Origin of the sequence: Photobacterium makurazakiensis, from assembly GCF_050336715.1 — a bacterium.
Lineage (GTDB): Bacteria > Pseudomonadota > Gammaproteobacteria > Enterobacterales > Vibrionaceae > Photobacterium > Photobacterium makurazakiensis.
This window is the reverse complement of the sequence record NZ_JAKJSJ010000011.1, coordinates 115,343-173,013: the sequence shown is the minus strand read 5'-3', so window position 1 is coordinate 173,013 and position 57,671 is coordinate 115,343. Positions and strand designations below refer to the sequence as shown.

At 45.0% G+C, this 57,671-nt stretch carries 43 protein-coding genes and 1 tRNA gene (1 of these 44 cut by a window edge); 22 read left to right on the top strand and 22 right to left on the bottom strand.

The genetic code is table 11. From position 1 onward, the window contains the following. The first annotated feature begins 22 nt into the window (after positions 1-22). A complete protein-coding gene (locus L4D09_RS04370; protein ID WP_428456274.1) occupies positions 23-478 on the top strand; it encodes an NUDIX domain-containing protein in 456 nt (151 codons plus the stop codon). Between the two features lie 38 nt (positions 479-516). Here L4D09_RS04370 and L4D09_RS04365 read toward each other — a convergent pair whose 3' ends face one another. Beyond that, positions 517-927: an FAD-dependent oxidoreductase gene (locus tag L4D09_RS04365; RefSeq protein WP_428456273.1), complete on the bottom strand. Its 411-nt coding sequence runs from the start codon at positions 925-927 to the stop codon at positions 517-519. A 158-nt stretch (positions 928-1,085) separates the two neighbouring features. Between L4D09_RS04365 and L4D09_RS04360 the strand changes: the two genes are divergently transcribed. Further along, on the top strand, positions 1,086-1,697 hold the full coding sequence (locus L4D09_RS04360; RefSeq protein ID WP_428456272.1) for a PEP-CTERM sorting domain-containing protein: 612 nt from the start codon (positions 1,086-1,088) through the stop codon (positions 1,695-1,697). Positions 1,698-1,781: 84 nt separating this feature from the next. Here the strand turns inward: L4D09_RS04360 and L4D09_RS04355 are convergent, their stop codons facing one another. Then, a complete protein-coding gene (locus tag L4D09_RS04355) occupies positions 1,782-2,096 on the bottom strand; it encodes a hypothetical protein (RefSeq protein ID WP_428456271.1) in 315 nt (104 codons plus the stop codon). Positions 2,097-2,502: 406 nt separating this feature from the next. Between L4D09_RS04355 and L4D09_RS04350 the strand changes: the two genes are divergently transcribed. From L4D09_RS04350 to L4D09_RS04335, 4 genes are all read left to right on the top strand, one after another. Beyond that, the gene (locus L4D09_RS04350) at positions 2,503-2,694 is read left to right on the top strand and encodes a YwbE family protein (RefSeq protein WP_428456270.1); all 192 of its coding nucleotides are present in this window, start codon (positions 2,503-2,505) and stop codon (positions 2,692-2,694) included. 200 nt (positions 2,695-2,894) lie between these two features. Next, positions 2,895-2,982, top strand: a tRNA-Ser gene (locus L4D09_RS04345). A gap of 358 nt (positions 2,983-3,340) precedes the next feature. Continuing rightward, the gene (locus L4D09_RS04340; protein ID WP_428456269.1) at positions 3,341-4,078 is read left to right on the top strand and encodes a carbonic anhydrase family protein; all 738 of its coding nucleotides are present in this window, start codon (positions 3,341-3,343) and stop codon (positions 4,076-4,078) included. Between the two features lie 259 nt (positions 4,079-4,337). Then, the gene (locus L4D09_RS04335) at positions 4,338-4,619 is read left to right on the top strand and encodes a hypothetical protein (protein WP_428456268.1); all 282 of its coding nucleotides are present in this window, start codon (positions 4,338-4,340) and stop codon (positions 4,617-4,619) included. Between the two features lie 277 nt (positions 4,620-4,896). Here the strand turns inward: L4D09_RS04335 and L4D09_RS04330 are convergent, their stop codons facing one another. From L4D09_RS04330 to L4D09_RS04320, 3 genes are all read right to left on the bottom strand, one after another. Next, positions 4,897-5,601, bottom strand: coding sequence for a hypothetical protein (locus L4D09_RS04330; RefSeq protein ID WP_428456332.1), 705 nt, complete (start codon positions 5,599-5,601; stop codon positions 4,897-4,899). A 172-nt stretch (positions 5,602-5,773) separates the two neighbouring features. Next, complete coding sequence (locus L4D09_RS04325; RefSeq protein ID WP_428456267.1) at positions 5,774-7,843, bottom strand: alkyl/aryl-sulfatase; 2,070 nt, start codon at positions 7,841-7,843, stop codon at positions 5,774-5,776. A 455-nt stretch (positions 7,844-8,298) separates the two neighbouring features. Next, positions 8,299-8,781 carry an SRPBCC family protein gene (locus tag L4D09_RS04320; protein WP_428456266.1) on the bottom strand — a complete coding sequence of 161 codons (483 nt, stop codon included), beginning with the start codon at positions 8,779-8,781 and terminating at the stop codon, positions 8,299-8,301. A gap of 122 nt (positions 8,782-8,903) precedes the next feature. Here L4D09_RS04320 and L4D09_RS04315 point away from each other — a divergent pair, with 122 nt between their 5' ends. After that, positions 8,904-9,941, top strand: coding sequence for a phosphotransferase (locus tag L4D09_RS04315; RefSeq protein WP_428456265.1), 1,038 nt, complete (start codon positions 8,904-8,906; stop codon positions 9,939-9,941). 4 nt (positions 9,942-9,945) lie between these two features. After that, the gene (locus L4D09_RS04310; RefSeq protein ID WP_428456264.1) at positions 9,946-10,881 is read left to right on the top strand and encodes a 3'(2'),5'-bisphosphate nucleotidase CysQ family protein; all 936 of its coding nucleotides are present in this window, start codon (positions 9,946-9,948) and stop codon (positions 10,879-10,881) included. A 132-nt stretch (positions 10,882-11,013) separates the two neighbouring features. On the opposite strand, the gene nagE is transcribed toward L4D09_RS04310, so the two are convergent. Next, on the bottom strand, positions 11,014-12,468 hold the full coding sequence (gene nagE / locus L4D09_RS04305; protein ID WP_428456263.1) for an N-acetylglucosamine-specific PTS transporter subunit IIBC: 1,455 nt from the start codon (positions 12,466-12,468) through the stop codon (positions 11,014-11,016). Between the two features lie 177 nt (positions 12,469-12,645). Between nagE and L4D09_RS04300 the strand changes: the two genes are divergently transcribed. Further along, positions 12,646-13,566 (top strand): LysR substrate-binding domain-containing protein, encoded by a 921-nt coding sequence (locus L4D09_RS04300; RefSeq protein ID WP_428456262.1) that lies wholly within the window; start codon positions 12,646-12,648, stop codon positions 13,564-13,566. A gap of 25 nt (positions 13,567-13,591) precedes the next feature. After that, positions 13,592-14,065, top strand: coding sequence for a GNAT family N-acetyltransferase (locus L4D09_RS04295; protein WP_428456261.1), 474 nt, complete (start codon positions 13,592-13,594; stop codon positions 14,063-14,065). 15 nt (positions 14,066-14,080) lie between these two features. Here the strand turns inward: L4D09_RS04295 and L4D09_RS04290 are convergent, their stop codons facing one another. Next, the gene (locus L4D09_RS04290; protein WP_428456331.1) at positions 14,081-14,983 is read right to left on the bottom strand and encodes a LysR substrate-binding domain-containing protein; all 903 of its coding nucleotides are present in this window, start codon (positions 14,981-14,983) and stop codon (positions 14,081-14,083) included. 158 nt (positions 14,984-15,141) lie between these two features. Here L4D09_RS04290 and L4D09_RS04285 point away from each other — a divergent pair, with 158 nt between their 5' ends. Further along, positions 15,142-16,398, top strand: coding sequence for a D-amino acid dehydrogenase (locus L4D09_RS04285; RefSeq protein WP_428456260.1), 1,257 nt, complete (start codon positions 15,142-15,144; stop codon positions 16,396-16,398). 42 nt (positions 16,399-16,440) lie between these two features. On the opposite strand, the gene L4D09_RS04280 is transcribed toward L4D09_RS04285, so the two are convergent. After that, a complete protein-coding gene (locus L4D09_RS04280; protein WP_428456259.1) occupies positions 16,441-16,617 on the bottom strand; it encodes a hypothetical protein in 177 nt (58 codons plus the stop codon). A 172-nt stretch (positions 16,618-16,789) separates the two neighbouring features. Between L4D09_RS04280 and L4D09_RS04275 the strand changes: the two genes are divergently transcribed. Together L4D09_RS04275 and L4D09_RS04270 are read left to right on the top strand one after the other, a co-directional pair. Beyond that, entirely contained in the window at positions 16,790-17,347 is a 558-nt protein-coding gene (locus L4D09_RS04275; RefSeq protein ID WP_428456258.1) for an NAD/FAD-utilizing enzyme, read from the top strand. 159 nt (positions 17,348-17,506) lie between these two features. Further along, entirely contained in the window at positions 17,507-18,304 is a 798-nt protein-coding gene (locus tag L4D09_RS04270; protein WP_428456257.1) for an aminoglycoside 6-adenylyltransferase, read from the top strand. A 39-nt stretch (positions 18,305-18,343) separates the two neighbouring features. Here the strand turns inward: L4D09_RS04270 and L4D09_RS04265 are convergent, their stop codons facing one another. The 5 genes from L4D09_RS04265 to L4D09_RS04245 all read right to left on the bottom strand — a co-directional run bounded on the left by L4D09_RS04265 (position 18,344) and on the right by L4D09_RS04245 (position 23,063). Continuing rightward, positions 18,344-18,700, bottom strand: a complete 357-nt coding sequence (locus tag L4D09_RS04265; RefSeq protein ID WP_428456256.1) for a cytochrome C oxidase subunit IV family protein — start codon at positions 18,698-18,700, stop codon at positions 18,344-18,346. Between the two features lie 12 nt (positions 18,701-18,712). Beyond that, positions 18,713-19,411: a heme-copper oxidase subunit III family protein gene (locus tag L4D09_RS04260; protein ID WP_428456255.1), complete on the bottom strand. Its 699-nt coding sequence runs from the start codon at positions 19,409-19,411 to the stop codon at positions 18,713-18,715. A gap of 72 nt (positions 19,412-19,483) precedes the next feature. Further along, positions 19,484-20,092 (bottom strand): cytochrome c oxidase subunit 3, encoded by a 609-nt coding sequence (locus tag L4D09_RS04255; RefSeq protein ID WP_428456254.1) that lies wholly within the window; start codon positions 20,090-20,092, stop codon positions 19,484-19,486. Next, positions 20,089-21,897, bottom strand: a complete 1,809-nt coding sequence (ctaD, locus tag L4D09_RS04250; RefSeq protein ID WP_428456253.1) for a cytochrome c oxidase subunit I — start codon at positions 21,895-21,897, stop codon at positions 20,089-20,091. Before ctaD ends, L4D09_RS04255 begins: the two co-directional genes overlap by 4 nt. Beyond that, entirely contained in the window at positions 21,897-23,063 is a 1,167-nt protein-coding gene (locus tag L4D09_RS04245; RefSeq protein ID WP_428456252.1) for a cytochrome c oxidase subunit II, read from the bottom strand. Before L4D09_RS04245 ends, ctaD begins: the two co-directional genes overlap by 1 nt. Positions 23,064-23,299: 236 nt before the next feature. Here L4D09_RS04245 and L4D09_RS04240 point away from each other — a divergent pair, with 236 nt between their 5' ends. After that, on the top strand, positions 23,300-24,220 hold the full coding sequence (locus L4D09_RS04240; RefSeq protein ID WP_428456251.1) for a DUF808 domain-containing protein: 921 nt from the start codon (positions 23,300-23,302) through the stop codon (positions 24,218-24,220). 43 nt (positions 24,221-24,263) lie between these two features. Here the strand turns inward: L4D09_RS04240 and L4D09_RS04235 are convergent, their stop codons facing one another. From L4D09_RS04235 to L4D09_RS04205, 7 genes are all read right to left on the bottom strand, one after another. Continuing rightward, positions 24,264-24,515, bottom strand: coding sequence for a hypothetical protein (locus tag L4D09_RS04235; protein WP_428456250.1), 252 nt, complete (start codon positions 24,513-24,515; stop codon positions 24,264-24,266). Between the two features lie 242 nt (positions 24,516-24,757). Continuing rightward, a complete protein-coding gene (locus tag L4D09_RS04230) occupies positions 24,758-25,939 on the bottom strand; it encodes an iron-containing alcohol dehydrogenase (protein ID WP_428456249.1) in 1,182 nt (393 codons plus the stop codon). Positions 25,940-26,095: 156 nt separating this feature from the next. Then, positions 26,096-29,689: an ImpA family metalloprotease gene (locus L4D09_RS04225; protein ID WP_428456248.1), complete on the bottom strand. Its 3,594-nt coding sequence runs from the start codon at positions 29,687-29,689 to the stop codon at positions 26,096-26,098. A gap of 332 nt (positions 29,690-30,021) precedes the next feature. Further along, entirely contained in the window at positions 30,022-32,511 is a 2,490-nt protein-coding gene (gene ptsP, locus L4D09_RS04220; protein WP_428456247.1) for a phosphoenolpyruvate--protein phosphotransferase, read from the bottom strand. A gap of 10 nt (positions 32,512-32,521) precedes the next feature. Continuing rightward, positions 32,522-32,839, bottom strand: a complete 318-nt coding sequence (locus L4D09_RS04215; protein ID WP_428456246.1) for a PTS fructose transporter subunit IIB — start codon at positions 32,837-32,839, stop codon at positions 32,522-32,524. Positions 32,840-33,060: 221 nt separating this feature from the next. After that, on the bottom strand, positions 33,061-34,032 hold the full coding sequence (locus L4D09_RS04210) for a glycosyl hydrolase family 18 protein (protein ID WP_428456245.1): 972 nt from the start codon (positions 34,030-34,032) through the stop codon (positions 33,061-33,063). 116 nt (positions 34,033-34,148) lie between these two features. Then, positions 34,149-36,449 carry a GH92 family glycosyl hydrolase gene (locus L4D09_RS04205; RefSeq protein WP_428456244.1) on the bottom strand — a complete coding sequence of 767 codons (2,301 nt, stop codon included), beginning with the start codon at positions 36,447-36,449 and terminating at the stop codon, positions 34,149-34,151. A 411-nt stretch (positions 36,450-36,860) separates the two neighbouring features. On the opposite strand from L4D09_RS04205, the gene L4D09_RS04200 reads away from it, so the two are divergent. The 4 genes from L4D09_RS04200 to L4D09_RS04185 all read left to right on the top strand — a co-directional run bounded on the left by L4D09_RS04200 (position 36,861) and on the right by L4D09_RS04185 (position 46,693). Further along, complete coding sequence (locus L4D09_RS04200) at positions 36,861-39,164, top strand: GH92 family glycosyl hydrolase (RefSeq protein WP_428456243.1); 2,304 nt, start codon at positions 36,861-36,863, stop codon at positions 39,162-39,164. A 255-nt stretch (positions 39,165-39,419) separates the two neighbouring features. After that, on the top strand, positions 39,420-41,723 hold the full coding sequence (locus L4D09_RS04195; protein ID WP_428456242.1) for a GH92 family glycosyl hydrolase: 2,304 nt from the start codon (positions 39,420-39,422) through the stop codon (positions 41,721-41,723). Between the two features lie 222 nt (positions 41,724-41,945). Further along, on the top strand, positions 41,946-44,354 hold the full coding sequence (locus tag L4D09_RS04190; RefSeq protein ID WP_428456241.1) for a GH92 family glycosyl hydrolase: 2,409 nt from the start codon (positions 41,946-41,948) through the stop codon (positions 44,352-44,354). 41 nt (positions 44,355-44,395) lie between these two features. Then, positions 44,396-46,693, top strand: coding sequence for a GH92 family glycosyl hydrolase (locus tag L4D09_RS04185; protein ID WP_428456240.1), 2,298 nt, complete (start codon positions 44,396-44,398; stop codon positions 46,691-46,693). Positions 46,694-46,729: 36 nt separating this feature from the next. Here the strand turns inward: L4D09_RS04185 and L4D09_RS04180 are convergent, their stop codons facing one another. Further along, positions 46,730-47,641: a helix-turn-helix domain-containing protein gene (locus L4D09_RS04180; RefSeq protein WP_428456239.1), complete on the bottom strand. Its 912-nt coding sequence runs from the start codon at positions 47,639-47,641 to the stop codon at positions 46,730-46,732. Between the two features lie 290 nt (positions 47,642-47,931). Between L4D09_RS04180 and L4D09_RS04175 the strand changes: the two genes are divergently transcribed. Continuing rightward, complete coding sequence (locus L4D09_RS04175) at positions 47,932-49,932, top strand: fructose-specific PTS transporter subunit EIIC (RefSeq protein WP_428456238.1); 2,001 nt, start codon at positions 47,932-47,934, stop codon at positions 49,930-49,932. A 24-nt stretch (positions 49,933-49,956) separates the two neighbouring features. Beyond that, complete coding sequence (locus L4D09_RS04170; RefSeq protein ID WP_428456237.1) at positions 49,957-52,650, top strand: glycoside hydrolase family 38 N-terminal domain-containing protein; 2,694 nt, start codon at positions 49,957-49,959, stop codon at positions 52,648-52,650. Positions 52,651-52,917: 267 nt separating this feature from the next. Here the strand turns inward: L4D09_RS04170 and L4D09_RS04165 are convergent, their stop codons facing one another. After that, complete coding sequence (locus L4D09_RS04165; RefSeq protein ID WP_428456236.1) at positions 52,918-55,380, bottom strand: beta-mannosidase; 2,463 nt, start codon at positions 55,378-55,380, stop codon at positions 52,918-52,920. A gap of 440 nt (positions 55,381-55,820) precedes the next feature. On the opposite strand from L4D09_RS04165, the gene L4D09_RS04160 reads away from it, so the two are divergent. Continuing rightward, on the top strand, positions 55,821-56,888 hold the full coding sequence (locus L4D09_RS04160) for a porin (protein ID WP_428456235.1): 1,068 nt from the start codon (positions 55,821-55,823) through the stop codon (positions 56,886-56,888). Between the two features lie 212 nt (positions 56,889-57,100). Continuing rightward, positions 57,101-57,671, top strand: partial view of a MurR/RpiR family transcriptional regulator gene (locus L4D09_RS04155; RefSeq protein WP_428456234.1) — the 5' portion only. Its footprint extends 224 nt past the window's final position; the window shows 571 of its 795 coding nt (coding positions 1-571); its start codon is at positions 57,101-57,103; its stop codon lies off the right edge, out of view.

Genomic DNA, 57,671 nt, shown 5'->3' with positions numbered 1-57,671 from the left:
AAACAAATAAGAAGGAATTATCATGGCGTTTCATTATCTGGCTCGTGGGGTTATTCACACGAATGGTCATGTATTGCTTGTGCGTGCGATTGGTGACGAGATTACATTTTTACCCGGTGGCCATATTGAATTTGCCGAGCCGGCGCAGGTCGCTTTAGAGCGAGAGCTTATGGAAGAGGCTTCGATTGTTGGGAAAGCAGGACGTTTTATTGGCGCTGCAGAGAACGAATGGTTTGAAGGTGATGAGCGCCAAGCAGAAATTAACTTGTTGTTTGAGGTCGATACTCAGCTATCAAATACAAAAGCCGTAGTCTCAAATGAAGCACATTTAGAGTTCTTTTGGGTTCCATGTGAAGATATTGAAAAGTGGAATTTATACCCAACAGCTCTTCGTTCATTGGTTAAACAGTTTTCTGCTGTTGACTTAGCGTTGCAACCAGAGCCCGCATTCTGGGGTTCTGGCATAGCAACGAAATAGCCCTATACCGGCCTTATTTGTGTTGGTTATGGCTGTATTTAAGCCCCAAATGCTGTGTACACTTTTGTTATAAATAGATCTTTTTGTTTCATATTAATGAGTGGTTTGAACGTCGTCACAGCAAAAGGGAGCTCGGCAATACCACTTTTTTGCCCTATTGGAATAAGCGCGATTAACGGGTTGCGTTTATATCCTTTTACCTTTTTGTTCTTTAATTTTTTTACTATCGACTTTGCAACGTCAACACCAAGGTTTTTCAATTGGTCGAGTGTGACTCTGCGTGTTTTATCTTTAAAGCCATCTAATAGCGCGCCGGTGTTATGAGCTAACACGGTTTTCTTTTCAGGAAATGCGTAGGCAATTTCGCCTGCCAGTTCAACACCAACGACACCGCCACCGATAATCAGTATTTTGCCCGCGGATTTAAGCTCGTCATGGTACTCAAGCATTTCACCATTAAATACGTGGTATCGAACTGCCTAGTTGTCGGATATTTTTACACTCTTGAAATCACAGCTTTGTAAGTGACTGATATATATTGATTGGATTATTGGCATTTATATTGCTTGTTCATTAGGAATTATAATATGAGCGAGTGATTGCTTTTATGAATAGTTTAATCCGTCTTCTAGCTGTCTCTCTGATTTTATTTAGTGGAGCAGTATCATCTACCGTTATTCGCAATGTTGATGGCACAGGGCAACTTCTCGGGGCCTCTAACGTTGATGTTGGCGGGGTTCTGTATGATGTGGAGTTTGTTGCCGGGACTTGCACAGATTTATTTAATGGGTGCGATGAGCTATCGGACTTTGCTTTTAACACACTCCCGTCGGCTCAACTTGCGGTTAGTGCGCTTATGGATACAGTGCTTATAGATACGGTGGATGGGCTGTTCGATAGTGATCCTTCGTTGACGAACGGTTGCTCTGCTATACCTGTTTGTTTCATTTTAACGCCTTACGAATTTATCAATATTGCCACAATAAAGATTGTTGGAGTCAGAAACGCTCTGTCTGAGCCTAGTGATAGTCATACCGTAGGCGGGAACGCAATTGGTAAAAATGAAAATTTTGCAGCGCACCCATTTTTCAACTACGCTCGCTGGTCTCCGTCTGAGGTGTCTGATGTGCCTGAGCCTAGCACGCTTATTATATTTTGCTTGGGCTTAATTGGTCTTGCTCGTAAGTACGCTGGTAATTTGGCAAGACCTGTCGTTTGAGTTAACTGAGTAAGGTTGCGTCTATTAGTCTTGTGATTTTATTGGTAGATAACCCGTCAGGGTTATCAATCTGTCCATTTTAAATCATCGACCACAACTATTGATGACGACCTTTTCTTTGTCTAGTCGAGTTGGTTTTTCACGCTGTGTCTCGCCACGCCCAGTCGCAACATTTCTTCCGTGACTTTCCTTTTTTCCCATCAGCCGCAATCGCATACCGCTGTTTGTGATGCCAATGCAGCTCACCAGCATCCTGTCGCCACTTTGCTCAATCAGCGCATGGCAGCCATTGTGCGGGTTTCGCCCTCGTTCCAGCACCAGCACATCCCCTTTGACCAAATGCAATGGCTCGTAATTACGCAGAGTAGCAAAGGTAACTTCGAAGTAGTCTATTTTCATCTTCAATTACCTGACTCGTTACATCCAATATTATTCAATACGGCAAAATTAACGTGTTCTATAACGCCAAACAATATTGTCTTTCCAATTACCGATGTAGAGTTAGTTTTGTGTGCCTACAAAGATTACATCGAACTTATGGGAGTGCCGACTGAAAAGGGGTTATCCCAACATCGATTTATTGCTATGAAGGAAAGACCGCCTCACTTGCTATGGAATGAGTGGATTCACAACAATATTCCCGAGAAAATATTGTATTCCAATGCTCAAGCCTACAAATCGCAGTCAGGGCATTGGAAGTTGGCTGCGGTATTTGCGCTCTACCAAAAGAGAGTTGAATCCCAACTCGACTAAATACGTTATTAAGTGTACCTTCAAGAAAAATCAAGACTGAAAGGTAGAGACAATGAGTGGAACCAATCGCGCCGATATTCATCCTGGATTAGAGGTTAAAATTGTACTTAAAAAAGATCAGCGTAGCGGTACACTGACTTCTGGTGTGGTGAAAGATCTCTTAACCAAGTCACCGAATCATCCTCATGGCATCAAAGTCCGTTTAGAAAGTGGTGATGTAGGTCGAGTGAAAGTCATAATCTAGCCGCGAAAGGTTTTGCCATCGCCCAAGCATTGTTTTGATTTCTGCGGGGGAGTTGTTACCACTGGCTTAGATTTGTTGCGAAAGTGGGGCTACAGGGTTTCTCGAAGGTAAAAAATCGCGAATATCGTTTGAACTCTAACCACTTAGACTTTTCAATCCTTTACAACTTTCCAGTATCACTCTATTATTCGCCGCACAACGGAGAGATGGCTGAGTGGCCGAAAGCACCTGACTTGAAATCAGGCGAGGGGCGACCCTCCTAGGGTTCAAATCCCTATCTCTCCGCCACATTCAGAAAGCCCAGCAGAAATGCTGGGCTTTCGTCGTTTTAGTGGCAGTGAAAGGGATTTGAAAATCCTGCTATACCAAAAATCGCTCCGCCACATTTAGATAGCATTGACAGAAATGTCGAGGCTTTCGTCGTTTTAGACGCCATGAAAGCGATTTTAATTCCGCAGTACCAAACCAGCACCGCCACACTCAGAAAGTAAGCATAACGATAAAGAATGACCATACGTATGAAAATACAGACAACAATAACACTGTTAATGACAATCATTTACATTCTGAAAGGCAAGATAATATTCGTAAATTGAAAACTCGAGTACTATTTTGATGAATTCTTCAATAAGTAGGAACTTTGTCTATGTGCTGTAATAAAATCAATGAATCTAGAAGAAATATTTTAAAAGGTTCGATCGCGAGTGCTGGCTTTGTTGCATTGGGTGGTACTGCTGGTTTACTTGCACCATCAGTAAGTTATGCAGCATCTCTTAGTCAGGCAGACCGAGATGCAATGACAACAGATGACGTACTTTCTTTTCTAAAAGAAGGGAACAACCGATTTATTAATGACAAAGCCCTGAAGCATGATTATAAAGCTCAAAAGCTCGCCAGCCAGCATGGACAATATCCAGCCGCGGTAATATTGAGCTGCATAGATTCTCGTGCCCCAGCAGAAATTATTCTCGATGCGGGGATTGGTGATGTATTCAATAGCCGTGTAGCAGGAAATATCGCTAATAGCGATATTCTAGGAAGCATGGAATTTGCTTGTGCTGTTGCTGGAGCAAAAGTGGTGCTTGTACTTGGCCATACGAAATGTGGTGCTGTACAAGGCGCTATCGCAAATGCGGAACTCGAAAATCTAACTGGCTTATTAGATAAGATAAAGCCTGCGATAGCGAAGACAGAGTACGCAGGAGAAAAAAGTGCGGATAACTACGACTTTGTTGATGCTGTAGCAAAAACGAACGTTTTGATGACGGTGGAAAATATTAGAGCAGAAAGTAATACATTACGTGAGCTTGAAGCCGAGGGCAAAATCAAAATCGTAGGGGCGATGTATAACTTATCGAATGGTCACGTAGACTTTATCTCATAATTTACGCTTTGCTATAGTACCTGAAGGTGCGACCAGCCATTCTTATGGTCGCATCTATTTGGCTCTATTATTCATAATTCCTTTTTATCTATCTATCCCCATCCCCCCCATTCTTGTCGATGGTTTGGCACTATACTCTCGCGAAGATTTGAACGATACGCAGGTACCATCTATACACGTTAAAATATCCTTTTTTGGCATTGTTTTTACAAAAATTGAGCTTACAATCTCCTTCTCGTAATTTTTCAAGCCAATTACTATGACTCAAAAACCAGACCGAATTACCGCTATGCAGCAGATCATTGATGCAGTTAAGTTGGAATTTCCTTTGTATCAGGAAGATACGTTTGTCTGCGGGCCGGACAATAGTTGCTTGGGCTGCCCTAAGAAGTTGATGGAACTGGTCGATAGCGATTTGTCGTATTGGCAACATCAAATTGATAGAGGTAACCCACCGACATTTGATGAGTTATATAGCTTTGGTAAGTTGTGTAAAAACGTTCGTCGCGGGTTGGTAAGGAATAAGAGAATTCCTGCTTAAACGGTGTGTTAGTAACGTTTCTTGATACCCGTTGTAGATGAACAGTGATTTCTTTACTTTATAGCGAATAAAGAATGTAATTAGATAAAGTATACTTTTACGAGGTTTAGTTAAAATTCACAAATAGAGTGTTATGACTAATGCCATTAAGCCTTAAATCCATTCTATTTGTGAATATATTAACGCAGTTATTTAAATGGAATTATCCATGTGTGAAACTAATCTTCCACTAAGGGAATAATAATGTTTAGTTTGAATCGGTGTTTAAGCTAAATAATTAGAACTGATGATTAAACTCTATTCTTAAATCAGTGTTATTAACTACCTCCCCCCAATTAACAAAAGCTCGTACGGTTTGCCTGTCGTTTAATTGATAATTTGTTGCTGCCTCATGCGCCCAACCAAAACTGTTACTATAATCTCCACCACCAAGTTGTGTGGTCCACATAGGATTATAGTTTAGCCAAATATTATCCGAGAGAGTGATTCTGCTATACATACCAAGTACACCAAAGGATGCAGGGAAGTCATAGCCCCGTTCAGTTTCAGCTACAGTCAAACCAATACCTGCTAACGGGTAGAGCTGAACCGCGCTAAGAGCGGGCAATGCTTGAATGAAAGAATATGACCCTGTACCGACGTTCGCGTTAAAATCCCAGTTTAAATCAACTTGGCTCCCGAGACCGGTATCGGTGTTTATACCGAAATTACGAAAACGTATACCGTCAACGGAGTTACTACCATCGAGACCCAAGCTATCGGCCCCAAAGCCTTTAACCTCGATTATGTTCATTGCGCGAGTATTATCGCGGCCCGTGTCGTAAGCTTTGCCAATTTTTAGATTTAACCCTTTGTCAGTGACACCGATCCCGGCTTGTGTATAAACAGCCAAAGGATCGGACATGTCTTGTATTTGCTCGGGTTCTGCCGCTATGGCTTGTGTGAAAGGAATCAGTGAAAGAACTAAGATTTTTTTCATTATAAAACCTATGGATATAAAAATATAATGCGTACTCGCAATATAAAGTTTATTGAGAGMAGAAATAAATATAATTGGAAGTCGAGATGCTTTATGGCCTGGAATTATTTTAATATAAAGTCAACTGGCCAAATGTTATTAATAATTGACGCGCCCTTAGACGCGTCATTGAAAATTAACGGTATATGTGAGCGTCGACCTCTAAACCTTTTTCTGGGCGGGGAACTATTTCAAACTGATCATCAAACTCAACTGAAATATCTTTCAGCGTTTTGAGTACTGACATATTGCCTGTGATACTAGCTTGTCTTGCTTTTAAAATCTGTTCAAGAGATGCTTCCTCAAGCATAATTCTGTTAATGTCAGATTTATTAATTTTGATTGTTGCATCAGCATCTTCATTAATTTCACTGACCTTAATGTTATTTAGGTTACCGTTTGATAGCTCAACAAAATAAATCTCATCCAAATCCGGCACACTAATATTGAGTGTGAAGTCTTTACCTTCAGCTTTGGTGGCAACAATTTTAATGGCCATGTAATCAAGTAGGTTTTCAACCGTCATTTGCGATAGCACATCTGGGGATGCTGTTTTTGGTACCCCCGGCATTGATCCAACCCTCAATTCTTGAGCCCCTGAAAGGTAAATATTTCGCCATCCTGCGCCTTCGGATTGGTACCCTTGTTGCTCCCAGTTATCTGCGAGTAATTGGCGAGCCTGAGTAAATTCGCCGTCACAACCGCGAACAAGGTGATCAAGCATCACGCCTGCAAAGCGATAGTTCCCATCGTTGAAATGGGCTTCAGCCGTTTTGTACCCCGCATCACAGCCACCGTAAGCCTCAGTAAAGAGTTCAGCTTCCTTGTCTACCGTTAGGCGGTTAAGGTTTGCAGGATTCATGTCATAGAAACCTAAGTACATGTTATATACTGCTCGGGCGTTATGTGAGTACGTCCCGTGGTACCCGTTCGTGTGCCATAGTGTACTTAATGATTCTGGTAATTCATCGTTAATCGTGGCACCGATATCTTGAATTGTCATGCCATTGTTAGCAAGGCGCAATGTTTGATTGTGGACGAATCCGTAATTGTCACGTTGTGCTTTCATGTAATCAACGATTTCATCATTTCCCCATATAGGTGCTGAGTGAGAACCCATAAGGATTTCCACATCTCCTCCCCAGCTTTGGATCATTTGGTTAATGTCTTTAGACCACTTTAAAGCGTCTCTAATCTTAGCCCCTCGAAGCGTGTAAACGTTGTGCATCCCGTGATACAACATTTCACCAGTCCAAAGGGTTTGATGCTCGGGCAAGTAAGCAACGTTACCCGAAGGTGCCTCAGTGCCTGCCGTGTCCATAAATACGAATTTTACACCGTCGATTGTTCTTTCGTGATATTTCTCAACGTCACCTGATGGAAATGTTTCATGTGGGGGCACTAGCGTAATCATATGGTTAGGCCCTTGTGACCAACCATTCGAAAGCGCGGCATCAATAGCACCCGTCGCACTTGCTTTTCCTAGCGTAGAACCATATTGATACGATCCCCGGCGCGACATCGCGTTTCCAGATAGGACGTTTTCATCAACTAACTCTTTGATAAATCCGTGTGGAGCGTAAACCTTAACGTCGGGGTATTGTTCTAAAATTGCACGAGAGCCGCCAAAATGGTCAGCGTGGCTATGTGAGTAAATCATTGCGACAACAGGAAGATCGCCGCCTTCAGGTACGTTTGAAAGGAAAAATTGGAGGGAGCTTTCCATGGCCTTATCATGCATTAGCACATCATAGACAATCCAACCACTGTCCGATCTGATGAACGTTGTTGATGCTAAATCAGTACCGCGAACTTGATAAATGCCCTCTTTAACTTGATAAAGGCCATTGGCGGCATAGTTTGCTTGTGCCTGTCTCCATAAAGAAGGGTTCACTGTTTCTGGCGCTGAGTTGTGCGCTGATTTACCCGAGTGCACAAATGTGAATCGGTTACGTAGGTGTGCGAGGTTTACCTTATCAAGTTCAGTAATTAAGCCTTGGTCGTTATTTTCAAATACTCGTGTATCTTCAAAATTAAGTGTTTCCGCAAACTCTTTGTTGGCTTGTTTTGTGTGATCAGATGCAGGTTTGCCTTTTCCCTGCATAATAGCGCTTGCATTCACGTGTTCGTGATCATGGGATTGATCTGATGCAATTGCGCCAAATGAAATTGTCGGGATGAGAATTGCAATTATCGTTTTTTTCATCTGTTGCCTTTTTTTATTAAACAATTAATAACGCTAAGTTGATTTAATCCCTAAGCCTTAAGGTGGTAAAAATTGATGCTAAAGACTGCGGGGATCCTTCCTTGGTAATGAAAGGATTATCCATACCCAAGTGAAAGGTGTGATGTTATAACATACATAACCAATGGTTATGTATTTCAGGTGTTACATGATGTGAACAAATTAACAACTTATGCTTAACATTTATTGGTGGTGGTTATCTTTTGTTTTTAAAGGGGTTTTTAGTGCTTTGACTTGGTTTTGTTTGGGGTGGGATTCTTGTAGGCTTCGAGGTGAAGCGTTTTTTTCCTTAATGTATTTACTCTTTGAAATACTTTACATCCATGATGTTGTTGAGGTATGTAGCGTTAACAAAAGTTTCACTTGTATCTAGCCAAATTTTGTCGATGGCTCGGCACTATATATGCAGACATGTTTTAGCTCTTTGACATGGCTCTTTGATATAGCCCCTTGAGCCATTTTTGATGGTGTTTTGTGATACTTCTCGGGGTGAAGTATTTAGTCAGCCAAGTTAGGCCGCCGCGCTGTGTGGTTTCAGTAATGATATTAACGCCACTGGATGCGGGTTCTAGCAGCCACGCATGATACATATCAACATCGCCACACTTTCCACGCCATGCAATTCTTTCATATGGAATATATTCCACGACGGTACAGTCAAAATTCATTCTTGTGGTTTTCCATCGGAAAATAGAACCTTTGGTTAATTCAATACCGTCACCATTAAGCACCTGAACTGACGTTTTACAGTTGCTCCACGTTGGCCAGTAAGGCGCATGAATAAGGCAAGCCCAAATAGCATCCACATTGGCAGGAATGTTTGCCTCATTAATGACATGTATTTGCGCATTTTTAGGGTGGTAGTAGTTTGGCCAATTGATACCCTTTGTGCTCGCCATCGTGATTACCTTATCGTACTTAATATTCAAATATTAATACTGATATTGAAAATTCACTAGTCAGTAAAAATGAATAGCGCTTCTTGCATGGAGGTTGATAATAGGACATTCGAATCTCTCCCATGCTTCTGGCACAATATCGCTATCGAATTGATATTGAGAAAATGATGACGATTCCTACGGTTGTATTAGATAAAGTGGCATCAGCGGTAGCAGCACAACGCATTGCGAGTACCGACATAATTCAACCCTTGTGGGGAGGTTATGGTGAGTTGTTTCGAGCCTACCTTACCGGCTGCCAATATACATCTGTTATCGTAAAACATATAAAGTTACCGCAACCAAAATTTCACCCTCGAGGCTGGAATACATCGCTTTCCCACCAGCGTAAATTGGATTCTTATCATGCAGAAGTAAATTGGTATCGTGATTATGCCAATAGTTGTGATCAATTATGCCCTGTACCGGAGTGCCTTTTTGTTGAGCATCACGATAATGAAATCCTATTAATTCTGGAAGATTTGTCGACATGTGGCTATACACAGGTACTTAAGCAAGCCAATCAAACCGCTGTATTTGCTTGCTTGTCATGGCTAGGCTACTTTCATGGTCAGCATATGAATACAGAGCCTAACGGGTTGTGGGCTACCGGTACGTATTGGCATTTAGCCACACGGCCAGATGAACTCAATGCGTTACAGGATCACGCGCTGAAGTCAGCAGCCAAGGCGATAGATACCACTTTGAACCAATGTAAGTACCAAACTTTGGTGCATGGTGATGCTAAATTGGCAAACTTTTGTTTTACCCCTGATCATTGCTCTGCCGCAGCCGTCGATTTTCAATACGTTGGCAGAGGCTGCGGTATGAAAGATGTGATCTTGTTGCTAAGTAGCGTACTGAGTTTTAATGAGTCGGAGTCAGTGATTGAAAACTACCTTGATCATTATTTTACTCAACTCAAACAGGTATTGGTTAAGTACCACCCTAATATTGATAGAGACGATGTCGAGCATGTTTGGCGTCCGCTCTATTGTGTCGCTTGGGCTGATTTCCAACGATTTGTAAAAGGGTGGAGCCCAGAACACTGGAAGATCAACCCGTATACAGAATCGCTGACCCAGCGTGCGCTTGAACAACTAGAGAAAAAAGAGAGATAGCTCAATGGCATTTGAATTTGCGGCGTTAAAGGTGGTGTTTTCAGAACAACAAATTGATGAGCTTCTTGACGTCGCTACAGATGCAGCTCGACAGGCTGGCAATTATATTCGTCAATTTGATCGGCGCTTACTGCATGTTGATACAAAAAGTGCAGGTGCAAGCTTAAGCTCACAGGTTGTTACCCAAGTTGATCTTGATAGCCAAGCTTTGATCCTTGAAGCATTAAAACCGATGACAGAGCGTTATGGCTTCGCGGTATTGTCGGAAGAAAATGCTAGTGAGGAGTATGCGGAGCAACATCCTCGCCACCAGTGTGATTACTTCTGGTGCATCGATCCGTTAGATGGCACATTGCCATTTATTGAGGGTACATCAGGGTATGCAGTGTCGATTGCTTTAGTTGCTCGTTCGGGTAAGTCTATATTGGGTGTCGTGCTCAACCCTATTAACAATGATTTATACCAAGCTGTTCATTATCAGCAAGCCTCACAATTATTGAAGAATGGTCAGCCTTGGCGTTTACCAGCGAACAGGGGCGTGTTCACCTTGTTTGTTGACCGCAGTTTTTTATCTGATCCTCGATATATTGATTTGAAAGATAAGCTTACACAACTTGCTCGTGATAAAGGCTATGCCGAGCTAAAAGTACAAAGCCAATTTGGTGCAGTGATGAATGCGATTGGGGTAATGGAACAGCGTCCAGCTTGTTATCTGAAGTTACCCAAAGCCAGTAAAGGTGGTGGTAGTTTGTGGGATTTTTCCGCTACGGCGGCCATAGCAACTGCTGCAGAAGACATGAGTGTGAGCGATATTTACGGTCAGGCCTTAGACTTGAACCGTATCGATTCAAATTTCATGAACCACCGTGGCGTGGTGTATAACACTTCGGATATACAAAATATATTGCCACTATGTTGTTCATTAGCTGGTGGAGGGTGAGAGCGAAACACGTAATGCTTAGCGGGGGGAAACTGTCAGCATGACCATAATGGGTTCTGATCATGCTTTCAGTAGGTCGCTATGCGTTACTTGAGCATTTCGCTCTCGGGGGATCGTTAGGCTAAGAGTGTCTTAGCTAAGGATGTTTTTCATTTCGGCTGCAACTTTATCGACTTTACCCAGCCCGATAATAACTTGCAGACCACCAGAGCCAAGCTGTACGACACCAGCCGCCCCAAGCGCTTTCATGGCATCTTTATCAGCAATTGATGAGTCTTTTACCGTTAAACGTAGGCGTGTAATACAGTTGTCGACTTCAAGGATATTCTCTTTGCCGCCAATCGCTTTAATGTAGGCGTTAGCTAGCTCACCCATGTTTTCATCTGCATTATCAGCACTATTATCTTCACCGCGTCCTGGAGTCATCAAGTTGAATTTCTTGATAGTGACGGTGAAAAGTGTGTAGTAAAGCGTGAAGAAGACCAAGCCTTGAGGGATCAGCATGTACCATTTGGTTGCAAGTGGGTTCTGGCTTGATAGCACTAAGTCAACGAAGCCAGCAGAGAAACCAAAGCCCGCCATCCATTGCATGCTCGCAGCAATGTACATTGAAATACCTGTTAGCACGGCGTGGATTAAGTACAGTACCGGTGCCACAAACATGAAGCTGAATTCAAGCGGTTCAGTAATACCAGTGAAGAACGATGCCATTGCTGCTGCCAGCATGATAGAAAAGACTTTATCTTTGTTCTTCTTGTCTGCACAGCGGTAGATAGCGAGTGCTGCACCTGGTAAACCAAACATCATGATTGGGAAGAAACCTGCTTGGTACATACCAGTCTGACCGATAATCGCAGTGCCATTTTCGATAGACTGTGCGCCGCCAAGGAAGTTCGGGATATCGTTAATACCAACCACATCAAACCAGAATACAGGATAAAGCGCATGGTGCATGCCAATCGTTAGGGTTAAGCGGTTGAAGAAACCGAATAGTCCTGCACCGATAGCGCCCATTGATTCAAGTTGAGTACCAAAGGCAATGAGGGCGTCATAAATGACTGGCCAAACGTAAAGCAGCACTGTCGCAAGTAAAATGCCAGCAATGGATGTCAGGATAGGTACTAAACGCTTACCACTGAAGAAGGCTAAAGCTTTTGGCAGTTCAACAGTATGGAAGCGGTTGTAGATTTCTGCCGAGACAATACCCACTAAAATACCGATAAACTGATTTGATATTTTACCGAAAGCGTCTGGTACATTTTCTAATGTAACACCTTGAAGCTGGGCGACAACAGCAGGCGATAATAATGTGGTGAGAACCGTAAAGCAGACAAAACCAGAAAGAGCGGCTGCACCACTTTTATCTTTACTCAGGCCAAAGGCAACACCAATGGCAAATAAAATCGCCATATTATCAATTATGGCAGCACCTGATTTAATGAGTAAGGCTGCAACAACACTTTCAGAACCCCAGCCAACAGGATCCATCCAGTAGCCGATCCCCATCAGAATGGCCGCCGCTGGTAGGGTAGCAACAGGCACCATGAGCGCCTTGCCGACCTTTTGTAAATAACCCAGTATGTTCATGTTTATCCTTGTTATTTTGCAATGATTAGAAACTTTTCAAGGCGTAACTTGGTGTCCAGTGTGTCGATTTAAACTGGTTTGAAGTTAATCGTGATGGGGGTATTTAATTCAAAAAAAGAAAGGCAGACAAACGAAATATTACGTACAATCTATTAAAATTTTTAATGCGTAAGAAAGATGGAACGAAAACAGCAGCTATTGGCAAATATGCACTCTTTCAGTGTGGTCGCTCGGCATTTAAGTTTTACCAAGGCCGCCGTTGAGCTGCACCTTACACAGGGAGCGGTGAGCCATAGGATCAAGAATTTAGAGAAGCAGCTCGGATTTCCGCTGTTTGTACGATTGACTCGCCGCATGGAATTAACGCCGGAAGGCGAACGGTTATTAATGACCCTGAATCAGTCATTCGATAACATCTTTAATGAATTAGATGATATTCGTAGTAATGAACTAACGGGCGAATTATATATTGGCACGTCACCATCTTTTGCCGCCAGTTGGCTGATGCCTAAACTTGACCGCTTTCAACTGTTATATCCGAACTTGAATATCCGCATTGAAGTGAAAGGCTATCGGGGAGAGTTTAATAACGAGCCGCTCGATGCTGCTATCTTTTATAGTCGAGGAAACTATGTGAACAGTTATAGTTATCGACTTTTTGATGAACGAAGGTTGCCGACATGCTCACCTGAATACGCGAAGAAATTTGGTTTACTTGATGGCTCTGTTGAAGCATTAAGGGATGTGAATTTTATCCATGGTGAACTCTCACTTATTTGGCAGCAGTGGTTAGCTCATAGCGGCGTCGAGTTAAATTGTACCCAGCGCAAGTACACTTTTAATCAATATGAACTTGAAATTGCAGCTGCACGTCAATCAATGGGGGTTGCTATGGGGCGCTTGCGTTTTGTGCTTCCGTTTTTAAGTAGCGGAGAACTTGTCGCACCCTTTAAACCCATTAATACCGGACTTGGTTACGATCTGGTTTGCTCTGAGGGAGGGCAGCACCGGCCGAAGTTTCAGGCCTTTTCCCGCTGGCTTGAAAGCGAAATAGAGCAAGAGCGTCGATATAATTTAGATAATATCCATAACTTCTAGTGAAAAGGTTAACGAGGGGAAACCAATGAAAATCATTGAGGTGGTTGACAGTAATTTGCAGGTTTATCTTAATTTAAGCCAGCCGTATGAGGCCGAGTTTTCGGTTTATACCAAGAAGCAACCTGATGATAATGGCATTTTTGCCATGGATACTCAGATAGGCGGCAATGTTAAAGGTTTTTTACTTTATATTGATGATGCACCAGCAGGCCTCGCAGCCATTGCTGAAACCGCGCCAGAGCACTATGAAGTCTGTGATTTTTATGTCGTGCCAGTATTTCGTAAAAACCGGATGGGTCAGCAGTTTGCCCATCAACTTTTTTCAATGATGCCTGGCGAGTGGGAAAGTAAACAGATCGAGGGCGCCGTACATGCGATTGCCTTTTGGCGTCGTGCTATTGGTGCGTATACCCAAGATAATTTCGTTGAAGATATTTATCAGGATGATTACTGGGGAGATGTTACCCGCCAGTGTTTTTCGACAGAACAAGCTCACTGAGCCAAGCTTGGATGGTTAGTTAGACTGCTCGGTTAGCCATCGACAAAAGCGGTTAATTGAAGGTGTAGACCGCTTTTGAAACAGGTAATAACCTGCATTGGCCGAAATCGGCGAGAACGGTGAAACTAGCCTGCCATTACGGATATCTTCTTGTATCAACGCACTGCGCGCCATCGCAACCCCTAGCCCAGCTTCAGCCGCTGCCATCGCCATATCGGTGCGATTAAAATAATGTCCTTGCTGCTGAAGCGTATCGACGGTGATCTGCCCTTTCAACGCATCTGCCATCGCTGAAAACCAATACTGCCACTCTGAATTTTTATCTGCCTCGCGCCATGGCAGGGCATCATGCAGTAACGTCACTTGTTGCCAGTCGTCAACGTTATGYCAATCTAACGTTGGTAAATACGAAGGACTCATGACCGGAAGCAGTGTTTCTTCAATCAGCAACTGTGTATTTCCTGCTTGGCTATGGCGGCAATAATCGATAACTAAATCGAAACTGGCATCATGATGATCGACTAGCGCCCCGTCGGCAAAAGTCAGTACCTTGATGTCTGGGTGCTGGCGGTAAAAGTCGTGCAATTTAGGCACCAGCCACTTATAAGCAAAAGAGGGCGTTAGCTTAAGACGGATCTCCTTATTGTCGGCTGGCTGTTGCAGGCTAAGCAACACCGCTTCGATATTTTCAATACTTTGGCTAACGACCTGATACAGCGCAGAGCCATTATCCGTTAGGGTCAGTCCACGAGAGTGGCGTTCAAATAAAGACAACTGTAGCCGTTGCTCAAGCTGTTTTATCTGCTGGCTTAACGCACCCGTTGTTAGGTGAAGCTGCTTGGCGGCTTGGGTGAGGCTACCAAACCTCGCGACGACTTCGAAGGTTGCCAGACCTGCCAGTGTACTGCTTTTCATCAGTCTTCCTTTTTGATGAACCAAATGTGGTGAGTGTTTAGTTAAACTAAACACAGGTATTAATTCTTATCGATTGTTAGGGAAATGTAAATGCCGCATTCTGCTCTGTATAACAACTCACAATAACAAAGGGCGCCAAGTGCGAGCGCTGGAGAATGCAAATGGAAGTGATTGTACTGGGAAGCGGAGTGATAGGCCTGACATCGGCATGGTATCTCAAGCAGGCCGGCCATGATGTCACAGTGATCGATCGTCAGCCGAGAAGTGGTGAAGAAACCAGTTTCGCTAATGCAGGGCAAATTTCTTATGGCTATTCTTCGCCTTGGGCGGCACCGGGTATCCCGCTGAAAGCCATGAAATGGTTAATGCAAAAGCATGCGCCGTTAAAAATAAAGCCATCGGTCTCGCCAGAACTGTATCTTTGGGCCAGTAAAATGCTGGCTAACTGCACTCAGTCACAATACCAAACTAACAAAGAAAGAATGCTGCGGATCGCCAATTATAGCCGTGAGTGCTTATATGATTTACGCCTGCGGCATACATTGAATTATGACGGCCGGCAAAAGGGGACACTACAAGTGTTCCGTACGCAGGCACAGCTTGATGCGGTAGCGAAAGATATCAACGTTTTGTCAATAAGCGGTACGCGCTACCAGGAGCTTGATGTAGCTGGTTGTATCGCAGCCGAACCCGCACTCGCAAGGGTTCAAGACAAGTTGGTGGGTGGCTTACAGCTGCCTGATGACGAAACAGGTGATTGTTACTTGTTCTGCCAGCAATTGACTCAACTTGCCAAACAGGCAGGTGTGAAGTTCCTATTCGATACTTCCATTGAACGGCTTAACCGCCAAGGGAATAAGTTGATATCGGTGCAGACATCTCGAGGTGAGTTAAAGGCCGATGCCTATGTTGTCGCGACGGGCAGTTACTCAACCCAGCTACTCGCGCAGGTTGGTATTCAGTTACCCGTATACCCGGTTAAAGGCTACTCGCTAACCATGCCAATTTCTGATAGCAATGCTGCGCCAGTGTCTACCGTGATGGATGAAACTTATAAAGTAGCAATGACGCGTTTTAACGACAGGATCAGAGTGGCTGGTACCGCTGAGTTAGCGGGGTTTGATTTAAGTTTGGCTAAAAAGCGCAAAGCGACAATTGCGATGGTGATCCGCGATCTGTTCCCAGATGGTGGTGATCTTAGTCAGGCTGAATATTGGACTGGGTTGCGGCCAATGACACCGGATGGAACACCGGTCGTGGGAAAGACATCATTCACTAATCTGTATACAAATACGGGCCATGGCACACTAGGCTGGACCATGGCTTGCGGCTCGGCAAGGTTACTGGCTGATATTATGAGCAATAAAACGACGGATATCGATCCAAGCGGACTCGATGTTTACCGTTATGCAAGTTGATATAGCGAATAATAAGTTAACCTTTTCGAGCCCTGTAGTGGATTAGCAGTTGCCTTTTTTCGCTTGACCCGGAGGGCAAAAATTACCGTTTCCGTTATTTGTCTCTTTGGTGCTGGCTTTAATATTCACACCATCTACCTCACCTTCAATATGAGTTAGTTGGCAGCCGCTAAGAAAAAGCGTTGTTAAAAGGGCTGCAAGCAAAGGATACTTTTTCATTTTTTAGCCTGTAGTGGGTACTGAATATACGTGGACGCACAGTCTAAGACTTTTATTGATTAAACTGTCAGTACTGTGTGAGTTTATGGTTATGCTTTTTCGTTATTCTACGGTGGATTTTCCTGCGTGTAGTAAAATTGAAATACAGTAATCGAAGTGTCAGGAGGCCGTCATGGTACGGGTCTTTTACATTAGCGATGACTTAGATGACCTAGAGCTGGTGGAATATGAGCTGGAGCTAAGTGGTATTGCCGCTCCACAGATCCATGTGCTCTCTGACAAGGATGCCGAGGTTGCTAGCCATCATCACCTTCATCCGGTGAAATCGTTCATGCGTAATGATGTTATCCATTCTACTGAAATTGGTGCCGTAATCGGTTGTGTTACTGCCGCAGTAGTGTTGTTTTTTGCTTATGCTTCAGGAGTAACAGAGACTGTTGGTTGGTTGCCCTTCGTGATGTTGTCGATTGTGATGCTAGGTTTTATTACCTGGGAAGGGGGGTTATTCGGCTTTCAGGAATTGCATTATCAATTTCGCCGCTTTAAACATGTGCTCAAGTCGGGACGTCATGTCTTAATGGTTGATGTTGAGCCAGAGCAGGAGCTGACACTCGCCAATGTCACTCTGGCACATGACAAACTTAAACCTGCGGGAACAGGAAAATCGCCCCCTCGCTGGCTGGTTTCCTTCCAAAACCGTTGGGAGAGAACCATGCATACCTTGCCTTAAAGCCTATTGAAAATGCGCTCCAGACTAAAGCCCTTACTGTAATCATAAGGGCTTTTTAAGTATTGAAATTTTCAAGCTCTGGTTATATTCTGTAATGCTGCGTTGATTTTACCGCATTAATTGCACTCGCAATTCTCACCCAACTGTTATAGGTAAAATATGAAATATCCGACTTCGCTGCCTTGTGTGCACCGTGAATTATTAGACAAAATTATAGCTATGTTGTCCGCCGACAAGCGCTTTGTTGGTGTGGCTGCTGCTGGTTCCTTTGCTTCAAATACCATGGATGAATACAGTGACTTAGATTTAGTCATCGCTGTTGATCCAATAGCATTTGACGATGTCATGGCATCAAGAAGTCTCATCGTTAATCAAGTTGAAGGCATGGTTGCACATTTCACAGGTGAGCATGTTGGTGAGCCCCGCTTGGTGATAGCGTTGTACGATGGGGAAGATATTGTTCATGTCGATTACAAGTTTGTGGCGTTACCGGATGCTGCGCAGCGTGTCGATGACCCAATCGTAATATGGCAGCGAGGTACTTGTTTATCCGATGTTCTTGACCAATCAGCGTCGAGCTACCCACAGCCAAACCCACAGTGGATTGAAGACAGGTTTTGGATTTGGGTGCATTACGCAGCAACGAAAATTGCACGTGGCGAATACTTTGAAACCTTAGAGTTTATTTCGTTCCTACGCCAAAATGCGCTTTCACCTATGGCATTGGTGCAGGCTGGTGAAACGCCTGCAGGGGTGCGAAAAATCGAACATGTTATTCCAGATTTTTCCCGCCAACTTGAAAAGACCATCGCGACTAATAACGCACAATCGTTGGGTCAGGCGATGCATAACTGCGTAGAAATATACCGAGAATTACGTGCAAACGTTGAAAGCGTTAAGCATAACCATTCCGCAGAGAGGCTATCTATGGCTTACCTGCAAAAAGCGTTGGGCTGATTTAGCTGGATAGCGCCAGTATCGGCTGGCGCTGTGCTGTTATTGATGGCTTTCTTGACTGAAGAAAACCTCCCTGAGTTGGAAGATGTAATCGGCTTCACTTGCCATTAGCGCAACTAGCACCAATAAGGCGAGCGGTGGTAAAAAAATCGTATAGATCAATGCCAGTCGCTCCCAACGCATGTGCATGAAAATATTAGCAATAAGGCCAGCTTTCAAGGCCATGAATATGAGAATCAAGCTCCACCTTAGCAGCCCTTCTAAATGAAAATAATCCACCATGTATGACAATGAGCTGAGCACGAACAGCAGCAACCAAACTTTGAGGTATAAGCTAATAGGGTGTTGTTGTGTTTGCGCTGATTTTGTTGTGGTCGACGCTGTAGAGTAGGCCATGTGTATACCCTCCTACCAAAGATAGAAAAACGCGAAGATAAACACCCAAACCAAATCGACGAAGTGCCAATAGAGTCCGGCGATTTCAACGTTTTCATAATTGCCGCTGCGGTCATAGGTGCCCCGCAATACTTTCCAAGCAATGATCAGCAGGTACAACACGCCAATGCTGACATGCAAGCCATGGAAACCCGTGATCATGAAGAAGCTGGCACCAAATTGCGCGGCACCTGCCTCGTTACCCCATGGTCGAAAGCCTTCTTCGATAAGTTTGCTCCACTCGAATGCCTGCATACCGACAAAGCTCAAACCGAATAAAGCCGTTAGAATGATAAAAAAAGCGGTGAGGCCTTTACGGCGCTGATAACCAAAGTTAACGGCCATTGCCATGGTGCCGCTACTGGTGATCAGAATAAATGTCATAATAGCGATTAACACCAGTGGGATAGATTGCCCGGCGATGGTGAGAGCAAACACTTCGGTGGGTAGTGGCCAAGGGGCTGTGGTCGTCATACGTACTGACATATAACCAACCAAAAAACAGCCGAAGACAAAAATATCACTAAGTAAAAACAGCCACATCATGGCCTTGTTGGATGAAACGGTGAATACAGCTTGATCACCTGCGTAGTCATTCACCACAGAAGGCCAGCCAGTTTGTTGTGGCTGAGTTGAGGTGTTACTTGTCGATTGTGTTGATGAATGTGCCATAAGCCTTACCTTTTAGGTAATCCTGTTAAGGTTGCTTCTGTAACGGGTTATTGCTGTTTATGTAAATGCGATTTATGTAAACCGCAATAGCCCGAGTAAAAACAGCCACACAAACAGTAGGAAGTGCCAATATCGGCTACATAATCGAAGGGCTGGATATAGCGTGTTAGGGTGGCCTCGCATGGCATGAAATACCGCCCAGCCTAACGCCGTTAGTCCACCGATGACATGTAAGCCATGTAATCCTGTTAATAGGTAAAAGAAGCTGTTCGCAGGGTTGCTACCGATACCTTTATTTAAATCATAGAGGTGATCCCAAGCCCAGAGCTGAGCAGTAATGAAAGCCAGAGTGAAGAATAACGTTAACCGCAATAAGGCTCGGCTCGCTGTTAGTGAAGGGAGTAACGCTGACTTCCGGTAGCATAAATGCATGGTGATACAGCTCATGACTAGCATGGCTGTACTGATGCTAAGCTGCCACGGCTCGTTCAGTGGTTGCCAGTCAGGCAAAGCCATACGAATACGGTAAGCCACCGTAAACAGGAAAAAGAACATACTGATCACCGCCAGCATAATCCAGACTGCGGTTGATGCAGGAGCATAAGATGACGCAGGCATATAGCGTGAATGCGGGTCTGGAGTGAGTGTCGCCATTGTGGGCGTTTTTTCTACCTGCTTCATGACCGCTCCTTATTGGCTTTTACTGACGACTCAGGCCCTGCACCTTGTGTCGGTGAAGTATCTGATGCATCACCGTTAACCTCATGCTGTTCGCTGGTGGGCGGTATGTTTTGTGGGATAAAGTCTTGGTCATGTCCCGGCACACTATAGTCATACGCCCAGCGGTATACCACAGGGACTTCTTCTCCCCAATTACCGTGTTTTGGCGGAGTATCTGGCGTTTGCCATTCCAATGATGTGGCTTTCCACGGGTTACCATCAGTGATTTGCCCTTTTTTCCAACTCCAGAATAAATTGAAGATAAACAGCAGTTGGGCTGCGCCAACAATCAGTGCTGCAATGGTAATAAACGCATTCAGTGCTTGGGCTGATTCGGGAATAAAACTGTAGCCCTCGTAGTCATAGTAACGCCTTGGCATACCCAAAATACCAAGGTAGTGCATTGGAAAGTAAATCGCATACGTACCGAGGAAGGTGATCCAAAAATGAATGTGTCCCATGGTTTGATTAAGCATTCGCCCTGTGATTTTTGGATACCAGTGGTAGATCCCACCGAAGATCACCAATATCGGTGAGACCCCCATTACCATATGGAAATGGGCAACCACGAAGTAGGTGTCAGAAAGCGGAATATCAACAATCACATTACCGAGGAATAAACCGGTTAGCCCGCCGATGATAAAACTGCTCATAAAGGCGATAGCGAAAAGCATCGGCAGGCTGAGGTGAATATCGCCACGCCAAAGGGTAAATAGCCAGTTGTAAACTTTGATCGCGGTAGGGACGGCGATGACTAAGGTGGTAGTGGCAAAGAAAAAGCCAAAGTACGGGTTCATACCACTGACGTACATGTGGTGTGCCCACACGATAAAACTCAATGCACCAATCCCTATAATTGCCCACACCATCATCTTGTAGCCAAAAATGTTTTTGCGTGCGTGAATACTGATCAAGTCAGAGACAATACCAAAGGCAGGCAGCGCCACGATATACACTTCAGGGTGGCCGAAGAACCAAAATAAATGCTGGAAGAGGATTGGGCTGCCTCCGCCATAATCGGTCTGTTGTCCCATCGAGATAATCGCAGGCATAAAGAAACTTGAGCCGAGTAGCTTATCAAACAACATCATGATAGCGCTGACTAATAAGGCCGGAAAGGCAAGCAATGCCATTGCAGAAGCGGTGAAGATACCCCATACCGTTAATGGCATACGCAGTAACGTCATACCCTGTGTTCTAGCTTGCAAGACGGTAGTGACGTAGTTAAGGCCACCCATGGTCGCGGCAACAATAAACACAGCCAGTGAGATAAGCATCAGTACGATGCCCCAATCTGTGCCCGGTGTACCGGGCATAATGGCCTGAGGTGGGTAGAGTGTCCAGCCAGCCCCTGTTGGGCCACCAGTAACAAAGAAGCTGGCAATTAAAATGAGTGAGGCAAGTAAATAGAACCAAAAGCTGAGCATATTCAGGAACGGAAAAACCATATCCCGCGCGCCAACCATTAGCGGAATGAGGTAGTTACCAAATCCCCCGAGAAATAGGGCAGTAAGCAGATAAACGACCATGATCATGCCGTGTAAGGTCATTGACTGGTAGTAAGTATTTACATCAATAAAGTCAAACTGACCCGGAAAACCAATTTGTAGGCGCATGATCCACGAAAGTACTAAGGCAATTAAACCCATAAAAATAGCAGTGAGTGAATATTGAATCGCAATCACTTTATGATCTTGGCTCCAGATATATTTTGTCCAAATAGACTGGGGCGGTGCTTTTTTTGCGTAGGGGCTGGTATCAAACATTATTGGCTTTCCCCGCTAGGATCTTGTTGTTTTTTATCTGGTGCTTGGTCTTGTTTTTGGTATAGCTCAGGGGCGGACACCGCTTTGATGTAAGCAATAAGGGCATCAACTTCTTGTTCGCTAAATTGGTAAACAGGCATGATGGCTGGATAGCCTTTTACCACTTCGGCATTGGCATTGAGAATAGCGACTCTCAGGTAGGCATCGTCCACGAGTACTTCGGCGTCATCCGACATTCGCTCGGTTTTTCCATACAACCCTAACCAAGAAGGGCCCACTCCGGGTTTACCATCTAGGCTGTGACAGCCAATACAACCATTCACTTCTGATAAGGTTTTACCAAGTCCCACTAGGTCTGTTGTACCAGCAGCTTGCGGCTGCTGTGTTTCCGCAAAGGTTGGCTGTTTGGCGAGCCAGCGGCCAAAGCCAGCATCATCTTCAACCACCACTCTGCCGCGCATATTAAAATGGCCAACACCGCACAGTTCCGCACAAAGAATATCGAAGGTGCCGCGCTGGGTCGGGGTAAACCAAAAGTAGGTGACGGTGCCGGGCACCATGTCCATTTTTGCGCGAAATTGCGGTACATTGAAATCATGCAATACGTCTTTGGAGCGAAGCAATACCTTCAGTGGTGTGTAGAGTGGCAAGTGTAACTCTGGGCTTAAGATGATTTTATCGTCACTAGAGGCGGGATCATCAGGGTCAAGCCCGAGGGGGTTGCTGCTACTGATAAAGCGAATGTGCGACTGTCCCAGCTTATTATCGTCACCGGGAAAACGGAAACTCCATTTCCATTGTTCGCCAACCACTTCAAATACTTTGGCGTCTTTAGGTACGGTGACAAACTTACCATACACAACAAGCCCAGGCGCAAGTAATCCAATAATGGCAATGGTGGTAAGCCCGATCAGCCAAGCTTCGAGCTTTTTATTATCCGGTTGATAAACAGACTTTCGTCCTTCTTTATGGCGATAACGTATCACAAACCATGCAATCATCAAGTTGATCACGATGAAGAAGGCGCCAGTAATGACAAGGGTAAGGGTAAAGGCGTCATCGATTTCTCCCCAGTTGGATGCCGCAGGCGTCAGCCACCATGGACTCCAGAAATGGAAAGCAATGGATGCAATTACGATCACTATCAGGGCAATGGCAATTGCCATAGATTTGCGCCTTATTATTGGTTAGGTCGCTTCCGTGATAATGGCTAAAACAAGATCCCAAAAAGCCTGTAATAAAACAGGTAAAACTTGATATTGGTCGTCAGACTCTAGTTAAAAAGCTTAGCGGAGGATTGCATTTGCTGCGAGTTGGTCGACATTTTCTCTGCTGTAAGTCGGCAAAAATGCTTTCTTTCACTAAGGTTAGGTGAGTAATTTAAGAATAAACGGGAGGGGCTGTGGCAGGAGCGAGCTTACTAACATTATTAGATGATATCGCCACAGTGCTCGATGATGTTGCAGTCATGAGCAAGGTGGCAGCGCGAAAAACTGCTGGCGTATTGGGTGACGATTTAGCGTTGAATGCCCAGCAAGTATCGGGGGTGCGTGCCGAGCGTGAAATTCCGGTTGTGTGGGCGGTAGCGAAAGGCTCGTTTCGCAATAAGCTTATCTTGGTGCCTGCCGCCTTATTAATCAGCGCTATTGCACCTTGGTTAATTACCCCTTTGTTGCTGCTTGGTGGCTTATTCTTGTGCTACGAAGGATTTGAAAAGGTCATTGATAAAATCTTACACCCCCCCAAACTTGAAGAGTCCGATGTGCTGGAGAGAATGGACGCGGCTGAAGATATCGTTGAATTTGAACGGAAGAAAATTCAAGGCGCGATCCGAACGGATTTTATACTGTCGGCAGAAATTATCGTAATTGCTCTGGGGACGGTGCAATCAGCCCCCATGCTCACCCAAGTGCTGGTGGTGAGTGTGATAGCCCTACTGATGACCATTGGTGTTTATGGCTTGGTGGCTGGTATTGTAAAGCTTGATGACTTGGGTTTGTATTTGGTAAAGAACAGTATCGCCGAGTCATTCAAGCGAACACTTGGCAACGGCCTAATCAAATCAGCTCCCTACCTCATGAAAACACTGGCCGTGGTAGGTACAATCGCAATGTTTTTGGTTGGTGGTGGTATTGTGATTCATAGCATCCCCCACTCGCACATTATGATCGAGCATTTTGTCATTAAGATGTCGATGATACCGGGGAGCATCATGTTGTTACCCGCAGTAATTAATGCGGCTGTGGGCTTGGCAAGTGGTGCCGCGGTGTTAGTCGTTGTAAGTGGGTTTAAAAAGGTAAAAGCGGTTGTACAATCGAGTTAATTACCGATTGACTTAGTGATGAGTGAAGGGGCTTTACTCATCATTAAGACGTACCGTTGAATGACCGAATACACTCAATAACAAGAAATGAAATCATTAATATTGCGACAAAACTGAATATATTCATTGTTAGATTGGTAAGTTCTTCTTCGCTGATATCGATGACAAGCAAAGGGTCATTGGTATGCACTTTCTTTACACTGAATTCTTTTCTTATATTTTCGCTTGTTTCAGGTGTCAGTATAAAATCATCAAGTGCTGTTATTGAACCTGCGGTAAGAGGGTGCTCTCTCATAGTGTTATCCGGCCACTGTCAAATTTATGACGGAAACTATACAGCTCTCCGCACGTATGTAAACAGTGTTTTTTATCGAGTGCTCAGTGATTGAACAATCGATAAAAATCTTGATAGGGCGCGTTGTAAGGTAATAATTGCTGATGAGAATGCCATAACAGTGACAAGCTGATAGCTCTTGTCACAAGGCTGTGTTGATGATGTATTTGTAAATACAGCATCAACGGTACTTAGCTTCAGCGCTAGCTGTTATTCGGCGTCAGTAAAAACTGTTTGAGCAACTGCTCACCTTGTTCTTGTACCATATAACCCGGAACAGGGTAGGTACCATGTGCTTCTGCCAATGCTCGTTGCGTGATCAACGGGATATCGTCGGCAACTAATTCCGGAAAGGTTTCTGGAATATTAAGCTGCTTATTCAAGTCAGCAACCGCTTCGACAAATTCTCGGCCACTATTGACGCCGACTACCTTAGCTAATGCTTCAAGCCGAGGTTTACAGTCTGGGTATAAAAACGCCAAAACTTTGGGTAGCAACACGGCATTGGCTAGCCCATGAGGAATATGGTACATCCCGCCCAGTTGATGGGCAAAAGCATGCACGTAACCGACATACGCCCTTGTAAAGGCACAGCCTGCTTCATATGAGGCAACCGCCATTTTCTCACGAGCTTCTAGGTTCGTTCCGTTTTCATACGCTTCAGGCAAGTAGTTAAATACTTTCTCAACGGCTTTAACCGCAAACTCATCGGTCAGTGGGCTGTGATAGGTGCCGATATACGCTTCAATTGCATGTGTCAGCGCATCCATACCTGTTGCGGCGGTAATATGTGGCGGCAAGCCAACCATGAGAGTTGGATCGATGATGGCAAAGTCGGGTAGCAGGGCTGGATCGACGATAGCGAATTTTTGACGAGCTGCAGGGTCAGAAATAACGGCAGCGACAGTGGCTTCTGAGCCTGTGCCTGCTGTGGTCGGGATTGCCATGAAAGGCGGCAGTTTCTTGCGCACTTTTAGCTTACCCGCAAGAGTACGCACAGGACGGTTACGGACCACTTTAGCACCAATGGCTTTGGCGCAATCAATGGGAGAGCCTCCGCCGATAGCAATGATGGCATCACAGCCGTGCTGGTGGTAAAACTCAGCGCCAATGGCCACCGCAGCAATGGTTGGGTTGGGTGTTACGTCATCGAAAATAAAAAAATCTAGCTGTTTTTCTTTCAATGAGTTGCACAGTGTCGTGGTCATATCCATCGAACCGATCACTTTATCGGTGACAATCAGGACTTTTTTTGCCCCTGTAGAGGCAATCAGCTCACCGGCTTTTAAGATGCTGTCAGCCCCCACTTCTAATTGAGGAAAGCCAATCGCAATAAGCTTATTAAGTTGTTTATTTACACCCACCATGGTTTTGTAGCGCAACATGATTTAATTCCTTTTAAACAATTGTTTGAATTATAACCATAAGATGCCAGTTGAGTATCAGAGGTTGCTCAAAGTTGTGAGTGTTTCTTGCACGTTTATTGTGTTGGAATTTCGCAAAAAAGACAGGGCGACCGAAGCCGCCCCAATTCCGAAGGATTACTCGTAAGCAGAAATATTGCCAAAGTTGACATACTCGCCTGATGCTTCGAAACGGATATAACGAGTTGATAGCTCTGAAGGCACATCAATGAACCATTCGTCATTCACACCAAGTGGCCCTGATGCCCAAACAGGGTTACGTGCCGCGTCGAGTAAAACAATTTCACTGTTTTGCGTTCGTGACTGACAGCAGTCCGTGCGGTTGGTCAGCAAAATAGCGTTTAGCTTGTAGTCTGCCTCTAGGTCGATTTCGAGCCACTCATTGCTACCGCGTTGTGAGTGGACAAAGGTCGATGATAGGCCATCGACAGCGTGGCTGGCAGGGTATTTACTTTCGTTATAGTAACTAGAAATTGTTGTCGGCTTATTTAACGCGACATCGATGTTGTTCCCAGGATCGATGCCAGACCAGCGCATAGAGCCGTTAATAGCCAGTGTGGGTTTATCGAGCCCGAGGCAATAGTCATTCCCGTCGGCTTTGTAATACTCACGTGGTACAACGGCATAACCATGTTGAGAAATTTGCTGCATGGCTTTCTCAGTGATTTCGATGCCCCACATCGTGAGGTAGTCAGCAAAATCTAAGCGGGTAACGAATGAAATGGCAACGGCAAGCCAATCGTTGTTCGCAATTGATTTAATTTCGTCGTAGTTATAATGGCTAAAACCCAATGAATCCCGTTTTAGTAGCCAGTCAGTTTCATTCTTCTTGGCTTGGTTAAACTCACGTTCGAGCATGTGTAACCGCGCGAGTAAGTGCCAACCATCGGTTAACTCGCCTTGGTTTTGTGCCGCCATCATCATTTGTACATACATCCCAACCCCATAATTCCAGCCTGTTAGGCTTGCTTGCTGCATATAGGCAAACGGGTCATCTTGAGTTTGTGCGACTTGCAATGTTTCATACATCGATTTAAAGGGAAGTTTCTGGCAGCTTGGGGCTTGGCCGGTATTTTTGAAAAATTGTGACTTTGAGTAATAAGAATAAGGGTTGGTACTGGCATGTCCTTCCCAGCCACTAAAACGGAAACGTCCTTTTTCTAGTCCATGCCCAAGTTCATGGATATCACCATGACCGACGGGATTAAATGACCAACCAGCATCATAGGGGTTGCCTGAACAGCCATAGCCACAGGTCGGTTGATCGGCGTTCATGTGTTTGACGATATCAAGCGTACTGATGTCCCACCCCTGCTGTGCGGCAAAATCGTGGATTTCTGGGATCACCGAGACCCCATCACCTTTAAATCCTGCGAGTACATGAGGGTAATCATGAATGTAGGCATTGATAGCTTGTGATAGCTTAAATGGCGTTGACCAGTTGGTATTGGACAACGTGGTTTTCATTTTCGAGAGAGTTGAATGGACTTCGAAGTAAGGTGTAGCAACTTCAACCCAATCATAGTCGCCTTGTGCGAATGCTTGCTCGAAGAATACATTGTCACTTTCGCTGCGCCAGTGAGGGTGGCGACCGATATTGGTAAATTCAAACTCAACAGCAAGCTTGTGATCACCACCAAAGCCAATCTGGACTGGGCCACCATAAGGGGAGGTGAATTCAATGGTTTCACCGGGTAATACGTTAATATGCTGCGACTGCAGGTATTTAGGTCGAATATAGCCACCTGATGAGAATGGCTTGGAGGCACCGGAACGCAGGGAATTGACAAAGATGCTTGTCGTTGCTGCTGATTGTGAGTCGATGCGACGTACCGTAAACGTCTGTCCCGGTAGTGCGTACACACCCGCAGATTGGAAATTGGCCTTGCTCAATAGCTCAACCGTGCGATTGCTTGGAGTGATATGACTAAAATTACTTCGGCTGAAGTTACCAAGATCTAACTGGGCTGGGTTCAGCGGGCGATAGTTATAAATGACATGGTCAGCATAATAGGATTGCAAGAACGTGGTGGTATCGGTTGTTTTCATGTTCATGGGGAACACGACAGTTTGACGGAAGTGATCGGCTAATAAAATTAATAGTTTTTGGTAACGTAAATCAGGCTGTTCAAAGAGATTAACCTTGTTGCTATCAAAGCTATTGGTCATGTTGCGAACAACGGTGGTCGCTTCTTGAAACTCTGCCTTGAAGTTATCTAAATTAGAACAGCTTGAATTACATTGGCTTAGGTCGATAGTGAAGCTGCTATCGAGAAAATGTTGGATAAGGGTTTGCACCTTAGCAACATCGACCGGAAGCGTGCCAATTGACGCTGTGATATCAAAGTCATTAAGCCCCAATTTTTTCCAATAATTATCCCACTCATAGCTGACATCAAATGCATTGAACAATGCTTTGCCCAATGCGGTCTGGTTACCATCATGGTGAAGATAGAGCACCGGTATCCCATTTTGTTGGGCAAGCTCGATCTGCTCGGTAATTTGTTCAGCGTCTTCACCAGAACGTAAGTATTGCGAGATGATGATCAAATCAGTGTTAGTACTAATACAGCTTGCGAGCTCGGTACCGTTACAGCTTCGTGCTGGGTTGTAGGCTATCGTGTCTGGGTAGCGATTATCTAACCAATTTCGGGTCGCACTTTCGTCGGGGAAGTAATACCCATTTTCCATTTGAGCAATGACAACATTGAGTCCGTTTGTTGTGATATCAGAGGTGGCTTTTCCTGTCAGCCAGCTAATACTGTTGGCCATGAACTGCTGAGTTTGCTCGTTGGTTTCAAAGCCTCGTTGCCATGTTCGCATTGGATTAGACCCAAGGATCATGTATTTCGATGACGCAGTTTCTCCAATAACTCCAATTGCTTTTTCATAGACGGTTTTGCCCGAGACGAAGACATCATTAGTCATTAGAACGGCTTCGTTGACACCATAGGTGGGGACAAATGTACTGGCATCATGGGTGGGATCCCACGTAATTTGGGTTAGGCTGCTGCCATCGGGCTTAGCTTGCCCGTCTTCTGCTAGGTTAAAGAGTGCGACCTTTGCGTCTAAATAACGGTGACGGTTGACTTCAATTTCGTCCAAAATACTTTGTAATGCCGTTTCACGATCAGGGATCAGCAGTGCATTCCCTGTTTCTATTGCAGCCTCCATTGGATCGGGGCAGCTGTCTGTCACCGCATAGAAAGAGGCTGTTGGCGATAGGCTGTTAACCGGTTGATAGGCAATAAAGCATCCCGTATGGGTATTTTCTGCCTGAGTTGCCAGAGAAGGATCAAGGGAATTATCAATGAAGTAGTCAGGCCATTTATCTTGTCGGATAACCCCTGAATTAAAGGTACTCGGGTCGATGCCTGCAAGCTGGGTGAAGAAGTCAGTTTGTGCCCCTTCACTACGGTAGATAGGAGTAGAGTAGCGCACCGGAGCGCCATAGCGTACATACACTTTTACACCATCAACCTCCACAAAATAGTACCCTGCAATAGGGTCCCAGCTGGGGTGACCATTGCAACTATAAGAGCAATCACCAAGCTCGGTAATGCCTGCAGCTTCTGCTGCGGTAAAAATCTTTTCGAGCGCTTGATTACCTTGGACTGCAAGCTGATCTTGTTGCGAAGCCATGGATGCTGCGCCAGCGGTAAAGCTGCTTAAAGCACAGACCCAGAGAGTGAGTAGAGTGACTATTTTCATTATTGTATTCCCTTATTTAATGAAACTAATGAGTGGGTAGTGGTCATTAAATGAATGAAAACCTGAAATACGACGCAGGCAATTACATGAAGGGAGTCTGTATTTTATGCTATTGATAAGCATGAAAGTTATTTATATATAAAAGCAAGATATCCCTTATACGAATAAGGCTAATTGAGTATTAATATAAAACAAGTTTGATATGTGAGGTTGGTTCATGTCTGCATAAAAGAGAAGCCACTTTAATTGATCCGACAAGATCGAATTAAAGTGGCTTGGGAGCGAGTGGACAGTAAGGGGGGGAGATATCCACTCAATGGGTATTAGTCGTTTTAGATAGCCAGTTCTTCTTCAAGAATGGCAATTATCTCGTCAGCATTATGGCCTGCTCGGAGTTTATCGCGAAAGCTCTGATGGATCAGTTTACGTGCAAGGCCAGAGAAAATTTTCATATGCTGATCGCCATGCTCTTTATTTAGCGTGAGCATGATAATGAAATCGACGTCACCAGAGTCAGACTGCCAATCAATTGGGGTATCGAGGTGAGCGATGCTGATGCTGGAATGGTGAATATGTTCAGATTTGGTATGTGGAATCGCAAATCCATGCCCTAGACCAGTCGAAAACACCGCTTCGCGTGCCCAGATGTCTTCTTCTAGTTTGTAAGCATCGCCAGTTCTGGCGTGTATGCCTAAATTGCCCACCAAAGCCTGAATAGCTTCTTCTTTATTGGCAAACTCGGCATGTTTAAATACACATTCTTTCGCCAATAGCGGCTTCGCGGCCTGCTGGGCATTAGCTTGAGCAAGTAGAGCCTCAACGTCGCTAATGGTCGAGCAATCACAAGCTTGATTGAACAATGCTTGGCAGGATGAGTAGTTAAGCGTACTGAGCGACGCTTTGGTTGCGGCCACTTTGGGCGCACTCATGCTGATTTCATCAAGTCCGGCTCCAACAAGAAGCGGTAGTACTTTGCTGTCGGCACCCAGCTCACCACATAGCCCCACCCAGCGACCATGCTGGTGTGCGGTTGTGACAACTTGTTTTAGCATACGCAGGAAAGCTGGTGCCAAGCTGTTGTAGAGGTGGGCAACACCGTTATTGTCGCGATCAACCGCTAACAGGTATTGGGTCATGTCGTTTGAGCCGATGCTGAAGAAATCGACCTCTTTACAGAACTGATCAACGATGAAGGCCACCGAAGGGATCTCGACCATAATGCCCAGCTCGATAGTGTCTGAATAGCTTAAGCCTTCTTTGGTGAGCTCCTGATTAACAAGCGCTAGTTGTTCTTTCACCCAACGAATCTCTTCGATGCTTTGGATCATCGGGATCATGATTTTTGCTTTTCCATGTACCGATGCACGTAGAATCGCCCGTAATTGAGTATGGAACAGTGAAATAAACTGCGGGTAAATACGTACCGCACGGTAGCCTAAAAACGGGTTGTTTTCGTCGGGTAGGTTGAGGTAATCGATGGGCTTGTCCCCGCCGATATCCATGGTGCGAATGATGACAGGTTTGCCATCGGCTGCGGTGAGTACATCACGGTAATGACCGAGTTGCTCTTCTTCATCAGGCGCTTGATTACGATCCATAAACAGCATTTCGGTGCGGAATAAACCGACGCCTTCGGCACCATTGTTAAAGGCAGCAGGTGCTTCGATGGCACAAGCGATGTTGGCTGCAACTTCTATTGTGTGGCCATCCATGGTAGATGCCTGCAGCTTGGCAAAGGCTTGCTGTTGCTCTTTTTTTGCTTGGCTCAGGTTCATGGCGCGGTTGAAATAACCTTGAACGCCTTGGTTTGGTTTTAAGGCAACCATACCAAGGTCGCCATCAAGATAAACTGTCTGCTCGAGTGCTTCACCACATTGCTTTGCTTCGATCCCTGATAATGTTGGGATATTAAAGGCACGGGCTAAAATGACCGTATGCGACGTGCTGCCTGCGTGGGTCAGTATTAATCCTTTTAGGTATTCCTTATCAAGGCCGAGGAACTGACTTGGGGTTAAATCGTTAGCAATGACGATACTTGGCTCGGTCAGTATAAATTCGTTGTTACATTCAATGAGAGGATAAGCGGCTGTTAATAGCTGTAATGCGACATCTTTTATGTCTATCACACGCTCGCGAAGATAGGCGCTGGAAGACTGCATTAATTGCGCTGAAACATTTTCTACTGTTGCCAAAATAGCATTGGCCGTCGAGTGAGAAGCCAACATCGCCTTAATACTACCCAAAAAGCTCGTATCGTTGAGGATAGAAAGATGAGCGTTGATAATGTCTTCTTCGTGGTGACTTGCTTGCTTAACTGCCTGCTCAAGCTTGGCTGAAACTTGCAGGTGTGCCTGTTCAAAGCGAGTTTGTTCATCGTGACATAGGTCTGTTGCAAACTGCTCTAGATCGATGGCTTTGAAAGACAGGAGCTGACCACAGCCAATGCCGGGTGCGAGTCGTTTGCCATGCACCAATGTTGGTTCATGGCGTAAAAGAGACTGAGGTACTGTGATCGATCCTGTTTCTTTGGGGCTATCCAGCGCTTCATCGCAGTGTGGGAACGTTTGATGGATGTATAAGTTAAGAGCATCGTAAGCCTGTTGGCTGTCTTCTCCCTCAAATGACAGTGTGCACTCATCGTTTAACAGTGTATCTGTTGCGACGAGAGCCAGTACACTTTTGGCATCGCCGGTGTTGCCATTACGGTGATTCAGTAACGTGATCTGACATTTAAAGGCGTTGCATTGGTTTTCTAAATGGCTCGCAGGGCGCGCGTGAATACCGTTAGGTAAGGTGCAATGAAATTGGACTGCTTGTTTCATGGTGAAGGCCTTACTTGTTATGCGCTAGCATTTGCTGACATTGAGAGAAAATACGTCTTGGATGCTGGAGAGCATCTTGGATGGTGACTTCAAGGCATCGTTGTTGTTTAAAGCGGTGGCTATGCTCGATATTGATGTCAGCGGCAAGCACCACTACATCGGCTCGCTGGACATCTTGTTCGCTGAGGCGGTTTTCGATACCCATCGCACCTTGAGTTTCAACTTTGATGGTAATACCGAGCTTTTTCGCTGTTTCGGTCAGCTTATCGGCGGCCATATAAGTATGGGCAATACCTGTCGGACAAGCTGTTATTGCGACCACTCTCATTGTGTATCTCCTGTCATGAACTTTTTAATTTTGATGCTGACATATTAAGAAGTTACATCCTCTGGCGGTAGAAGATAAATCAACCCTTTACTGGACATTTGTAACCGCCATAAACAAGCGTGATAGAGATCGCATTTCATCTAAGAAGAGAGTGGTGAAAGGCCAGATAACCTAATGACTTTAATGTGTTATCTGGCGAAGAGGGCAAGAGCGAGTAAGCTTTATTGAGTGTTGTCTCTCCCCATTAACTGCCACATTTCCTTGGCTATGGTGTAGTGAGGCGTAGCTTGTTGATCTAGGCTATCTGTATCAAGACGCCAAGCAAAAACGCCGCGTGCCCCGCGCTCTTTAGCTATATCGACAAAGGCTGCTGGCGCATCAGCTGGACGGTCATAGCTCTCACTGGCAAGGCCTATTAGCATTTTTGATACCTCGATGCCAGTTTCCTCAAATTGGTCAATGAACTCGAAGCGGTTACCCCAATAAGTTTGTAGATTGACATAGTCAAAGTGCTGGTTAACCAGCTTTCCATCCCAAACGTCGAGTGAGGTGTGATCCGGAGTGATGGTCAGCAGATAAGGGTTATCGCTGCGTCCATCTTCAATGGTAGCGAGATCGATGCGCTTTCTTAATGCTAAAACCAGATCCGTAAATTGGCTTAGATTAATCGGGTCGGTCCCTATTTCATAATCCATATCAAAGCCATCGAGTTGATGGGCGCGCATCATCGTAATGACGCTTTCAGCAAAGACTTCAGGGTCTTGAGCACTTTTCCAGTAGTCTTGCATGCTCCAACCTTCAGAGATTAGCAGCTTGATATCAGGGTTTTTAGCGCGAGCAAGAGTAACAATTTGATCGATACGCTCTTGATCGGTAAACGGAGCTTCTTGGTGAGCGTTCTCATAGCCAAGCTCATAAATACCGTCGCCATCTTCATCGTAGGGATGGGCAAAAGCGATATAAACAAAGTCCATTTTATCGAACGGGGTGTCTTCTCGGAGCCGTTTGTCCCAATTGTCGTCGAAAATACCAAAAAAGTGACCAATCAGCTCGGTATTTGAGGTGGTTTCTGAATCACTATTATCACTACTGCTGTTGCAACCAGTTAGCCCTAGGCTCGCAATGCCTAATGTGGCTGCAAACAGCGCAGTTTTCATGATTTGAATTGTCGGTAATACAGATCGTCTGGACATGGGTTCCTTCCTTAGAAAGATGAGTGTTATTAATGTTCTTGTGTGAACGCTGGTGGGAAGCACGCCACAGCAAGGGCTGAGGCGTACGTTGATAGAGATAAACGATGCCGCTACATTTAGAGCTGCGGCGGATTTGAAGTCATGACAAAGTGCAGGTTGCCATCGGGTTTAAATTCACTGTGGTCAAAGAACAAGTCCTTAGTCAGTGCTTTTCCGTTGATGGTGACCGATTCAACATACAAGTTGTCGGGGCTATTATTCTCTGCGGTAACCGTAAAGTTACCCCCTTCAACAGGTATCGTCGCTTCATTAAACAGTGGGCGGCCTATGGTGTAAGTTGTGCTACCTGGCGTGACTTGATAAAAGCCCAACGCGCTCATGACATACCAAGCTGACATCGCCCCCACATCTTCGTTGCCGACAATCCCTTCAGGGGTGGCAAGGTAGAACTCTTCCAGTATTTGATCGACATATTCTTGGGTTTTCCAAGGCGTCGTGGTGTAGTTATATAGATAAGGCACATGTTGGTCCGGCTCGTTACCATGGACATACTGGCCTATTAGCCCTGTCATATCACTGGTGCCTTCTTGCTCCTCGGCATTGAATAAGGCATTAAGATTTTCTCGGAAGGCCGTTTCTCCCCCCATTACTGACTTCAACCCATTGATGTCATGTGGGGCGAACCATGTCCATTGCCAGCCATTTCCTTCGGTGTAGTCACCAGTTTCATGCTCGGCATTGTAAGGGTCAAAAGGCGTTCGCCAGCTTCCATCCAACATTACCGGGCGCATAAAGCCAGTGGCACTATGCTCGGTATACTCTGCGGGATTGAAATCGAAATAGCGCTGGTAACCTTTTGCCCGCTCCATGTATTTGTTATAAGCAGGATCGCTACCCGCTAACTTGGCAATTTGAGCAATACACCAGTCGTAGTAGGCATTTTCCAGTCCGTAAGAAACCGATTCGTTAGTTTCATCGGCGGGTGCATAGCCGATATCTTCAATGTATTTAATGTGTGGAGTCATGACTTTATTGAGCAAGTCTTGATCCCAGTGCTGAAAATCTTCAGGGTGCCATGTCGAGCTGGCAATACCGGCTTCGAGTGCCTCAAGCTTTTGCTGTTGGGTGAAAGCGTCAGGGTATTTGATCATCGCATCAGCAATGATGGCAACAGCAGGGTAGCCCACCATGGTGCCAGTGTAGTTGCTGTGTAGCTCCCACTTGGGTAATAGGCCGCCTTCTTTCTGCTTCTCGACCAAGTTGAGTGCGTACTCCACGGCACGATTGGGCTCGGTAATGGTTTTCAATGGGTGTAAGGCGCGGAAGGTATCCCACATTGAATAGACCGTATAATTGGTTTGTCCTTCTGGGTTGGTATAAATCGTTTTGTCCATTCCCCGGTACTGACCATCTACATCTTGGTGGATCATTGGCGCTAATTTAGTGTGGTAGAGCGCGGTATAGAAAATGGTCTTTTGATCGTCGCTGCCGCCTTGGATGTAGAACGGGTCAAGGCTCTCTTCCCAACGTTGCTCGGCTTGCTGGTGAGCAAGATCAAAATTGATATCAGCTGCTTCTGCCGCTAAGTTGGCTTCAGCGCCAGCTGTACTTACAGGGGATAATGCCACCTTGATTTCCAACGGCTCATTGCTGGGTTCAAACTCGATAAAGGCCACGATCTTTTTGCCATTACCGGTATTACCTCCAATATCTTGCCCTTCATCTGTAATTTGAAATTGCTTGATCGGAGACGAGAACGTTGCGACAAAATACACATGCTGATCAGCTGCCCAGCCGCCACTGATCCGCTTACCAATGACCGTTTTGTCATCAATGAAAGTGATTTCATTTTCTAGGCTGACGCCACCCCAGTCTTCGTTTAAGGTATGACCAAGATCGATTTTCAGTTTTTGTGGTTGATCGGAAGGGTAGTGATAACGGTGGAGACCAACCCGTGGGGTTGCGGTGAGCTCTGCTTCAATGCCTGAGTTATCGAGTGTAACTTGGTAGTAACCAGCTGTTGCATGCTCGTTCGATTTTTGAAATTCAGACTCTTGGTGCTGATCATCCTGGCTGTAAGGCATAAACAAGATATCACCTAAATCACCAATGCCTGTACCGCTTAAGTGGGTGTGGCTAAAGCCATAGAGTGTGGTGTCATCATAGTGATAACCACTGGATGAGTGCCAGCCGGTAAGGTGGGTATCGGGACTTAATTGGACAAACCCTTCGGGCACGACAGCGCCAGGAAAAGTATGGCCATTAAATCCGGTGCCAATAAAAGGGTCAACATACTCTAGGACGTTCGTTGGCTGTGTTTTTCCGCCATCATCGGATTGATTATTATCAGAATTACAACCTGCTAGTGATGCTAAAGTGGCTGAAAGTGTTATTGCTAGAATGTGCTTATTAAACATAACAGACCTTTTGATATAAAATAAAGTGATGTAAAAAGAAAGTGATGCAAAAAGAAAATGTAGAGTTACTTACTCATGTTTATTAATGCTTTGTATTGAGTAAACTATTGCGAGACTTATTATCGGACGTATAGAAATAGTTAATAGTGGACATTTGTGCCCTTTATAGGATATTTGTGCCTAATGGCTGACGATGTGACTTTTATTCCAATGCATAATGACTGATGAAATTTACTGCGAATTGAGATCGCCAACACAATTGTTTATATAAGGTAATAAAGTCCAGTAAATGAATTAAAAGTCGTATTAAATTAAAACTTCCTCCTCGATAGAATTTCTAATGATAATTCAAACCCAATGCAAACTTAATAATTTCGACAATGTTGGGTATCTATTTTATTAGGAGTTTATATGTTTACACGTGCACTCTTAGCTGTGTCTATTGCCGGTGTTATCGGTTTAACCGGATGTAACTCTAATGGCGATGACAACAGTAAGGTTGATGAGCGCCCAGACTATTACAAAGTGCTAGATTACGTTAACCCTTTTGTTGGTACAGGACCTGATGGACACACTTTTCCTGGAGCGGCTTTTCCATCTGGTATGGTACAGCTAAGTCCTGATACAACTATGGAAGGTTGGGGCTCGGCTGCGGGCTATTTTGATGATGGTACCACTGAAGATATTCCTGTTTATGGTTTTAGCCATACGCATTTAAGTGGAACTGGGATCACGGATCTTGGTGATATTCTTATTTTGCCTTACACCAATGATGAAAATAGCCGTTATAACACGTTTGATAAAAGCAATGAAAAGGCAACGCCAGGCTATTACTCTGTTGAGTTAAATCGTGGTGATATAAAGGCAGAGCTGACAGTTTCACCGCGTGTTGGCTATCATAAATACCAATTTAAGTATGGCGAAAAACCTTCAATTAAATTAGACCTAGCGCATACGTTAAATAAAAGCTGGGGGAATAAGTCATTATTCAATGAACTAGAAATAATTGATGAATACACCGTTAGAGGCCATAGGAAAAGTGATTCTTGGTCGAAAAATCAAAGCGTGTATTTCTATGCGAAGTTTTCTGCTCCGATTGTTTCAAATAAAGTCGTCGCTGATGGCGTAGAGTTTGACGATGTGCTGAATAACGTCAATATCGAAGCTGAAGAGGTCGTGTCATATTTTGAATTTGAGCCAAGTAATGAACCACTGGAAATTAAACTGGCGATTTCACCAACGAGCATGGAAGGTGCACAACTCAACCTTGAATCTGAAGTGCCAAATTGGGGGTTTAAAGCGCTACATGATGCCGCTGAAAAAGCTTGGGCTGATGAATTAAGTACTGTAGAAATCTCGGGAGGAACTGAAACCGAAAAAACCAATTTCTATTCCGCGATGTATCATACCCAAATTGCCCCGATGATCTTCCAAGACGTTGACGGTCAATATCGGGCTATGGATCCGGCAAAAACCATCAAGCAGGCAGACGGTACCCCGAACTATACCGTTTATTCAATGTGGGATACGTTCCGAGCATTCCACCCGTTACAAACCATTATTCATCCAGATAAAGCTGAACAATATGTCAACGACTTGATCCGCAAACAGAGAGATGGTGGTTTATTACCGAAATGGGAGCTGCACGGCCACTACACTGGCACCATGATTGGTTACCCATCGGTTTCAATCATTGCCGATGCGCTGACAAAAGGCTTTGATATCGATATCAACGATGCTTTGCATGCAGTGAAGGAAACCACGACTTACGACTTATCCCGCTTCCCTGATTGGGATCAGAATACGTTGGCCTATGTGCAGGACTTGCAGATGAAGGCAAACATTGAGGATGGTTTTGTCCCATATGGCTATTGGAACTCGGCATCATACGGCATCGAATATTCATACTATGACTGGGCGGTATCGGAGATTGCACGATTAGCCGGTGATAGTGCCACCCAGCAGACGTATCTTGATCGCTCTAAGCATTACCTGAAGTATTGGGACGCTGAGACTCGCTTCTTCCGCGCCCTTAATTCTGATGGTTCATTTAACTTACCGGAAGGGGAAGATGAGTTCGACCCGTATCATGTCGATGAGTTTGCTTTCACTGAAGGCAATGCTTGGCAGTGGAAGTGGCAAACCTTTCATGACTTTAATAAGTTAGAAGAGCTATTGGGCGGTAAAGAAGGATTCAAGCAAGATCTTGATGCTCTGTTTAAAGCCGATGAATCAACCAGTGGTGAAGATCTTCCGGATATGACAGGGTTTATCGGGCAGTACTTGCATGGCAACGAGCCATCACACCATATTGTCTACCTATGGAACCGTACTGATGAGCCGTGGCAGACTCAAGAGTACTTAGATAGGGTAATGCGAGAGTTTTACACTCCAACACCTGACGGCTTAATAGGAAATGAAGATGTGGGTCAAATGTCGGCGTGGTATGTACTCAGTGCGATGGGCTTCTATCAGGTGACACCGGGGATCCCTGAATACACCATTGGCCGTCCATTATTCGATAAGGTTGAAATCAACTTACCAGACGGGGCATTCACGGTTATTGCCGAGAACAATAGTCCTGCTAATAAGTATGTGCAGAGCGTGACGATTAACGGTAATACTTTGGCTGAAGGCTGGGTATTTAATCATAGTGATATCGTTGCTGGTGGTGAGCTGAGATTTGTGATGACAGATAAAAAGCCTACCAGTTAATAGCGCTTATAAAAAACACCTCCGTCATGGAGGTGTTTTTGTGGTTGCTTATAAACCAATGAGAGATTACTCACAGCCTTTTGGGGTGGTTACAAATTTATAGTGAATGCGTAAATTATCCTATATATCCCCAAGTGCCATTAACGAATAATAAACACCAGATAATCCAATATCGTTTTGATATACAAATTAATAATAAATTAGCAGGTTTGTTGTTCTTCTCAATAATAAACTCTAGCTATATAAGGTGGCATTATGTTCCAAAAGAAATATATACCATTGGCAATTGCTTTATCGCTAGGTTTGAGTGGGTGTAATTCTGATAGTGGTAATAGTAGCGACGATAAAGATAATGAAATTGTCGTTGATATGGAAATACTGAATTACGTTGATCCATTTATCGGTACAGCGGGTTCTGGCCATACATTCCCTGGGGCGACGGTGCCTCAAGGTATGGTGCAGCTAAGTCCAGATACCACGCTGGATGGTTGGCACTCTGCCAGTGGTTATCATGATGCCAGTGATTATGAAAAGGGCGAAATCATAGATAAAGATATTACAGTCTATGGTTTTAGTCATACTCACCTTAGTGGAACTGGGGTCACAGATTTAGGCGATATACTTATTCTTCCTTATACGGATGAAAGTAATGCAGAGGAAAATACATTCGATAAAGCCTCTGAAGAGGCATCGGCCGGTTATTATAAAGTTAAGTTAAATAAATCGAATATCGAGGCGGAATTAACAGCATCAACCCGTGTGGGTGTTCATAAATATACTTTCCCTAAAGGTAGTGAGCGTAAAATTAAATTAGATATTGGCCATACATTGCAAGCAAATGGTGGTGAAAGTGTATTAAATAAAATTGAAGTGGTTGATGATTACACCATCCGTGGTCGCCGGGTCAGTGGCTCTTGGGTAAAAGATCACAATATCTTCTTTTATGCCAAATTCTCAGCGCCGATTGCTAATGCATTTATGTTAAACCAAGATGATGCCGAGCGTTCATTACCACATGGTGCAGTCCGCACTGATACTGAAATAGCCGCCTATCTTGATTTTGGTTCAGAAAGTAATGAGCCGATTGAAGTGCGAGTGGGGATCTCGCCAGTTGATTGGAAAGGGGCTGAGCTGAATTTGGAGTCGGAAGTCCCTAATTTTGATTTCGCGCAGGTGAAAGAAGATGCTGAATACGCTTGGGCAAAAGAGCTGTCTGTCATTGGACTAAAAGGCGGAAGCGAGGTTGAGAAAACCAACTTCTACACCGGTTTTTATCACAGCCAAATAGCGCCAATTGTGTTTGAAGATGTTGATGGTCGATACCGCGATTTACTGGGTTTTATTCGCGAAGAAGATGGGTTGACCAACTACTCAATCTACTCGATGTGGGATACCTTCCGAGCGGTACATCCATTACAGACAATTATCTATCCACAGCGTGCCGAAGACTTTGCGAATGATTTAATTCGTAAGCAACAGAACGCCGGGATCTTGCCTAAATGGGAAGCCCATTCAAGCTATACAGGTACTATGATTGGCTATCCATCGGTAGCTATCATTGCCGATGCGATAGTCAAAGGCATGGATGTTGATCCCAACGATGCACTACTAGCAGCAACGGAAAGCTCGACTTACCACCCAGAAGATTTCCCGCAAATTCCTGATGATATCTTAGCGTCAGTGATGCCAGGCCAGTACAGCTATTATGAGCAATACCAGTTTATCCATGTGCCGAACTGGAACTCGGTCTCTTATGCTTTAGAGATGTCGTATTACGATTGGACGATTGCCCAGATAGCGAAAGCGGCAGGCGATACACAGAATTACGACAAGTACATGGATCGCAGTACGTGGTCGCAAAATCATTGGGATCCGGTCGAGAAGTTCTTCGTCCCGGTTGATGATACCGGCACCAAGCTTGCTGAATTTGACCCGTATAAAGTGGACCATTACTGGTTTACTGAAGGCAATGCTTGGCAGTGGCAATGGACATTGATGCAGGATTTAGATCGCCTCACTGAATTGATGGGCGGTGCTGATGGTCTGAATAAGAAGCTAGACGAGCTGTTTAACGCCGAGCCGAACGAAGGTGATTTGCAAGATATGACAGGCTACATTGGCCAGTATGTTCACGGTAATGAGCCATCGCATCATGTCATTTATTTGTACAACCGTACCAATCAACCTTGGAAAGCGCAGGAATACTTGGATCAGGTGTATAAGGACTTCTATCACAACGGTCCTGACGGTTTGATTGGTAATGAAGATGTTGGTCAGATGTCGGCTTGGTACATCATGAGTACGATGGGCTTCTATCAAATCACTCCTGGAGACCCTACTTACACTATCGGGCGTCCTGTCTTTGATGAAGTAACTGTGCATCTGCCTGAAGGTGAGTTCAAAGTGGTCAGCGAAAATAACGGCCCAGATAACCTTTACGTGCAAGAGGTGACGATTAACGGTAAGCCGCTGGATAAATACAATACTTTCGCACATAGCGAAATCTATCCGGGTGGCGAGTTACGTTTCGTCATGACCGACCAGCAACCCGTTAACTAAACCACACACAATTAACGCAGCCATATACGCACGCAACTATATACGATTAACGTAGCAGCAAACAGGCAAGGGAGTGCTCTCTTGCCTGCTTTCACACATCCTTGCAACTACGCCGCTTAGCGAGTTGCCAACTATTTATAACGTCAGGTATTGCCAGATCTCGGTATTTCGATTTAGCGGTAAGGGATCGCTGTATCTGAAGAAAATGTTCATGGAGGTAACATGTTTCAACGTACGCTGATTGCGACTGCCATTATTCTATCGCTTGGGCTGGTGGGGTGTAACTCCAGCAGCAGTGATACTAAAACACAGCCTGATGACTCACTGACTTTACTGCAATATGTTGACCCGTTTATCGGTACTGATGGGCTGGGAAATGTGATCCCCGGGGCTGTTGTACCAGAAGGGATGATCCAGCCAAGCCCCGATGGTGCTAAAGACGACAATACGCCGACGGACTACCACTACTCAAACAATAGGATTTCTGGTTTTAGTACTACCCATATTTCAGGGGCGGGCAAAGGGGATCTGAACGATTTTGCTTTCATGCCATACACCGGATTTAATGCTGGGGTAGCGACTATAGATAAAGCTACCGAAGTGTCGACGCCGGGGTATTACTCGGCTGATTTAATCGAGAATCACATTCAAACCGAACTAACGGCAACCAAGCGCGTGGCTTTTCATCGCTATCATTTTCCTGACGACCAAGATCGCAAGGTCAAGGTTGATTTGGGCCATGAACTGCTAGGTGAGTGGGGCAATCATAGCCGCGAAATCAGCTTCAAAATTGTCGGTGACAATGCGATTGCGGGTATGCGAGTAAGTAACGAGTGGGCGCAGTACCAGACGGTGTATTTCTATGCTGAGTTCTCCGAACCTTTTGAGTCGTATCTGGTACTCAATGAAGGGGTACAAACCGAGGAGACTGAAATCACGGATAGCCGCGATGTGATCACCCACCTTAATTTTGGTCAGGGTAGCGAAGCACTGCAGGTGAAGGTAGCGATTTCACCCCTGAGTATGGATAGCGCCAAAGCCAATATTGCGGCGGAGACTACCGGCTTCGAATTTGATGAGGTGCGAGATAAAGCGGCTGTTGCTTGGCATGACGTGCTGGAAAAATTCCAGTTGAAAGGCGGGACAGAAGCGGAGAAAACCATTTTCTATACCGCGCTTTATCACACCTATTTCGCCCCTTTTGTATATCAAGACAGTGATGGCCAATACAGAGGTATGGATGGAAAAGCCTACCAGGCCGAAGAAGGCTTTACCAATTATTCGGTGTATTCGATGTGGGATACTTTCCGTGCTGCCCACCCGTTAAAAACCATCATCGATAAAGAGCGCTCCATTGAATATGTTCATGATCTGCTGAATAAATTTAAAACCGGTGGGGTGTTACCGAAGTGGGAATTGCATTCCGACTATACCGGTGAAATGGTGGGTTATCCGGCGGTTTCGGTGATTGCCGATACCATGGTGAAATATCCAGAAGCTTTTACTCAGCAAGATTATGAGTTGGCATTGGCTGCGGCTGAAGTCAGTGCTAACTTTGACATGAGCATTACGGGTGATTGGATCCCGTATCAGGATGCGTGGAACGGTGATAAGCGCTGGATTGTCATGACCCGCCATGGCGAATATCAGGAAGATCTTGGTTATGTGCCAGCCGACATTAAAAACAACCCCGCAGATATCTACGACACCATTGTTAATGAATCCGTTTCTTATGGGCTAGAGAACGCCTATTACGATTGGTGTATTGCCCAAATAGCCCGTTTAGCGGGTGATAAACAGCAAGAAACTCGTTACCTCGACCGGTCGAAAGCGTTCAAGAACTACTTCGATTATAACCCGAGTGAATATGGCCAATACGGTGCGACAGGGTTTATGCGCCCGAAGAACCTCGATGGCTCTTGGGTTAACAATATGTCGTCGTGTGAAGGCGATGATTGTGAAGGTGCACCGCTGGATTATTTCTGGCCATATAAAGCCGAGCACCGAGGGGAAGACTTCACTGAAGGCAATACATGGCAGTGGACATGGTTTGCGCCACATGACATTGACGGGCTAAAAGAAGTGATGGGCGGAGAGCAAGCGTTTCTTGCCAACCTCAACGCGTTGTTTAATGCCGATTCAGATGCCGATACTAGCCAGGGCGATATGACGGGCTATATCGGTCAGTATGTCCACGGTAATGAACCCGATCATCATGTTATCTATCTCTACAACTACACCGAAGAGCCTTGGAAGGTACAAGAGTATATCGACGAGGTCATGGATACTTTCTACCTCCCGATCCCTGATGGTTTGATAGGTAATGAAGACGTTGGCCAGATGTCAGCATGGTACATCATGAGTGCAATGGGCTTCTATCAAATATCTCCTGCAGAACCGGTATATACCATTGGTCGTCCGCTATTCGATGAAATGACGGTGGCTGTCGACGGTGGGTTATTCACCATCACCGCTGAGAATAACAGCCCCGACAATATCTACGTCGAGTCGGTCACCATCAATGGCAAGAAACTCGATAGCAACAACACCTTTAGCCATGACGAAATTTACGCCGGCGGACAGCTGAGCTTTGTTATGTCGAACCAAAAGCCTGATGCACCTGCCAAATAATGTCGGCATGCGAATCAAACAAAATTTACATTGGAGGTTATATGTTTAAACGTTCATTACTTGCCGCAGCGGTTGCTGTCTCGATAGGTTTGGTCGGATGTAATTCGAACAGTAATAGCAACACTGACGATGGCAAAGATACGCCGAAAGTTGATTTAGTCAAATATGTTGATCCGATGATCGGCACAGGCGGTTTAGCCAATACCTATCCGGGGGCAACGGTCCCTCACGGTATGGTGCAATTAAGCCCGAATAACGGTACCGGTGGCTGGGATTACATCAGTGGCTATCATTACCATGACGATCGGCTGGTGGGTTTTAGCCATACCCAGCTATCTGGTACGGGGGCTGGGGACTTGAACGATATCTTGTTGATGCCATTTAACAGCCGCTCGGATGAAATGCGTGGTACTAGCGAAGCGTCGCACTTTAGCCATGACAACGAAACGGCAGAGGCTGGCTCCTACAAAGTCATGCTTGATGATTATGGTATTGAGGCCGAGCTGACCACCACCAATCGCGTTGGCTTTCACCGCTACACCTTCCCTAAAGATGCCGACTCTAAGGTCGTGCTGAATTTGGGGTATGCCCTTAACTGGGATTCGCCGACAGATACGGTGATCAAAGTGGTTGATGAGACGACGCTGGAAGGCTATCGCTATTCAACCGGTTGGGCTGCCGATCAACGTGAACACTTCGTGATTAAATTCTCGAAACCCATGACAGGCTTTGAGTTGAAAGATGATGAGACGGGTCAGGTTGTTGGCGGCAATGAAGTACAAAGCACCAAAACCCGTGGTTACTTTAACTTTGATACCAGCGCGGATGAAACGGAAGTGTTGGTGAAAGTTGCTCTGTCATCGGTGGATGTTGCTGGTGCCTACAAAAACCTCGATGCAGAATTGAAAGGCTGGGACTTTGATGATACCCGCCAAGCCGCTCGAGATGCATGGCAAACCGAGCTAGAAAAAGTGGCCGTTACCAGTGATGATGAGACCAAAAAGCGGATCTTCTACACCGCGATTTATCACTCTTACCTTGGGCCGACATTGCATTCAGATGTCGATGGTCGCTATAAAGGTGCGGATCATCAAATCCAGCGCGCCTATGGTTTCGATCGTTATGATACTTTTTCACTGTGGGACACCTATCGAGCCACCCATCCGTTCCAGACGCTGGTTGAGCCAGACAGGGTAAGTGATATGGTCAATTCGATGCTGTCCCATTACGAGGAAACGGGTTTGTTGCCAGTGTGGTCAATGAAAGGTAACGAGACCAACATGATGCTGGGTTATCACGCTGTTCCTGTGATTACGGATGCGTGGCTAAAAGGCATTGAAGGCTTTGATCCTAAGTTGGCGTTAGAAGCGATGAAGGCATCGGCAGCGTCAGATCGTGCCGAGATTGTTGCCTATCGTGAAAAGGGCTATGTACCTTATAGTGAAGAAGAAGGTGGTGATGGTTGGGCGGCGTCACGCGCAATGGAATATTCCTATGATGATTGGGCAATTGCGCAAATGGCACAGTCCTTGGGTAAAGAGTCGGATTTTCAGCACTTTATCAGGCAGGCTAAAAACTGGCAGAATCAGTATGACAGTAGTCGAGATTGGTTTGTTCCACGGCTAGAAAACGGTGACTTTATCTCGGATTTCGATCCAGAACGTTATGAGGCCGGCTTTGCTGAAAGTAATGCTTGGCAGTATTTCTGGCATGTTCAGCATGATATTGCAGGACTTGTCGACAAGATGGGTCAGGAAGCCTTTATCCAGCGTTTGGATGATTTATTCGAGACCACACCTGATCCCGAGCAAGAGCTGCCGATCTTCAGTACCGGTATGGTAGGGCAGTATGTGCAAGGAAATGAGCCGGATCACCATGCCCCATACCTCTTCAACTATGTGGGTCAGCCTTGGAAAACCCAGAAGTGGCTGAAGGAAGTGGTGGATGTGTGTTACACCGATAAGCCTGAAGGGATTTGCGGCAATGATGACTACGGCCAGATGTCGAGTTGGTATGTGTTCACTGCGATGGGGTTCTATCCGGTAAACCCTGCCGATCAACGCTATGTAATTGGCAGCCCTATGTTCCCAGAAGTGGCGCTGAATTTACCTAACGGCAATATCTTTACCGTGAAAGCTGAGCAGGTGTCGGAGCAGAATATTTATATTCAATCCGTCACGTTAAATGGTAATAGTCTTGATCGTTCATGGATCAGCCACGGCGAAATCACTCAAGGCGGTGAGCTGGTGTTCGAAATGGGTAATGAACCCAACTATAGCTGGGCAACAACCCCAGATGCTTTCCCGCCATCGTGGACAGCGGAAGGGCCATTTAACTAAATCGCTATTGTTCTAAGAGGATAAAGCAGGCTCAGCTTAGGCTGGGCCTGTTGCTAATCCTGCTCGAAATTGTGATGGGGTGATCCCCAACTTTTGTTTGAATAGACGGCAGAAATAATTACTGTCGCTAAATCCACACTGTTTTGATATCTGCTTAATTCGGCATTGATCTTCTGCCAGTAACGCTTGGGCTTTATCGAGTCGTCGATGGCACAAGTAGTCCTTAAAGCTGGTTTTACCTTGTTGTTGGAATATATGGGAAAGGTAATTGACGGAAATGTAGAACTGCTCGGCAATCATTTCACGGTTTAACTGCTGGTCAAAATGGTGGTCGATATAGCTGGTGATTTTTTGAAATAGCTCTTCTTGACGAGAAGGCAGGCAATCAGGCATCTCGCTCATGACCATGATATGGCTTAGGAGCGAACGAATGACGAGGCTAACCGTATGGTGATCTGCACCATCGTGCCCTAACTCATTAAGTGCTTGGAGTAATCCATTACCGATTTTTTGATGATGTCGAATCGTCGGTCGTTTTGCTATTTCAGTAAAGCTTTCACCGTTCCATTTTTGGAGGCTAAATCCCACTTTATGCGGGCTTATCATCAAGCTTAATATGGTGACTTCCTCTTGCCACATAGGCTGGCTCCAGGCTTTTGCGGGAAAGTACAGTACATCGCCGGCTTCAAGGTATTGTTGTATATGGTGGCTGTTATCGATTGAGTAGTGGGTCACTATACTGCCAGAAATAATAATATCGATGCGTGGAATATCAATTTGCCAAGCAAGCTCTGGTGCAGACAGGTTTTCTGCGGCTACGTAGACTTTTCTGATCGCCAACGTACTGTCTACCAATTTTGTTAGCTGCTGAACAATTTGGTCGTTATTTCGAGGGGGAAGGACTGCATGGCTTTCTAGTAATTGAGAAGAGGTCGTTGCTTGGCTCATGATACTCATCCGCTATTAGCTTCTACTGTAATGTGAAAGTGCTACTGATCTTGAGTGAAAATATTTTCATCGGTTTTAAAAAACGAGCGACATAATTTTTCAACTCTAGGCACACTGCGTTATTAATAAAGTACCTGTTTACATACCTTCTATCTGTTTATTTGATCTAACTTTGGTGAAAATATTTTCACTATTTGTTGTTTTGTGTGGTTGATCTCAAAAAGATTCTGAAAAAATTAACACAATAGGCAGCAGTTGGACGGACTAAAAATTGATAGGAGTGCCACTCAATGAGTCACACCATAGTAGCAATTACTGCTTGTGCAGCAGGTATTGCACATACTTATATGGCAGCAAGAGCGCTTGAAGCGTTAGTGCAAGAGCACGGCTTTAACGTGAAAGTAGAAACACAGGGCTCGATCGGCGCTGAAAATATATTGTCTGAGGAAGAAATTGCGGCGGCAGATGTCGTGATTATTGCTTCTGATATCGAGATTGAACTAGCCCGTTTTGCTGGCAAGCGGATCTACAAAACGCGCCCGAAGGTTGCGATTAAAGATGCCAAAGCATTGGTTGATGTTGCGTTAAAGGAAGCGCAAGTTTTTGGTGGTAAAGGCACTGAGGTGGGTAATATTACCTTAGGTAAAACCAATGAAAATGGCTTTATTCAGCATATCATGAGCGGCATCTCGTACATGGTGCCGATGGTTATTTCTGCTGGTTTACTATTGGCGATTGCCAATATTTTTGCTTTCCAGAAAGATGAGCTTGGCCGTATGGTCGCTTGGGGGTTTGATCAGTCAGATCCACTTGGTGATTTGATGTATCACCTGTTCTTAGTCGGCCAAGTTGGTTTTAAATTGATGATCCCATTGTTTGCTGGGTTTGTCGCTAATTCAATTGCCTCCCGCCCAGCCATTGCGCCAGCAATGATCGGCGCGTATATCGCGAACGATGCTGGTTTCTTGGGAACTGAAACCGGTGGTGGTTTCTTATCTGCAATTCTAGTTGCGTTCATCGTTGGCTATTTTGTTCGATACTTGAAAATGATCCGTTGGCCAAAGCTGCTTCAGCCGCTGGTGCCAATTATGATTCTGCCGCTAATTGCCACTTTCTTTATTACGATTGTTGTTAAGTACATGATTGGCGGGCCTATTGCCTCAGGTATGGGGGCGATGTACGACTGGTTAACTTGGCTGACTGTCAACTATTCGGCTTCGACCTTTATCATTGGCGCGATTATCGGCGCAATGATTGGTTTTGACTTTGGTGGTCCGGTTAATAAAACTGCACTGATTTTTGGTACCGCAGTATTCACCGATACCGTTGCTAAATATGGTATCGAAGGGGCTAACTTCGTTCCGGGAACGGCAGCGCAAGCGGCAATTTCTGTTGCGCCATTGGGAATTTTTGTTGCATCTCAGCTGTTTAAGAACAAGTTTAGCTCGACGGAAAAAATAGCGGCTAACTCTGCTTTTGGTATGGGTATTGTTGGGGTGACTGAAGGAGCAATCCCGTTTGCTGCGGCGCATCCGGTTCAGATGATCACTGCAAGTGTTGCCGGCTCTGCCCTCGCGGGTGGTTTAGTGGGGTTCTTTGACGTTAAATTCTACGGCGGTATTGGCTCACCATTAGGCACATTTGTTGGCTATATTGAGCAGCCAATCCCATTTGTTACCTGGATCCTTTGTACCTTTGCGGGTATCACTCTAACGGCCTTGATTATTGGTTTATGGCGGAAACCGATTGAAGTTGAAACGGCTTCACCAACCTCGCAGGCTGATGCGCAGCCAACCGTCGAAACCCTATCTACTCAAGCGGCAAAGACATCATGTGATACGAGCACAAAACCTGTTTTTAACCCTGAGCATGTTTTATTTGATCGTGAATCAACCACCAAGGAGCAGGCTTTTGCATTCATTGCCAAGCAAGCATTGGCACTTGGGTATGTCTCGGATGCGAAAGCTTATGAGTCAGGGTTGAAGGCTCGTGAACAGTCTTCAAGCACTGGATTTACCGGTGGGATGGCTATTCCACATTGTAAGAATACCGCTGCAACCCATGCAGGCCTTTTTGTTGTCCGCTTTAGTCATCCTATTGAATGGGAAACCATGGACGAGCAACCGGTGAAGACGGCTGTGGCGTTGAGTATTCCTGCAGAAGGCAATGAAGAGAGCGTTCGCATGTTAACGAAGCTATCTCGCAATATGATGCATAAGCCATTCCGCGACACGTTAAGCCAAGCTGACTGCCTTGAAGTTGAAGATGCTATTGCCACGGCTATAGCCTGATAGCGCATGAAGAGAGAAATGAAAATGCAAAAAACATTTCACGTGATCCCACATACTCATTGGGATTTCGAGTGGTACTTTTCGACGCATGAGTCACTGATCCAACTGGTTTACCATATGGAAGAAGTGATGTCGGGCTTAGAATCTGGTGAAAATGACACTTACCTACTTGATGGCCAACTTAGTATCATTGAGGACTACCTTGAGCAATGTCCTGATCAGAAAGATCGCTTAACAAGCTTGGTTCAGCAGGGGAAACTGCTTATTGGCCCTTGGTATACCCAAACGGATCAGCTGATCATTTCAGGCGAATCGATTGTCCGTAATTTGATGACGGGCATTCGCCTTGGTGAGCAGTTCGGCTCGGTGATGAACATAGGTTATGTGCCTGATGCGTTTGGTCAGAGTATTGATATGCCTAAAATCTACCAAGGTGTTGGGATTGATAAGACGGTGTTCTGGCGCGGGCTATCGACAGACATATGTACCAGTCGTGAGTTTAACTGGCAATGTGAAGACGGTAGCGAGGTACTTGGGTATAACATCAAAAATGGCTATTTTGTTGGGTCTTATCTCATCGATAATGATGATCCAGCTCCCCTTTGCCATCAAGCGGAGGATGGTGCACTAGGACAAAATATCGCGATTCCGCTTGGTGGTGATCAGCGCTATGTCGACCGGAACATCAAGGCCCGATTAGCCGTTAATAACCGTGCTTGCGCTGATTATACATTGGTCGAAAGTAGCTATGATCGTTTGTTCGAAGCCCTAGCTGATGAAAAATTGGCGTTGCCGACGATTAGCGGTGAGTTGATTGACGGTCAAGTCTCGAAGATCCATCGCTCAATATATTCATCTCGTTATGATCATAAATACCTGAACGACAAAGTTGAACGTCGCCTGAGTTATCAGTTAGAGCCGCTTATGGTCATGGCCCAGTCATGGGGCATTGAGGCGAAGCCGTCGATGGTGACCAACATATGGAAAGCGATTTTGCGCAACCATGCCCATGATAGCGCTGGTGGCTGTAATACCGATAAAACCAACAAAATCATCCTAGCTCGCTATGAGCAGGCGGACCAAATGTCAGGCTCTGCTGTCGATTACTTGGTTCGAAAACTGGCAGAATCACAGCCAACGGCTGAACAGGGGGGTATCGACGGACGCTTAACGGTGTTTAACACTTTGCCGTATGCGCGCGAGCCGTTGATCAAAACGACGATAGCGACCACTCATCCACATTTTACCCTGTGCGATCTTCAGGGTAATACGGTTGAGTTTGATGTGCACCAGACTGAGCACGCTTATCGTGGCACTATTCAGCGTGATAGTCGTTCAAATGATCCTAGCCAGTATTATTACCAAACTGAGATAGTGTTCCATCATGCTTTACCTGCCTCTGGATTTGTTAGCTTGCAAGTCATTAAAGCTGAACAACCTTCGCTGAATAGTTGCCTAGCCTCTGAAGCCAGTGTTAGTGAAGCTCAGATTGAGAACGATCGATATTGCCTTGAATATAGCCAAGGCCAGTTCCGGTTGTTTGATAAACAACAGCAGCAATGGTGGGACGATTGCCTAACACTGTTAGACATGGGGGATGATGGGGATACCTATGACTACTCGCCGCCAGAGCAGGATTGGCTGTTAACTTTAGACTGGCAGCAAGCGACGTTTACTGTAAGCAAAGGGCAATATGCTCAATCGCTAGTGGTAGAAGGGGCATGGAGCTTGCCGAAAAACTTGGCAGAACGAGTGAGCAGAGAACGTTCAGGCCAGTTGGGTTACCGTATCGAATTACGTTTGGAGAAAACATCAGATAATAGCTTGTCTGGGCTACATTGCTCTCCATTGGTGATTGACGCGGAATTTGATAATCAGGTGGAAGATCACCGTCTGCAATTGGTGATGACAACGCCGTTCAAGACCCAAACATCGTGGGCTGACACCCCGTTTGGTGTCGTTGAGCGCGCGAATCAGCACCAACATTTAGACGATTGGCGACAGGTTGGCTGGAAAGAAGAACCAAGCCCAATTTACCCAATGCTACATTTTGCGAATTTGCATGATGCTAAATCGAGCATGACCTTGATGGCGAAGGGGGTGAAGGAGTATGAGGTTCGCGCCGATAACCAGCTTGCATTAACAATGTTCCGTTCGGTTGGTTGGTTAGGTAAGCCTGACTTAAAGCGCCGTCCGGGCATTGCGTCTGGTCAGCAATTTAAATATATCCCAACCCCCGATAGCCAGTTACAGGGTAAGTTAAAAGTTGAGTGTGCAGTGTTGATTGAACCGCATTTTGATCCGGCTGATATTCAACAATCTTGGCAACACTATGCTGTTGATTGTTTGGTTTATCAAAACCAATCACTCAATCAGTTTACTAATACCCTTAAATATTTTGTACTGCACCCATTGGATAAACCGGTTGACGATCATCAGCAAGGCTTTTGTCTAAATTCAGAAAATGTGGTGTGTAGCGCTATTAAGCCAACAGAAGATAATACAGGTGTATTGATAAGGGTATATAACCCGAGTGCAGAATTCATTAAATCATCTGGCTCGCTGACTATGCCGTCGGTATTTAATCAGTTTGTTGAAGTAGATTTAATGGAGAGAGAAATATCTACTGAGCTTGAAATAAAAGGGGATGTTGAACTCGGAGAGTTTAAACCTAAACAGATCCGGAGCTTTGTTATTCGTCATAATAGGAACGGTTAGGATATAAGCTAAACGGGAAATAGATTCACGTTATTTACCACCTTTTGCCGGCATTCATTGCCGGCTTTTTTATTCAATCTACATTTTACTTAATGTAAAAGTTATTGATGTTGGCTATCTGTTTTGGTTGTCTATTTGGGTTATCTATATTGGGATGATATATTGGGATGATATATGGAAGGGGCAAAATATATCGTGCATGGGAGGAAATAAATAAATCCCAGCTAAAAGCTGGGATCGGTATTAAGTATGCGTTTAGCGTCGTAGTTAATATGTATCGCGTAAGTGATATACCCGTAGTTTTTCTGCTAATTCATAAGCTGATACGCAGCCTTGGTAACGGACTTTTTTAGGCGCCCCTGTTATGGCAGCAGGGAGCAACGTAAAGCTGGAATCATCAAAGCGGCCAGGACCATCGAATTCAAGATGAACAAATAAAGCCGGGTTGTTACTGTCGAGCTCAACGTATATCCCAGTGTTATCTGTTTTTACCTGCCAATGAACGACAGATGGCTGAAGGTTGGCATGTTTAAATAATGCCGGGTAATAACTGTTTTCGATAAGTGTTTCACCGCAATGCAGTTGAACATGGAAGAAGTGATCTGCGCTTTCATTCGGTTCTATTTCGTGTACCTGCTGCTGCCATACACTGGTGGCCTGATCTGCTGCAAGTGTTGTGTTGACTGGCCATTGGGCAACCACTTCACCGTCCCAGCGGATTTGGCGAATGTGCCCCTCTAAAGTACAGCGATGGTGCTGGTCATTAACCAAATGAAGTGTAAGTGCTTGCTCTTCTTTGATGAAGGTAGCCAACTGTGGCGCAAAGAAGCGCTTGGCATGGTAATGAAGTTGCTTCCAGCGGCCAGTGTATTCAATGCTTGACCACGAACTAACAGGCCAGCAGTCATTAAGTTGCCAGTATAGAATGCCGCGACAATGTTCTTTGTGAGCCCGCCAATATTCACTTGCCGTTTTGATTGCTAGTGCCTGCTGGACTTGGCTAAGGTAGAGCATATTGTCAAAACTGTTTGGGAAGCGGAAGTAGCGGGTAAACATTTCCGTAATGATGCTGTTACCACGGCCATTTTTTTGGTGTTGTTCAAACGTCGGTGAGGTAACGTTCCAATCACTTTCATCAGCGTAGGTTTTTACTGTTGGTAATGAAGGCCAAGACTGAAAACCAAACTCCGAGCAGAACCGAGGTTTAACGCTGTGGTAGGCATCGAAAGATTTACCTGAGTGCCAAACATCCCAGTAATGCATATCACCGCAATTATCATCATGCCAAGCATCACCAAAGTCGAGTTCGCCATTACATGGGGAGCTTGCCCAGAAGCGTCGAGTCGGATCTTCGGTAGTGACAACATTGGCCAGCACTCGATTTAGGCGGTCATAGTTGACGACATACTTCTCGCGGTTGGCTTTGGATTCAGGGTACCAGCCAATGGCACCAATCACTTCGTTGTCGCCGCACCATAAGGCGAGGGAAGGGTGATCGGCAAGACGACGTACCTGATCACGGACTTCGGCTTCGACATCGTCTAAAAACTCAGGCGTTGATGGGTAAAGGGCACAGGCAAACATTAGATCTTGCCATACGAGCAGACCCAGCTCGTCGCACAGATCATAGAAGATATCGTGTTCATACATGCCACCGCCCCAAACTCGGATCATGTTCATATTTGCCGCCGCTGCATCTTCTAGCAGCTGCCGGTAACGTTGTGGGGTATGAGCGGAGGGCAATGCATCAAGCGGGATCCAGTTAGCTCCTTTTGCCATGATGGCTTTGCCGTTGACCTCGAAGGTCATTGCACTGCCAATACTATCTTTTTCGGTATTAAGCCTCAGTTCACGTAATCCGATTTGCTTGTTGATGGTGTGGTTGTTGAGCTGCACACTGAGTGGGTACAGCGTTTGCTTTCCATAGCCTGCAGGCCACCACCGTTGTGGTTCAGTGATAGTAATAACACATTGAGATTGCTGCGGGCCAAGCACATCGGCTGGCAGTTGAATAAGGTGCTCTTGTTGATCGAACTGTATAACAAGCTGTTGCGGTTTCTCTGATAACGATGTTACATCGTAATCAATATTAACGTTGAGATCGCAGCTCCCATCTTGATGCCAGTGTTGCGTGGTGCGCACTTGAGTTAAGCGTGTTTGGTGCACTGGTACCAAAGTGATTGATTTATAAATCCCGCTTGCTAATAGACAGATCCCCCAGTCCCACCCCGCGTGGCATTGGGTTTTACGAAGGGTATTCATATGTGGAATTTTGTTGTTGCCAACCGCCCAAGGCACCGGGAAAGGAAGTTTCTCAGCGCGCTTGCTAGCTTCTATATCATTACGATCTAGTTTTATTTCGATATGGTTTTCACCATCAACTAAATAGGGGAGAACATCCACTCGATAGCGACGGAACATATTGCTGCATTGAAGCACTGAATGTCCATTTATCGAAATATGCGCCATGGTATCGACAAACTCTAAACAGAGGTCGACAGCCTGAGTATCCAGTGATGAACTATCAAGGTAAAGCGTGCGGCGAAGTACCCAATCACTTTCTCCGACCCATTGTACGTCATTTTCATTGCAACCAAGGTAAGGAGGAGGAAGTAGCTGTGCTGTTATTAGTGCAGAATGTATATCCCCCGGTAATGGGCAGGCGATATTAATATGAGTGTGTTGTGGTGATGAGAGTTGCCATTCTCCATCGAGTAATAATGTCGACACCATGAACTCCTGACATGAGTATGAGTAAATATATCTATTATTATATTTATCATGAAAAAGACAGGGGAGAGGATATATCTATTAAATACTAGACATATGTTGCATAACTTTATTTCTGTGAATTAGCCTTATCATTACCATCCTGTATATAGACTTAATATTGATTTCTAAAAATATGGATTAGATCATGTTTTTAAATGAGTTGTTCATTTGTGCTGTATTTAATAGGAATGTCATATATTAAGTTTGATTCTTAATTTGTATATTTTCTCTGCAATAAATATTCATTCGGAATAACGTAAAATTGCTAGGTGTCGATTGGCCGCTATTAAATAGATCGATACTTAGCTGCTAGTTATTTAATGCCTATAAAAAATGATTACAACGGGCATCGGTTTTATTTGATTTTTATTTATCTGAAAGAAATTAAAGGAATTGACATGTTTAGTAAACAGCGTATTGCCGTTTCTGCGATAGCGGTTATGGCTTCTTTTTCAACTTATGCGAATGATGCCATTGAGCTGTATGGCCAGGTGGCGATATCTGCCTATAGCTATGCCGAAGATGGTAAAGACACGGTAAACCGCATCGAGAATGAATCTCGTATTGGCTTTCGTGGTACTAAAGACATGGCGCGTGCGCCAACGCTAGTATGGCAAATCGAGGGGAATAACGTTGGTTGGAGTGATAATGAAGGCGATGGTCAGCTAGGCTTACGTGACACTTATGCAGGCTTTACTGATGATAGCTGGGGGCTGGTTAAGTTTGGCCGATTTGATACTCCGCTATATCGTATTATCGACTGGCCTTATTCGAATCCGGGTTTAGGAAATGTGTTTGATTGGGGAGCGGATATTGATGGTGGTGCTAACTACAGCCGTCAATCTGACCAGATCAGCTGGGATAGTCCAAATTGGGCGGGCTTCACGATGACGTTGGCTGCTGGTCGAGGTAATAACCCAGAAGATTCAGACAGCAACTTTTATGGCGCGGCAGCACATTATAATACTGGACCACTTTTACTGCATGCTGGATATGAATATGGCACAGGCCGAGTGGTTGAAATTGAAGATGCAGCCAGTAACTCGACCTTGTCTGCAACCTCGGATTACATGACCTATTTAACCGGTTTTGAACTGAATTTTGACAATGGCATTGGCTTTTTTGGTGCCTACAAAGTGATGTCAGCAGATTACTCTGACTATGATAATGCTGGCGCAGGTGCGGGAACGATAGAAACATTGATCGGTGGCAAACAAGACCAAACAGCTTATTCAGTTGGTGCCCTGTATAACGTAGGCTACTGGCAGTTTAAGGTTGGGTATGCCGCCAATAGTGACTTGGAAATCGATAGTAAGAAGGTTGATGGTACCGCGGATAATGTTATTTCTGGCCAGACGATCTACTTTATTGATAACAATGCATTGATTTACCTACGTTTGAAGGCGATGGAAATTAATGAATCTGATATTACTGAAGCTCGCTTAGGGCTTGAATACTACTTCTAACCCCGTCCTACAGCTTAGCCTCTATTCTGAAATAGAATCCCCCGGGAAGTACATTTTTCGTCCAACTAATGTGCTTCCCACCTCATCTGTAAATCTTTTCATTACTTCTTACATTACTATCTGCTTTATGCTGTTGTTATGAAACTTTTTTCGTTATAAATTGTTATCATTGCTTTGCCTATTCATCAAAGCTGTATTGCATGGAAAAGAAGATGAACAAAGACTTTCAGCTGCTTTTTGAGTATGCCCGAATTAAATTCACCAGTACTGATAATAAAATTGCCGATTATTTTTTGGCTCGCCAGCCGGTGAAAAACATTGAAGAACTGGCGGAGGAAATTGGGGTCTCTACCGCTTCGATTACTCGATTTTGCAAGAAGGTTGGCCTTAATAATTTCAAAGAGTTTTTATTTCTTTATCAGCAGCAGCTTGAACAAGAGCAACCACAGCATGTTGAACCAAGCAGTTTGCATCATGACTATGTCGATGTTTTAAAAGCATTTGATAAACGTCTCGATAAAGATCAAGTTGCCCAGTTTAGTAAGGCAATTCATAGCCATGATGTGATCCATGTGTTTGGTTCTGGCTACAGTGCTCTTTCTGCTGCCGATCTTAAGTTTCGGTTCACCCGCCTAGGTAAATTTGTTGAAGTCGTGCAAGACAGTGACTCGATGCAAATGGTGAGCTCGATTCTGACGCCTGGTGCTTTGGTGATTTTGCTTACCCTAAAGGGGCAAAATGCTCGGATGATCCGTAATGCACAAGAGATGAAAGCGCGAGGGA

Bases quoted from the DNA above. Each gene is read 5' to 3' on its own strand.
- L4D09_RS04370 (WP_428456274.1), top strand. From the start codon at position 23: ATGGCGTTTCATTATCTGGCTCGTGGGGTTATTCACACGAATGGTCAT.
- L4D09_RS04365 (WP_428456273.1), bottom strand. From the start codon at position 927: ATGCTTGAGTACCATGACGAGCTTAAATCCGCGGGCAAAATACTGATT.
- L4D09_RS04360 (WP_428456272.1), top strand. From the start codon at position 1,086: ATGAATAGTTTAATCCGTCTTCTAGCTGTCTCTCTGATTTTATTTAGT.
- L4D09_RS04355 (WP_428456271.1), bottom strand. From the start codon at position 2,096: ATGAAAATAGACTACTTCGAAGTTACCTTTGCTACTCTGCGTAATTAC.
- L4D09_RS04350 (WP_428456270.1), top strand. From the start codon at position 2,503: ATGAGTGGAACCAATCGCGCCGATATTCATCCTGGATTAGAGGTTAAA.
- L4D09_RS04340 (WP_428456269.1), top strand. From the start codon at position 3,341: ATGTGCTGTAATAAAATCAATGAATCTAGAAGAAATATTTTAAAAGGT.
- L4D09_RS04335 (WP_428456268.1), top strand. From the start codon at position 4,338: ATGACTCAAAAACCAGACCGAATTACCGCTATGCAGCAGATCATTGAT.
- L4D09_RS04325 (WP_428456267.1), bottom strand. From the start codon at position 7,843: ATGAAAAAAACGATAATTGCAATTCTCATCCCGACAATTTCATTTGGC.
- L4D09_RS04320 (WP_428456266.1), bottom strand. From the start codon at position 8,781: ATGGCGAGCACAAAGGGTATCAATTGGCCAAACTACTACCACCCTAAA.
- L4D09_RS04315 (WP_428456265.1), top strand. From the start codon at position 8,904: ATGCTTCTGGCACAATATCGCTATCGAATTGATATTGAGAAAATGATG.
- L4D09_RS04310 (WP_428456264.1), top strand. From the start codon at position 9,946: ATGGCATTTGAATTTGCGGCGTTAAAGGTGGTGTTTTCAGAACAACAA.
- nagE (WP_428456263.1), bottom strand. From the start codon at position 12,468: ATGAACATACTGGGTTATTTACAAAAGGTCGGCAAGGCGCTCATGGTG.
- L4D09_RS04300 (WP_428456262.1), top strand. From the start codon at position 12,646: ATGGAACGAAAACAGCAGCTATTGGCAAATATGCACTCTTTCAGTGTG.
- L4D09_RS04295 (WP_428456261.1), top strand. From the start codon at position 13,592: ATGAAAATCATTGAGGTGGTTGACAGTAATTTGCAGGTTTATCTTAAT.
- L4D09_RS04285 (WP_428456260.1), top strand. From the start codon at position 15,142: ATGGAAGTGATTGTACTGGGAAGCGGAGTGATAGGCCTGACATCGGCA.
- L4D09_RS04280 (WP_428456259.1), bottom strand. From the start codon at position 16,617: ATGAAAAAGTATCCTTTGCTTGCAGCCCTTTTAACAACGCTTTTTCTT.
- L4D09_RS04275 (WP_428456258.1), top strand. From the start codon at position 16,790: ATGGTACGGGTCTTTTACATTAGCGATGACTTAGATGACCTAGAGCTG.
- L4D09_RS04270 (WP_428456257.1), top strand. From the start codon at position 17,507: ATGAAATATCCGACTTCGCTGCCTTGTGTGCACCGTGAATTATTAGAC.
- L4D09_RS04265 (WP_428456256.1), bottom strand. From the start codon at position 18,700: ATGGCCTACTCTACAGCGTCGACCACAACAAAATCAGCGCAAACACAA.
- L4D09_RS04260 (WP_428456255.1), bottom strand. From the start codon at position 19,411: ATGGCACATTCATCAACACAATCGACAAGTAACACCTCAACTCAGCCA.
- L4D09_RS04255 (WP_428456254.1), bottom strand. From the start codon at position 20,092: ATGAAGCAGGTAGAAAAAACGCCCACAATGGCGACACTCACTCCAGAC.
- ctaD (WP_428456253.1), bottom strand. From the start codon at position 21,897: ATGTTTGATACCAGCCCCTACGCAAAAAAAGCACCGCCCCAGTCTATT.
- L4D09_RS04245 (WP_428456252.1), bottom strand. From the start codon at position 23,063: ATGGCAATTGCCATTGCCCTGATAGTGATCGTAATTGCATCCATTGCT.
- L4D09_RS04235 (WP_428456250.1), bottom strand. From the start codon at position 24,515: ATGAGAGAGCACCCTCTTACCGCAGGTTCAATAACAGCACTTGATGAT.
- L4D09_RS04230 (WP_428456249.1), bottom strand. From the start codon at position 25,939: ATGTTGCGCTACAAAACCATGGTGGGTGTAAATAAACAACTTAATAAG.
- L4D09_RS04225 (WP_428456248.1), bottom strand. From the start codon at position 29,689: ATGAAAATAGTCACTCTACTCACTCTCTGGGTCTGTGCTTTAAGCAGC.
- ptsP (WP_428456247.1), bottom strand. From the start codon at position 32,511: ATGAAACAAGCAGTCCAATTTCATTGCACCTTACCTAACGGTATTCAC.
- L4D09_RS04215 (WP_428456246.1), bottom strand. From the start codon at position 32,839: ATGAGAGTGGTCGCAATAACAGCTTGTCCGACAGGTATTGCCCATACT.
- L4D09_RS04210 (WP_428456245.1), bottom strand. From the start codon at position 34,032: ATGTCCAGACGATCTGTATTACCGACAATTCAAATCATGAAAACTGCG.
- L4D09_RS04205 (WP_428456244.1), bottom strand. From the start codon at position 36,449: ATGTTTAATAAGCACATTCTAGCAATAACACTTTCAGCCACTTTAGCA.
- L4D09_RS04200 (WP_428456243.1), top strand. From the start codon at position 36,861: ATGTTTACACGTGCACTCTTAGCTGTGTCTATTGCCGGTGTTATCGGT.
- L4D09_RS04195 (WP_428456242.1), top strand. From the start codon at position 39,420: ATGTTCCAAAAGAAATATATACCATTGGCAATTGCTTTATCGCTAGGT.
- L4D09_RS04190 (WP_428456241.1), top strand. From the start codon at position 41,946: ATGTTTCAACGTACGCTGATTGCGACTGCCATTATTCTATCGCTTGGG.
- L4D09_RS04185 (WP_428456240.1), top strand. From the start codon at position 44,396: ATGTTTAAACGTTCATTACTTGCCGCAGCGGTTGCTGTCTCGATAGGT.
- L4D09_RS04180 (WP_428456239.1), bottom strand. From the start codon at position 47,641: ATGAGCCAAGCAACGACCTCTTCTCAATTACTAGAAAGCCATGCAGTC.
- L4D09_RS04175 (WP_428456238.1), top strand. From the start codon at position 47,932: ATGAGTCACACCATAGTAGCAATTACTGCTTGTGCAGCAGGTATTGCA.
- L4D09_RS04170 (WP_428456237.1), top strand. From the start codon at position 49,957: ATGCAAAAAACATTTCACGTGATCCCACATACTCATTGGGATTTCGAG.
- L4D09_RS04160 (WP_428456235.1), top strand. From the start codon at position 55,821: ATGTTTAGTAAACAGCGTATTGCCGTTTCTGCGATAGCGGTTATGGCT.